Here is a 57,671-nt window from a genome sequence, read left to right as displayed (position 1 = left end):
AATTGTGGCATCTAATCGCTCTTGGTAATGTTGAATAAAGCAGCCAAACAGAGAAAGTACTCCGGATTTATTCGGTTTAATATGTAATTTTTCCAGTAAATTCAGCGCCAATTGACCAAAAGCATAACCTGTGGCAGGATCTTCCAAGAATCCACACAATACCATACCGTGAATACCATATCCGGTTGTGGATGCCGCAGTATTACCCGATTGTAGAGATAAACTTACCATCATCGAACTCAACCAGGGTAATAAACCGGGCATTCCTTGGATAATTGGTGAAAACAACATACCCAACAGTTCCATAGCCGCTTCTGTGGTGGGATCTGTCATTAAGGGGAGATTGATCAAGTCGGCAATTTCTCTGCCTGCTAATTGGGTGGTAAGCTGTTGTAGCATTGCGCCAATCAAGTCTGGATCGGGTTGTTGTGGTAGTTCCACCCCTAATTGTGCTAATGCTTTTCTACCAACCGCGATCGCTCCTAATACATTACTTTGTAAAACTTGCGCGGCAATTTGAATTTCATAAATTTTCACTCGATCTAAAATTGTTCGCGCCGATAGCAAGACTATGGTTGCTATCTGTTCCATACTTTCAAAGTCACTATTTAAATAACTCGCTTCAGCCGCCGCAATATGCAAATTTAAAGCCAATTCATACTGATGTATCCAGCAATTTTCTGGTAGAAGTTCCAGTCCGATTTGAAAATATGTTCTAGCTGCTGCATATGCTGTAGAATTTCTCGCCTTTGCTCCGGCTTTTAAGTTTAGTTGAGCTAATCTTTCTTGTTCACATGGTTCAACAATTAACTTAATACCTTTATTCAAATGCCCAACAATATCAAACAGTTTTTCTTCTTGTTGGATTGGCGAAAGATTTTGCTGGAGTAATTGTCCAATTTGCAGATGGGTGGCTTGTTTTCGCTCTTGGGGAATCAGGGAATAGGCGGCTTGCTGTACTCTATCATGTAAGAATTTATATTTTGCTAACTGTTTATTATGTCCTTCTTCCAGGGTAAATTGTTCTAAGCGATCGCTCTCATTTGCCTGATAAAATTTATAAACTTCACTAATTGGTAAAATCAATCCTTCTTGCAATGCTTTCCACAAATCAGCAGCAGTTTCCATTTCTGACTGTTGGGAAACAATTGCCAAAGTTGCTAAATCAAAAGAGTTACCAATACAAGCAGCCAATTGTAAAATATTTTGCGTTGATTGTGGCATTTTTTGTAATTGCCATGCCATAAAAGCCACAACATCATCTGTAAGCGCTAGCTGATTTACCTGGGTAATATCGCATTGCCAACAACCTAGTGCAAAATCAAATTGAATAAAATTTTCTTGATATAATGATTTGAGAAACTGTGTAGTAAAAAACGGATTACCCTGAGTTTTTTGATAAATTGAGACAGAAAGATTCCATGCTAAATTTTCTGAGCATTTCAGGGTATCAGCCACTAACTGATTTACTTCTACTTGATTCAGTGGCGTTAAGGTAATAGTATTAATTATTGATTGATTTTTCTGAATTTCCTGCAAAGTCAACATTAACGGATCTGCTGGTTTGACTTCGTTATCGCGGTATGCCCCAATTAAGAAAAGATAACTGGTATCAGACATTAAAAGCTGAATCAAATTTAATGATGCTGAATCTGCCCATTGCAAATCATCTAAAAATATCACTAATGGATGTTCAACACTGGTAAATACTTGCGTAAATTTTTTAAATAATAAATTAAATCTATTTTGTGCTGCTGTACCTGATAATTCTATCGCCGGAGGCTGTGCGCCAATAATTATTTCTAATTCGGGAATAACTTCAATAATTACCCCGCCATTTTCTCCCACAGCTTCTAAAATTTGATGTTTCCATTGTTGAATTTGTGTATCGCTTTCAGTTAAAATTTGACCAATAAAATCGCGAAATGCTTGCACAAACGCCGAAAAAGGAATATTCCGTTGAAATTGGTCGTATTTACCCTTGATAAAATAACCGCGTTGTCTGAGAATTGGTTTATGAACCTCATTGACAACTGCTGTTTTACCAATTCCAGATAACCCAGCCACCAGCATCATTTCTGTAGCACCAAGACTCACGCGCTCAAATGCTTGCAGTAGGGTAGATACTTCCGCTTCTCTCCCATAAAGTTGATCGGGGATAATAAAGCGATCGCTAATATCTCGTTCTCCAATGGCAAAGCTTTTGATATTACCAGTTTCTGCAAGTTGAGATAAACATTTTTCTAAATCATATTTTAATCCCAAAGCACTTTGATATCTATCTTCAGCATTTTTTGCCATCAATTTCATCACAATATCAGAAATCACCAAGGGAATTTCTGCTCTTTTACCTGCTAATAAAGGTGGTTTCTTCGCAATATGTGAATGTACTAATTCCATCACATCATTTGTGGGAAATGGTAATTCTCCTGTGAGTAATTCATAGAAAGTCACACCCAAAGAATAAAAATCAGTCCGGTAATCAATTGGGCGATTCATTCTCCCTGTCTGTTCGGGAGAAATATAAGCCAATGTTCCTTCCAACACATTAGGATTAACTATTGCTGGCGTTTCTCGCGGTAATAAAGAAGCAATACTAAAATCAATTAATTTAACTTGTTGAGTCTCCGGATTAATTAATATATTGCTAGGTTTAATATCTTTATGAATTATGCGCTCGTGGTATAATATATCTAAAGCTTTGCAAAGTGCGATCGCAATTTCTAAAAACTCTCCGAGAAAGCTTCCCCTACTATTAGCTTGCCATTCCAGCAGAGAAACTCCCCCAAAATCTTCCATAATCAGGGCGTAACCATTTTGGTATGGTTCGAGGCTATAGATTTGAATAATTAGAGGTGAGTTGAGATTTTTGGCAATGCTGTACTGATTGCAAAAAGATAAGAGTTCGCTAAAGCTAGGATAGGGATTTTTCAGCAGTTTAATCACAACAGGTAATGCGTCAGTCTCCCGAATAGCCCGATAAACCAATGTTCTTGAGCCATTGTAGATTTCTTTAGCAATCTTGTATCCGGGAATATTCAGCATAGCATCAACCTCAACTACCGGGCTTAGTATTCCCACATCGACAATTTATTTCACCAAAACAAGCAAAAATAGATAAGTAAGTAATGTTAACATGCTTGAAACCCTTACCAATAACCAAAATGTAACTGAAAAAACTCTGCGTACCTACCCTGCGGGAAGGCGAAGCGCCTATGCGTAAACCTTAGCGTACCTTTGCGTTAAAAAAAATATACTTTTATGCAACTTCATCCTAAATTCGTATAACCTCAACCTGCTAAAATATAAACATCATTATCATAGCTATTATTACCAACTTGAGTATCAATCCATAAACCACCATAAACAATCATTTGCTGCTTAAATTGAATTGTCGAATGACCAAATCGCGGCGGTGGAAATTTCCCTTCTACTTCAGGAATAATCCCCCTATAAGTTCCGCTATTACTATCGCCAATAGCAGGCAGATTTAATAATACCAAATCGCCAATAGTCACATGGCTCACGCCATTACCTGGAGCCATACCTGCAAATAAAACTAAATTATCGCCAAATTCTCCATAGCTGTGAACAGTACGATAGGGAATTCCACTATCATCATCAAACTCATCAGAGTATTCTTCCTCATCATCATCCGGCAGAATAATTTGATATGAATAATTCTCTATGCCGATAAATTCAGCTTTTTGCCATTGTAATTTAATTTGACTTTCCGAATCCAAATTACCCAATTCTAAAGTAAAAATATCTTCGCAGAATCCGCCGTAAGCCGCATCCCCCAGAAACTTAATTAATGTATTACCACGTACTTTCAATCCAGCTAAAGCAGCATCAGTACAGTTTTCAACTTGGATATCGATCCAGCACATTTGTGAGAGATCTAAGAGATGAATATCTTCATAGGCTGCGTAAATATCAAAAGAACCACCATCAATAAATAACTTATCTTGATATAAAGCTGCGCTATGATGAGAACGAGGTGCTGGTGGCGTACCATTAGGGATAACTTGCGACCATTCCCAGGTTTTAAGATTGAGGATATGCACAGCAACATCAGTAAAAGTATATCCGCCGTCTTTTGCTTCTTTATATCCTCCCCAAACCAGCATTTTATCTTGATATAAAACAGCAGTATGAAAGCCTCTACTATCAGGAATATTGCCAAAAATCTCAGGTTGCGTCCAAGTCCAAGTTTCTAAATCTAGCAAGTGAACATCGTTAAAGGTGTCGCCAGTCTCGTTACTTTCTCCAGCAAATACAATCATGGAATTTTCATACAAAATTGCAGAATGTCCATATCTAGGTGAGGGAGGTTGTCCCTGGATTTGGGGTTTTCGCCAAATGAAATGAGGGGTATGTAATGACATAGTTATTTTGATAAAAAAGGCTTAATTCATCAGATAAAAGCAGAGAATTTCTGTAATCTTGCCTTTTTCCAGGGTAAAATTTAAACCTGCGGGACTAGGAGTTTCAATCGAGTAACTTAAGCGAGTGAGATTACCTTCTTTATAAGCATCAGTGTTACCATAGGTTCTAGTAATTTTTGATGGACTGTCACCAACTTTGACACCATCTAGAGTTGCATATTTATTACTAGTTGCTTTTATTTGATAAACAGTGAATTTATTTTCCGGAAAATCTTCGGCTAAATCAATAGAAATACCCCGATATTTCAGCGTGCGCACTTTACCAATAGCAGGCATAAATTGATTTTCTACTTTTACAGGCTTACCTAAAATTTTTCTTACCTGTGCTTCCGACATATCAAGTTTTACACCACCAATTCCCAGGCGTTCGATAGTGATTCCTTTTACTTGATTAGAACTTTGGGCGATTTGATATTTAGCCGTAATATTAGCATTTACAGGACTTTGAATAAAGCTGGTTAAAGATATAGTCGCAGTTGCGATCGCTAAGGAAATTTCTCTTAACATAAATTTAAGTAATCAGTAATTATTAGATAAAAATTATACCAATTAAAAAAATAATTCGACAAATGGTAGGCGCATGGCATTGCCATTGGTGTCAACTTAAGCTAAAAATAGCCACTGTCTGAGCTTTTTCAGCCGATGCGATCGCAATCAAAGTCGTTTTGATTGTCGTCAAAGTCGATCTGATTGCAATCAAAGTCGATCTGATTGCAATCAAACTTGATCTGATTGTCATCAAAGTCGATCTGATCGCAATCAAACTTGATCTGATTGTCGTCAAACTTGATCTGATTGCAATCAAAGTTGATCTGATTGTCGTCAAAGTCGATCTGATTGCAATCTGAGTCGATGCGATCGCAATCAAACTTGATCTGATTGCTTTTACACCTTACAATGTCTCGCCCAGCACGTAATTTTCAACCAGGCTTTTGTTATCACACGCCCTGGTGGGGAAGTCAAAAGTCAAAAATCAAAAATAAGTATTTTCAGACTCTTATTGTATACTTGAGCTTTAGTATACTTAATTACAGCAGTTTTCACCTATTTGAACCACACCTGTCGTAGGGGCACGGCACTAGTAAAATTATTGTATGTACCAAAAGATTGTCGGTGCCGTGCCCCTACAGCGTGGTTTATTTACCTGAAAATAGCTGTAATACAGCAGATTGCCAGTTAGTGAGGTACAGATTATCGTTGATTGTAGGGGCACTGGCACTGCCATGCCCCGAAGCGCGTACTTCATTTACCTGCAATATGCTGTATGAGTAATTACATCCCAATTCCTGATAGAGCATTTGAATTTGCTGTTAGGATAACAAAGCTTTGTTCCTATCTAGATAAACAACCAGGCACATCCAGATGATTGGCTAATCAATTATTTAGAGCAGGAACTTCCATAGGTGCTAATCTCGAAGAATCTCGTTCCGCAGAGAGCGATAAAGATTTCATCAGTAAACAATCAATAGCTTTAAAAGAAGCAAAAGAAACAAGATATTGGTTGAGGCTGTTAATTAAATCAGAAATGATGACTGAGACACAAGTAAAAAACCTTTTAGATGAGTGTGAACAATTAATTAAAATTATTGCTAAATCAATCGTCACGACTAAAGGAAAGCTCGAAAAATAAACTTTTGACTTTTGACTTTTGACTTTTGACTTCCCCAAAGGGGTTGCCAGGTATCGGATTTATGAAATGCTGATGGTTACGTGGAAAATGAGGCGGAAACAAATATTCACAAACTTCTCAAAGCCTTAAATGTTAAACTTTACAAGTAGCAATGCGATAGAAGAGCATGGATTCCTGATTTGGTATCCAGCTTACGCGCGACGCATCGGTTTCCGATACAACAATGCTACGCGACACAATCCACGGTAGGCTTCCCCTACCATAATATGGGTCATTTTTTATACGCCTCAGATGTTCGTCGTAGCTCACCCAGTAGCCTCCTCTACTGCCCGTTTCTTCTTCCCTAGTTTTTTTATCAACATACCATCCAACTGCTTTGGAAATCCGAAAATAATTTTCTTCATCTTTCTTATTCCACTCTTGTGGTTTTATACCCAGCCTATTCCCAGTCTTAATCCATATTTCCTTTTGCACACTAAAACCAAAACGGTTCCCTGAATTAGTGATCCAAAGCTGGTCTATTTTTTTCAGATCTGGACAAGAAAAATTATTAATATCGTGAATATGTAAAGCGCTTTGTTCTTCTTTTTTAGCAATATTGAGCATTAGTAAGTATGTTTGATAATCAGCTGCGCCCCAATTTTGATTTGGAGGTTTCAAAAAATATTCAAGTTGCGCATATAAATGTTGGGTAAGAGATTTTTCTACTCGTTCTCTCAATTCTGATGCTGAAGTGTTGGTTGAGAGTAGTTTAAGTAAATTGCGATGAACAGCTGCAACATCTTCTGCTGCAAGCAATTGATTGTTTTTTGTAAATGGACTTATTCTTTCTGGGTAATTATTAATAATTTCAAATGCAGATTCATAAGATTCTATAGCTTGGTTTATTTCTTTTTTCTCTGCGAGTAAATTACCTTTAACTTTATTAGCCAAAACTTGAATTTGTAACCCTTCGCTAGAATTAATACTTTTATCTGCTTGTGCTAAAAAATTATTGCTTTCTTTAATTTCTTTTTCTGCTTCATCCCAATTTTTTAAATGCTGATATGCTTGTGAACTAGAAGCAAGTAGTAGAGCTTGCTTGAGTTTATAGTCTTTAACGTTGAATGATAAACCTGCTAATCTTAAGGCTTCATCTGATTCAGATGTAAGATTTGCATTGCGTAACTCTCCAGCTAATTCAGACAGTTTTTGCACATTTTCAACATCTTTCTTTGCTAAAGCCAGTTTAGCTTGTAAATTTTCTGCTTCTTTTTTGGCTACTTGCGCTTGTCGTTTAGCGTCATCAGCATTTTTTTGTGCTTCTTCAGCATTTTGTTGTTCAACTTTAGCTTGTTCTTTGGCTTTTGTAGCTTGTTGGTTAGCTTCAGCAGCATTTTTTTGTGCTTCTTCAGCATTTTGTTGTTCAACTTTAGCTTGTTTGTTAGCTTCATCAGCCTTTATTTGTGCATTTTTAGCTTCTTCTCTTGCTGCTGTCGCTTTTTGATTAGCATCGTCAGCTTTTTTTTGTTCTTCTTTAGCTTTTTCTGTCGCTTTTTGTGCTTCTTGTTTAGCAGCATCAGCAATTTTTTGCACTTGTTGAGCCTGCTGCTGTAAGGCTATAACTTTTTGTTCTGCTTCTTGAGTTTTTGTATTAGCTTGTTGAGCTTTTGTGTTAGCCTCTTCAAACCTTTTTTGTGCTTGTAATGCTTTATTTGCTTCTCTTGCTGCAAATACTCCTAAAATTACAGCAATAAATACAGCCACAAATAAAATAGCAGCCCCGTTACGAATTTGCTTTTGAGATTTCCTATTAGCTTCACTTAGTAGTTTATTTCTTGACTCGGCTGCTTCCTTATCTTTTCTTTCTCTCTCTAAAGCAGCTTCTTTTTCCTTAGCCGCAATTTCTTCCTGAATTTCTTGCTCTTTACTCGCTGCTAAAAACTGCCTATCTTGATAACTTAAACTCTTATCCCTCGCCCATACTTCCGCTTCTTCTAAAGCCTTTCCTCTCAATAATCGTGATGTATCCTTTCCCTCAGAAGCTACCCAAAAGCGAAAATTCTCGGAATATGGGCGCAGATTTTTTAATTGATTATCTATCCAATCTCGATTAAAAACTTCTTGGTATATGCGATTATAAACTCTTAAATTATTTTGCTGCCTAAAAACCAAACCAGAAAGCTGTAATTCACTTTGCTCTAAAGTATCATCGGCTTTAATCTCGGATTTTTCATCCCTCAATCTCATTTGCTGATACAGTTCTAATAAATATCCCGCCCGTTGTTCATCACGCAAAATCCTCGCTTGAATTGTGCGTAAATGCTCAGGCTCATCTTGCGATTCCCAATTTTCAATAATCCGCGATTTTACTACCTGCTCAACAGTTCGAGAATTATTTTGCAAAGATTCTTCCATCATCAATTGACACAATTTTTGCGTCAGAAATGGTTGTCCTCCTGTCCAATATAAAATTTCCTTCATGACTGCTTGAGGATGAGAAAATCTCCCTGACATCCCCTTAGCTAACGGCTCAACTTCATGCAATTGAAAACCAGTCAACGAGATAGCTTGACCAATATTAAACGGAGTCCGTTGTTTATCCTTAATCAAATTGCTAGGTGATGCGACTCCCAACAAACAAAAAGTCAGGCGATTATATTCAGGATTATCAACCCGCTTGTTATAACAGGCGCGAATCATTGCAAAAAAATCATCTGTAGGAAAGTTCAGGCTAAGTACGCTATCAATTTCATCAATAAAAATAACAATATTTTCTTTAACTTCAACCAGTAATATCTCTTCTAAAAACTTGCGAAATCTCGTTACCAGCGAATTTAATTGATTAGCTTCCCACCAATCACCAAAATCTACATCTAAATCAAAATTTTCAATTAAATTATCAATTAAATCCGCATACCATTGTTCCGGCGGTACATTTTGAACACCCCCAGCCGAAAGGTCAATTGCTGCACATTGTACACCTTCTTCTCTAAGTCTTTGCATGGTACGCACGCGCAAGCTAGACTTTCCGCTTTGTCGGGAGTTCAAAACATAACAAAACTTTCCCGCTTTTAATCCCGCATACAAATCACCGTCAGCTTGGCGTGTGACGTAGGTGCTAGAATTTTCCGGTAAACTTCCAGAGAATATATATTGGTCATTTGTCATTTGTCATTTGTCATTTGTCATTTGTCATTTGTCATTTGTCATTTGTCATTTGTCTTAGGGACATCCAATTTTTTAAATACCCAATCAATTTGTAGTGCGAGCATCTTGCTCGCGGTTGTTCAAAAGCGAGCAAGACTTCGGCGTGAGCGCTCAGTCGAACGCTGCTCGCACTACGGAATATGGGTAATTTATTTTTTGTAAGTCCCTTAGTAGGGTGCGTTATGGATTTTAGTCCTAAGACCAATTCAATCAGAAGATACATATAATTTAGCCTGCGCAGGCAGGCTTTGTTTGTTTAGCCCCAGGCTTCCAGCCTGAGGGCGTTAATGTGCAGCTTCACAGAAAATATTTATTACTATAACTCACCCTATTACCCCAAGCGCACTGAAAAATACTGACGATATAATTCACAACTGGGAACGCAATCATTACCTGAAAGTTTAACCAACCCTAAACTATGTAACTTGAATGCAACCTCAGTATCTAACCTTATAGGCGCATTCGCCATTACCACCTTTTTATACCCTACCTCAAGCAGAGAATTATGTTGTAAATGCCACAATTGCTGTCGCAAATGAGCGCTAAAAATTCCCTGTTCTGTTGGCGCAAGTTGCAAAAGTTCTTCCATACTAGCTTGGGGATTTTTCAGATAACTAACTGCTTGCTGAATTAAATCGGGATGTCCTCCTATTAACTCCATCAACTTACTCAAATCTTGTTGTCCCAATTTATCTGCTAATTCATACTGCTGGGTAAGAGATTCTACTTGTTGCAGGTTAAATTCCGGTAACTCAATGGCAATTCCTACATTAAATGGTGAATGATTAGTATCTAAAGTAGGATAAGATTCTGTGGAATGAACTACCACTAATCGCAACTTCTTCCAGAGATTACCAATTTTATCTCCTTGTTTCGCTGCTTCATACCATCCCCGCAATAATAAGCAGAATTGAGGAAAAATCTCTGGATATGCAAACAGTCGCTCAAAATTATCTATAGCTAAAACTAAAGGGCTATCATTAACCCCTAATAAATATTTTTGTAAATATCGAGTACAATTTTTATTTACCCCAAAAACATCTTGCCAGTATTTATCTAATTGTGGTTCTATATCTAGGCTATCGGAAACATTAACACATAACCATTGTAAAAATGTTTTGGTGTCAGCCAAAATATCACTATCAGCAAGTTTTAAATCTAATTTTGCTGTTTGATAACCCTGCTCTCTGGCAGAATTTAGCACTTTCTCCAACAGTAATGTTTTACCCATTCTCTGCGGCGACCTAATGCGAATTAGCGCCCCAGGTTGTAAAATTGCTGCATAAGATTTCGCCTCAATTGGCGGTCTTTCTACATATATTGTCGTCGCTTCTGCTGAAGAATTGGATAATAATATATCTGATTTCATAATTAATTGAGGCGTCAGATTTTCATCTATCCCAGCTACAAGCATCGAACTACAACCTAATTTATAAGCAAACTCATAATCTTTATCTGCACCAAGTGCATCATAAAAACCTACTGCAAATTCAATAGCTGCGCGATCGCCAATTGCTTGACTCATCCCTACAACATAATTAATATGTTTTGCTATTTCCTGAGCTTGGTATTTAGAGTAACAAGCATTGAGAACTACACATTCTACTTGATTAGCAAATAATTGAAATAGCCCAGCTAAAGCTTCCGCATCAACTAACTTAATTTGACCAGATTCATCTTCAAATACTAAGCCTTCTTCACCCACCCCATGTCCGGAAAAGTGAATGATTTGCGGTTCGTATTCCAAAATAGCTCTGTGTATATCCCTGTAGCGGACAGTTTCTACTGTATCAATAGAATATTGGTCACGATTTTTTGACCTTTTCAACCCCTCCTTAATTTCGCGCATCTCTTCACCCAAACGCAACGGACTGCTTCCTCTAGGATTTGCAGATAATAGTAAAATTTTCCGAATGTAATTTTGGTTACTCATTATGAAGTTTCAACCACAGTAGCCTAAAAGCAAGGCTAAAATGGCGGATGTTTGAATTTTAGCTAGATATACATCTTGAGTATGGGGTTTTTCAGAGTTTAGAGCAAGATTACAGCAATCATGCTTTGCGTTAATCTATATATTATGGGGTAAATATTTCTTCCTTTCCCTTTACCCTTCTTCATATAGTTATGCTCAATCGCTCTAGAGAACTGACCGATCGCATTAACTTAAAGGTGCTGGCTTCGATGTGCAAGCGCCACGCTAATTCTTCAAAATTGTACGGTAGACAATTTCATACTACAAATGTAATATGAAAATAAGTTATTCCTTCATTACAAATACTACAGAAATTCGATGATCCACAATTTTGCCTCAAATATAGATAGAGCAAGACATGACCGACCCCGCAAGGGTTTGGGCAAAAACAACGCCCTATTTGGTTTTGAGGGTACATATCAATGTTCCAGCAGTACATCTGCAATGGACGGGATTATTGAAGTGCTAGCCGCCTGGCTAAATCCAGACCGGCTGATAGATAGCGGGAGGTGCAAGTGCATTCTTGTACCGCAGATAAGGAAAAAAGTGTTAACTACTTAACCCCCGCTTCTGATGCAAAGAAACGGGGGTTATTTTTTTCGGAGTGAATTCACCTATGGAACCTCAACCACAGACTCAGAAAGCAAACGTATTACAAAACTCGGTAGTCGTGTTCTCTAAGAACTACCTACCATTGGCAAGGATTAATATCAAACGCGCTATTGTCTTGCTAGTTAGCGGACAGGCTGAATCCTTAGAGTTTGGTAGTTCAACGCTTTGGGAAGTGCGATCGCCTAGCATCGTACTACAAGTTCCCGAACACATTCGTTTGACAGTAGGTAACCCCGAACGTCATTGGAAAGTACCACCTGTCAATCGCCGTGAAGTCCTCAAGCGTGATAGCCATAGCTGTCAATATTGCGGTAGTACCAAGCGTCTCACCCTCGACCATGTAATACCTCGTTCCAAAGGTGGACAGCATACCTGGGACAACGTTGTTACAGCTTGTGAACGTTGTAACTCGACAAAAAGCGATCGCCTTCCCCATGAAGCAGGAATGGTACTCAAAACCAAACCTAAAGCGCCAATTCACCCAGCAGTTGCATTTGCCGAACAGTTCTGGAACGCACAACGCCTAACTGAGAATGAGTAATTCACTCCCTTAAACCCAGTCAGAGAGGGCAATACAGCCATTACATAACATCGCCCTCTCATTTCTCAAAAAAAATTTGTAGTATACCCTTGACAGTTTTGTAACATGTATGTAGTATATATGTAGTGAAGCAAAAGAGCCTCAGCAAAAGGCACAGCGCTCACACCTCTGAACCATGAAAACTAAATAATTGCCACCCAACGTGGGGGTGTAGCTTAGTCCGGTTTAAAGCAGTCGCCTGTCGAGCGAAAGACCGTGGGTTCAAATCCCATCATCCCCGCCTTGTAGCCTTGTGGACAAATAGAAAAGTCGCTCTGATTCTCAGTCAGAGAGAAGCGGGTGCAACTCCCGTCGAGGCTTCCAAAAATGTCCAGGTCGCCTAATGGTAGGGTATTGGTCTGCAAAACCGACGGTGCGAGTTCAATTCTCGCCCTGGACTCCAAACGTTGCAGTGTAACCTAACGGCAAGGTACTCGGCTCTAGCCCTTGGATATGCGAGTTCAACTCTCGCCACTGCGACCAATGCAGGGATGGTGTAACGGCAGCACCAGGGTCTCCAAAACCTTTAGTCTAGGTTCAAATCCTAGTCTCTGCGTTCTACTGCGTGCCCCAACATAAGAAGCTTACAAACTGGTTAATCGGTCTATAAAACCGAAGTAGGTTCGACTCCTACAGCCTCCGCCAAACCAAACTTGGAGGCTGTTAAAACAGCTTCTCAAACTTGCATGTTGTAGAAATTTCAATAATGGTGCCGTAGGCAAATTGGTAAAGCCACCTGTCTTACCCTTCGGGAAGGCTAACGCCTACAAGCAGGAAATTGCGGGTTCAATTCCCGTCGGCACTGCTGACTTGAGTTGGGATGGCAGAGAGCAGTCAAACTGGTCTCTCCATTCCTTTATTTCACCCAGAAATCTCAAGTAATTACTCAAACATATATGGGTCGGCTCGCCTATTGGTGTGGGCAACGGTCTGTAAAACCGCCGCGTTTGCGTTGCTGGTTCAATTCCAGCCCGACCCATCATGGAGAGATTGCTATCGGCAGGGCAAGCTGTTTGCTAAACAGTCGTGGATGTAAGTCCACTGTGGGTTCAACTCCCTCTCTCTCCGCCTTATGAGAACGTGGTGTAACTGGATTGCATCTCAGATTACGAACCTGAAGGTTGGGGGTTCAAGTCCCTCCGTTCTCGCCTTATCCCCTGGTAGCTCAGTTGGTAGTAGCGCCTGTTTGAAGAACAGGAGGTCATCCGTTCAATCCGGATCTGGGGGACTGGCACATTGCCCCATAGCTCAATGGCAGAGCAAGCGGCTGTTAACCGCGAGGTTGTAGGTTCAAGTCCTACTGGGGCAGCCATTCATTGCCGAGTGGACGATTTGGAAAGTCGCTGTGAATCTGAATCACAGAGATGTTGGTTCGACCCCAACCTCGGCAACCAATTATTGCCCTGTGGTGTAACTGGCAACATCCCTCGCTTTGAACGAGGAGATTCCAGGTTCAAACCCTGGTAGGGCAGCCAAATTATGCTCCTGTAGCCCAATTGGAAGAGGCGGCTGTCTCAAAAACAGTCTATTTTGTACGGGTTCGACTCCCGTCAGGAGTACCAACGGGATGTGGCGCAACTTGGTAGCGCGGCAGCTTTGGGAGCTGAAGGTTGCAGGTTCAAATCCTGCCATCCCGACCATTTGCCCCTGTGACGTAATTGGAAACCGTCGCTCGTTTAGACCGAGTGTTTTGCAGGTTCGACTCCTGTCAGGGGTACTGAATCTTTGTTTGTACTGCTTTCGCTTAGTGACAGACATTAGATTAAATTTTTTAGCGTGTATTATAAACTGGAGGAATGAAAAGAGATGACATTTTAAACAAAGAAGCCCAAATTAGGCAGTGGATTAGCGAACACCGTTCTAAGGCGTTTATTTGCAGCCAACTGCGTTGTAGACCTATAACCTTAGAGTCGTATCTCGCTCAAATGAATATTGTATACAAAGGTAATCAAGGTGGACGCGCACATAAAACTGGTCAAAAAAAGCCTGCAAGTGATTATCTTTACAAAGGGTCTTGTATTAATCCACATAACTTGAAGCTCAAGCTGATCAGAGATGGCATCAAACTTGCAGAATGTGAATCTTGTCATGCCACTAAATGGCTGAGTGGCTGCGTTCCTTTAGAACTTCATCATATCAATGGCGATCGCCATGATAATAGATTAGAAAATCTTCAGCTATTGTGTCCTAACTGTCACGCTTTGACAGATAACCATGCGGGAAAGGCTCACAAAATTTTGAAGCAAAAGTTGAAGTCGAAAGAGGAGATACCATCCCTTGATGAGAGCGAAGCTAACAATCGTTTCATCAGCGTCCTGGTATTTGATAGCGCAGAAAGTTGCGATCGCTGGCACAAAATACCACTTGCACTTAGGCATTTAGTAAACAATGGCGATGGCAGTTACAGTTGCCAATTTGGACACGGAACTTGCTCGTACTGTGGCAAATTGCTAGATTGTCCAGATTGCGATACTTACTGTTCTCGAAAATGCTACAGGTTAGCATCCCGGCGAGTAGTCAGACCCTCTAAAGAGGAACTCCAAGAATTGATTTGGATCAAACCAACTTCTCAAATAGCTAAAGAGTTCGGTGTCAGTGATAAAGCGATAGAAAAGTGGTGTAAAACTTACGGGATTGAAAAACCTTGTAGGGGTTACTGGGCTAAAAAACGTTCAATTCAAGCTCCCGTGGCGGAATAGGTAGACGCACTCAGTTGAGCGCTGAGTTTCTTGTTGCAGGTTCAAATCCTGTCGGGAGTACCAAATTGGGTCGTTGGCAGAGCGGATATGCAGCTACCTTTTAAGTAGACTTATCCAGGTTCAACCCCTGGGCGACCCACCAAATTATGCCCCTGTAACCCAATTGGAAGAGGTGCCAAACTTAAAATTTGGAAGTTGCTGGTTCAAATCCAGTCAGGGGTATGGCTGAGATAGAGTGGGTAGTCGCCCAAAAGAGCGACTACAATTTCTACTTTCAGATCCACAAATGCTGGTGTAGCTCAATGTGGCAGAGCAATCGCCTTGTAAGCGATGGGTTGCAGGTTCAACTCCTGTCACCAGCTCCAGAATGCGATCGCACTGTAAAGGCAGCATCAGAGTCTTCCAAACTCACGGTACGAGTTCGATTCTCGGCGATCGCTCCAATAACGCGGATGTGGTGTAAGGGCAACACCGAAGTATGCCAAGCTTCAGATACGAGTTCAAATCTCGTCGTCCGCTCTCGTAGTCCTGTAGCTCAGTGGGAGAGCGCCTCTTTTACAACGAGGAAGTCGCAGGTTCAAATCCTGTCAAGGCTACCAATTTATGGGAGTGTCGCCTAATGGATGGGCATCGATCTTCTAAATCGATTTGTAGGGGTTCGAGTCCCTTCACTCCTGCCTAATGGGGTCATAGCTCAACTGGCTAGAGCATCCGCCTTGCAAGCGGAAGGTTAGGGGTTCAAATCCCCTTGATTCCACTGATGGTGTCTGAAGTCAAAGTGGCCGAGACGCTAGCCTGTGAAGCTAGTAATTAGGGAGTTCAAGTCTCCTCAGACACCCCTAAATGGAAGATGCCGCTAAATGGTCGGCAACCGGTCTTGAAAACCGGGGTAGGGTAACACCTAGGGGTTCGATTCCTCCATCTTCCGCCTTCCACCAGAAGCCGAAAAGTGAGGCGCTGTGCTGATAACACAGATACAGAAGGGGCAGTACCTTCCTGGTGGATTATCATCAAATCCAACTCAGCAAAACCACAATCGCCTTCATCTTAATTGAGCGAAGGTATTACATTACAGTTAGATTGCAGCGTTTACTGCCTATTCAGCTAAAATCTATCAAGTGAACGCGCGAGGCCAACGAGATTGGACGACAATTATCAAACTTACCTAAATCGGGTAGCCAGAATGACGCTACCAGAAGCCTACAGATCCCAAGTTCAGCGTATCCAGGAATCTTCTAAATTCCAGCCAGATGCTACTGGATCGAGAAAAGCCGTACCATTTCCTGGCTACACACTAATTACCCCACCTGCAGTAGAAGCAACGGAAAACTCTGCTTTCTATGCCCAGTTGCAAAGTTATCAGCAACAATTATTACAATTGTCTGCTGACAGTAATTTGATTGTACCTGTACCTTCTACTAGCTTTCATTTGACTTTAGCAGACTTAATTTGGGATAGTGCCTACCGTCATGCTTTGGAGGAAAATCCACAATTTGAACAAGAATTAAGTTCTTGTATCGCTAATATATTTGAGGACTATAAAAAATCTCTTAGCGCCGATAGTCAACCAATATATTGGCAAGTACTAGGACTAATGGTCATGCCAAGAGCAATAGGCGTATGTCTAGTACCACAGGATGAAACTTGTTACGAACAGGTGATTAAATTTCGCCGCATGGTTTATCAAACTTCTCAGTTAATGGCTTTGGGCATTGAACAACATTATCACTTCACTGCCCATATTACATTAGGTTATTTTGGCGAAATTACACCTGAATTAGACCGTACAGATTTTAGTACAAAGCTATCTGAATTAAATCAACAATGGCCGTTAAATTCACCAGATTTTTTCATAGATCGTGTAGAATTGAGAAAATTTGACGATATGACAAGCTATAATCGTCAGCCAGATTGGCCGAGTTTAGTAATTAGTCAATAGTCATTAGTCAATGGTCAATAGTCATTAGTCATTAGTCATTACCTTCTGTACTTTTGACTATTGATTGGGCATAATTATCTACAAAATCTCTTGGCATTACTTATGCTTCTATATGATTGAGCATCAAACATTTTATTGAATCTAGGTTTTATATTTAATATTCTGTTTGTTTATAAGCTAAATAAATCGCTTCTAAAAATACATCAGGTGCGACACCTAAAGGTATTTGCTCTAAATTAATAATAGCTTGAACTTGTTGAGACAACTTCAAAGACAGAGAAGATTTGGCTCTAGCTGACATGCCATTACGTCTTTGTAAATATTCTCGAATTACCGCAAAATCATCTGGTAATAATGCTGAAAAATCAGCAATTTGTTTCAATTCTTCATGGACTAACTTTGCCTGCTCAGAAATAGTTAAAGTAGCTGCACCAGTGGGTATTTGGTCTTGAATGACAATTGTACCTGCTGCGAAATCTCCTAAACGCTTTTCATTCCTTCCCAACATAATTAAAAAAGCACCGATAAATAAAAATTCATCTAGGGGACGCAGTAAGCCTCGTAAAGCGGCTTGTGGTAATCCAATTGGTCTACCATCATCTCGGATTACACGAATTTTCGCCCAGCGTTTACCAAGGGTTTGTCCTTGCCATAAAGTTTCAAAAAATACGAAATAACCTGTATAAATAGCAAAAGTGGTGACGAAAAATATCGCTATCATCCACAAACCTAAATTAGAACCTAAAGCTGTGACCCAAAAATCTGATAATTGGACTAAAATTATCGCGAAAATTATGTATAACAGTAGTAAAATAAAAGCCAAAATATGATAGTCAATTATCAAAGCCCAAGCGCGATTACCAATTCCCGCCAGGGTAAATTCTAGTTCTACACTTTCGGGAGTGCGGAATTTAACACGATTAAAAAGGTGCATAAGCAAGTTAAAATTTGACGAAAAGGCAGATGCCAGAATAACAAATGACCAATGACTAATGATTAATATTTAAATATCGCGATCGCGTAACCTTAAGCCTAACCCTTCACGCCGACTCCGCAAGTCATAATAAATCACAGCTTTGATAGTTTGCCAAAATGGTACAACCACCGCCCCACCAGCAAAACTTAAAGCCACTATCAGTAATACCATTAGCAAAGCCGCCAAACTAGAACCCTGTTGCAGCAAAGGCATAAAGATTAACTGAATAATCGTAGTGAGGATTTGCACCAACACTTGAATAGGTATTGTAATCAAAAAAGCTACAAATCCAATCAGTAAAATCCGCCAAACATGACCTTGAGTTAATTCCCAACTCCGCCCAATCGTAGAAGTCGCATCAACGTTATCTTCAACAGCAAGGGGTACATCTACTAAATAAAAACGTGTCAACAGCCATAAAATTGCTACAAATGCTGCTAAACCTAAAACAAAAGCCATTAAAGCCACAAGTAAACCAGCAGCCGGACTAGTTTGTTGACCTATACCGCCCACTACTACAGCCGCTAAAGCACCAACTAACACAAATACAAATACAATCCCAAATACAACTCCCATCCCGACAATCGACATTAGCAGCATTGTCATTAAAAACTGCCATATTCGGGAATTGACAAAACGTTCCCCAGCGCTAATGCTTTCGGGTTGATCGACTAAATCCCCAAAAGCCAAGCGAGAAATCAGGGCTATCAAAGCATAAAACTTTGCCCAGCCATAAACTGGAACTAATATCCAAAGATAAGCCTTCAGGGCTAGTAAATAGTATTCCTTGAGGTGAGAACGATATAATCGTATTCCTGCACTCACGACATTTCCCACACTGAGGGGTTGCATAGGGCTGGGAGAACCAAAATCACCAGACATGATGTTAAATTATCCTTGCTAGTACGGAAATGAATTGACGCTATCTTAAAGTACAGGCAAGCGAATCCTTCTAAAATTTATGAATATTCAACGTTGGATTGCACGACGAGAAATAAATTGGCAGCGTTTGGACAAACTTTTACGGCAAATAGAAAAAAAAGGGCTAAAATCACTACAATCTGGTGAAATTCGCGAATTAGCAAGTTTATATCGGTCAGTAGCGGCAGATCTCGCCCGTGCCCGGACTCAGAAAGTCGGAAACACATTGATACATAGTTTACAATCTTTAACAACTCGCGCCTATACGCAGATTTATCAAGGTTCGCGCAGACAAGAATGGCAAGCTGTACTGGAATTCTACAAATGGGGATTACCAGCCGTAGTACAGCAAACATTTGCATACATAGCATTTGCTACATCCTTATTTTTGTTGGCGGCTTTAGTTGCTTGGTGGTACGCTTGGCAAGATCCCAGCTTTATGTCATTAATTGTACCTGAACATTTAATTTCTAAAGTGCGCGACGATCGCCAATTGTGGATGGGTTCGATTGTGGGTATTGAACCTTGGGCATCCAGCAGTATTATGGTGAATAATTTATCAGTTTCCTTCGGTGCTGTTGCTGGTGGAATGACAGCCGGAGCATATACAGCATATTTAATGTTATTTAATGGTTTATTAATTGGTGCTATTGGTACTTTAGTTGGGCAAAATCATCTCGCCTATCCCTTTTGGGCGTTTGTGTTTCCACATGGTTCTTTAGAATTACCGGCGATATTTTTTGCTGGCGCTGCTGGTTTTCTCTTAGCAAAAGCGATTTTATTTCCTGGTAAATATCGTCGTCGCGATGCAATCAAATTTTATGGTTACCAGGCGGTGCAGTTAGTATATGGAATTGTGCCGATGTTAGTTATTGCTGGCACAATCGAAGGTTTTTTATCTCCCAATCCCAGGGTACCAGATGCTTTTAAGTATCTGGTTGGCATGGGATTATTTGTGCTGTTAGTAAAGTATTGTGGGCGGAAAAAAACTAAAATTTAAAATAATTCGTAATTATTACAGCAGTTTTCACCTATTTGAACCACATCTATCGTAGGGGCACGGCATCATAAATTATTGTATGTACCAAAAGATTGTCGGTGCCGTGCCCCTACAGCGTGGTCTATTTACCTGAAAATAGCTGTAATTCTTAATTCGTAATTAAAAGAATTACCAAATAATTCATAAGGTGCGTTAGGTAAAACACCATAACGCACCTTATAAATTGCTAGCCCCTAGTTGCATTAGGTGTAGGTTGGGTTGAGGCTTTGCGTAGGCGCAGCCTTACCGCAGGGTAACCCAACACCCGGATAAATGTTGGGTTTCGTTCCTCAACCCAACCTACAATTTTTTTGCATCATTTTAGTCGTGTCAGTCCACTACAAATTGCTAGCCTCTAGTCCCTAATCTCTCTACTTCAGCTTTTCGTATGCAGCCAAAATAATTCTTTCGGTTTCCTCCCAACTAATACATTTATCGGTCACCGAAACGCCATATTTTAATTCTTCTTTTTTACAATTTACTGGTTGATTACCTTCATACAAGTTCGATTCCAGCATCATACCCACAATCGAAGTATTGCCATCAACTACTTGTTGAATGACGTTTTCTAACACCGCAGATTGCAATCGGTAATCCTTATTGGTATTACCATGACTACAGTCAATGACAATTCTGGGTGGTAATTTCGCCTCTTTCAATTTTTCTTCTACTATTTTGACACTATCTGCATCAAAGTTAGGTTGATAACCACCCCGTAAAATTACATGACCGTAGGGATTTCCTTTAGTTTGAAATACACTAACCTGTCCGTCTTGATTAATACCGAGAAAATTGTGGGGAGTTCTCGCAGATTGTAAGGCATTTAAGGCTACTTGAATATTACCATCTGTACCATTTTTAAAACCCACAGGCATGGAAAGTCCGCTTGCCATTTCTCGGTGGGTTTGTGATTCGGTTGTGCGTGCGCCAATTGCTGACCAAGCAACTAGTTCGCTAATATATTGAGGTACAATTGGGTCAAGTGCTTCTGTTGCGGTAGGTAATCCTAATTCGGCAATTTGTAAAAGTAATTCCCGCGCAATTAATAAACCATTTTCTACATGGAAGGAATCATCCATTTCCGGATCGTTGATTAATCCTTTCCAACCTACTGTAGTTCTCGGTTTTTCAAAATACACCCGCATCACTAACAATAATTTATCTTTAACTTGCTCTGCTAAAGCCTTGAGTTTATGTGAATATTCTAATGCGGCTTTTGGATCGTGGATTGAGCAAGGGCCGACAACGATAAATTTTCTTCTGTCTTGAAAATCAAGAATTTGTTCTAGTTCTTCCCTGTATTTTAGAACTGTATCTTCAGCTGATTTAGTTAAAGGTAATTTTGATTTTACTTCGTTCGGAGTTAATAAAACGCGAGAATTCTCAATGTTGGCATCAAACAATGTGTGGCGCATGGAGCAGATCATGTGATTTATGCTACTATACTGAGGCTTAAAAATTATACACAGTTTCTAGGCCCAAACGAACGCCAAATTTAAAGAAATCAGAGAATTGTGAGAAAACTAAATTTTATATATTTATATATAGTTTGTAACGTTCTACAGAAAGTTGTATTTTATTAGACCAAGAAAAGAGTTTTTATTACTTGCAAAATTCTTCTAAATTAAAAGGGGGCAATATTTCCCCCTTTTTTTACTGCCTAAACTATTCGTAAGTACAAGTGTAATTAATTACTGCAACACAAATACTTTAGCTTCATAAGGCCCGATATCAGTGATGATGCCATCATCCCCAGCTTCTACATCATAATCTGCTGTCCACTCGTGCCATGTACCACCACAAGGAAAGTTAGGTACATGATATCCAGCTAGGAAGTTTTCGGAAAAATTGGCTACTACGACAACGCGAGAACCTTCATCATTCCAACGGCTATAAGCAAGTACTTTTGCTTCGGCATTTTCATGAATAAAGTCTATATTCTCGGTGTAAAGTGCATGGCTATTTTTACGCAAGTGAATTAAGCCTTTATAGTATGCAAGTAAGCTAGAATTGAGGTCATTAGCTAGTATTGTCCAATCAATTTTCGCTGATTCTTGTTGTTTTGGTTTGTATTCACCAAATTCTTCAGCCATCCAAACCAAAGGTACACCAACTGCGGTAAAGAGAATTGCTGCTCCTAATTTAGCTCGTCTAAAAGCTTCTTCATCGAAAATTTCCCGCTTACCTAATTCTGCCATGAGGCGATCGTGGTCGTGGTTGGTGAGATAATTAACCACATTGGTAGCACCCATAAAGCCTTGACGTTTAGCATCAATTACGTCTTTAAGGCTTTCTAAATCAAAAGTGTCGCCACAAATATGTACTGTAACTGTATGACGGAAACTATCATGCCAGCAACCATCCATAGGGCCGTCTACATTGGTAATACTGGTAGTTTCGGGAATGTGTTCAGCAATATTATAAAAAGGTTTTGCACCAGCAGTGTTCTTTGCTTCTTGCACAATCCAGTGCATAAAATCATAGTTAGCAATTTGGCGTGCTGCATCATAACGAATACCATCTACATGATATTCTTCAATCCAAAAACGAATAGTATCGCCAATAAATTTTCTGGCGGGATAGGTTTCTAAATTTTCGTCATAATGTTCGTAGTTAAACTCAGGCCCCCAGCTATTATCAGGATCGCGAGGTGCATGGTGATACCAATAATCGTGATCGATTTGGGTTAAGGGTGCGCTAGCTTCTGAATGATTATAAATACCATCCATGATGATGCGAATGCCTCTAGCATGACATTCATCAATGAGATTTTTTAATTCTGCTGTAGAACCATAACTAGATTCTGTGGCAAAAAAGTGACGCGGATTGTATCCCCAGCTATAATCTCCTGGATATTCTTTAACTGGCATTAATTCGATGGCGTTAATTCCTAATTCACACAAATAATCTAATTTTTCAATAACATGTTTATACTTTCCGCGTGCATAAGGATCGTCTTCTCCACCAGAAAAATCTGCAACATGCAATTCATAAATTACTAATTCATGATCTGCAGGTAAATGTTTATCATCATGGTGCCAAACATAGGTATCAACTATTCTTTCCCCATCTTTGATGCGAACTACACCATTATCTTTACCGCTTAATTCATCAATGTCAGTTGCATAAGGATCTGTGACATCTACCCATTGTTCTGCCTCAAAAAACCATGAGTTTGTTTGGACGCGGAATTTATATTGATAAGCACCGTCTTCTAAATCTACGGTTGTGCGGAAATAACCATCATCTCCTTTTTGCATGGGTATTTCTTGCCAATCAGAAAAAGACCCAATTAATACTGCACCTTTGTTGTAGGGAGCAAATAAATTAAATTCAATTGGCTTCGACATATAATTATTTGGAGTAGCAAATCTTGTTAAGGTTATTCTCTTATTCACAGATGAAATTCGCCAATAGACCTGTGGAGATAATTAACTGATGAGTTCCTCTATCTAGGGGTATAAGTTTTAAATTTCTTATATATTATGTTTTAATTAACAGCAAATTATCAATTGGTGAGGTACAGATAATTATTTCGCTAAAATAATTTAGCCTTTCTATATGTGTACTTTGTGAATTAACAAAGTGTTGTGTGCTTGAGGAACGAAACCCAACAAGCCACCGGAAATGTTGGGTTTCACTTCGTTCAACTCAACCTACTAGTGTGACTTAATTGACGCTCCCCGCGTTCCGCTACGCTTCATACGGGGATTCTTGCTTCAGTGAGCAACCTTGCCTAGATTTGTTGCCAAGTCTGGGTAGAGGGTCATCTCTCCACAAGCGTTAAAAGTTTCGGTGCGCCCCACCGTACTTATGTCTAAGTTAGTTTGTTTCAGTGCCTTGTTCAAAATGTTAATGCTGGCATTCAAATCCCGGTCTAAAACACACCCACACTTACAGACATGAGTGCGAACAGATAGAGATTTCTTCACAGTTTCACCACATGATGAACAATTTTGGCTGGTAAATTTTGGGTCAACAGGTACAACAACTCGACCATATATTTTCCCAAAGTATTCTAGCCATTGGGTGAAAAGCGACCATGAAACATCACTAAAAGAAACGGTATCATATTGAGATTTTAGGGTGTGTAAGAGCGCACCCTAAATAATAGACTGGATTATTCTTAAACTGGTTCGAGGTTGCTGCTGGGTGGATTCATGTAACTATATAACCAATTGGCAGCAGTTGCTCTGCGAGTTTGTCTTGGGCCGAATTCACCAATTTTATACCCTTTGAAACCCAATTTTTCTTTGAGTATTTGTTTGTTTTCTTTGGGAATGGAACGAGTTAATTTGACTATTGCAGGACGACTATCAATAAAATCTGGTGGTTGTGGGTATTCGTCTCGCCATTCTGGTGCGACTTGGCTATTGTCCCATTCTTGTGTTGATGAGTTGTAGCGATAACCTAAGTGATACCATAACAATTGGTTGACTGTTGCATCATCAATGGTTTCGTTGAGAATTGCCCAAATAGTTTCTGTAGTGAGTGGTGGCAAATTAGACATAAGTACGTGAAAAGTTGAAATTGACAGGTTGGGTAATTGGTAATTGCAACTTTGGGATGTCTTTGCTGGTTGACAGTCTCCAGTCTCGATTGTGGACAAGCATCCTCAAGAGCGATCGCAATTTCAGTGACCAACAATTTATCACTATTACTCAACCAAATAGCTAAATCTAGGGATGATTTAATCCCTGTCGCAAAACCCGCTAAACTGGAAATCGTCAACCATATACCAGTCAATGCCGAATTCTACACCAATACCAAAGCTAATTCGCGCCCATGTTTGGATTTCTGGACGAGTCCAGGGGGTTGGTTATCGCTACGCTACAGTAGACACAGCTAGTCAGTTGGGATTAACTGGCTGGGTGCGCAACCTCCCTGATAATCGCGTGGAAGCAGTTTTTGAAGGTGCGCGTGAAGTAGTAGAAGATATGGTGCGCTGGTGTCATAACGGCCCGCCGGCGGCTGTGGTACAAAATGTAGTGGTGGAGTACGAAGAACCGGAGGGTTTGCGAGGTTTTGACGTTAGGCGTTGAGACGAAATTTTTAGATAAATTTGGTTTTCAGGATGAATATCAGCTTTTAAAGCATAAAATACAGGTTTAAGAATTTATTCACGAATAAACTGAGATTTTTTATATAGCAAAATTATCTACTTTATTAACTAAGTAAAGTTTAGTTGAGACTCTGCGATCGCATCGGCATGGATAAAAATTGTAGCTATATTTGTAATATACCTATCTGCTAATTAAGTTGAGTAGCATAAAGGATAAATACTCATGATTCATTTGCGGATAATTTTTATAGCTAAGTTTTAGATTCAGTTATGTTAATGCACTCCAAGGATAACAATCACAGAATTTGGAGTTTGACTAGACTGGCAATATTAGGATTAGGTCTAGTATCTCTGAATTTAGCGACAATAGGCATTATTCATTCCCAACCAGTGATTGCACAGTCAAGGGATAGATTAGCTAAAACATCTGGAGAAATACCAGTAGTTAAATCAGCAGCTTTGGGTGCAAATATGGATGTACCTTGGTCAAAGCTGGTGAAAATTGAAGACCCTTTTGAAGGTAATTATTTGGGTATTTTTGACCGCAATTATTTCTGGAGTAATTTTGTTAATAATAATGCCAGAGTAGAAGTAATTAGCCTGTGGAGTCGCAATTCTATTCGCGTGCTTTTAGCTTATAGCTCTCGCAATTGTGCTTATCGTTCATACTATCATACTTTGCTAGCTGCACCTGAATGTTTAATTTCTCATAACACCCTCAAGATTGATAACCTGTATATCAAAATTGGTGAACAGGTTTTTCGATTAGCAGGAAACAACGGGACATTTAAAGTTAGTGATGAGTTAGCAAATGCTTTGAAAAATTCACCAGCGAAAAATGTCACTATTAGACTTTTATCAGAAAGTGGGGAAGCTGTTGATAGCCAAATCGGTAAACGAACTGTAGAAGGTTGGAAATCAGTTTACTAACAGGAATGACGCGGTAATTATTAAAAACTTTAATTGATTGAACCGCCTTCTCTGCGAGAGGCTTCCGCCAACGCGAAGCGTCTCGCAGAGAAGGACGCCAAGAATTTGTAGAGTGTGCGTATGTCTTAACTAAAAGTAGATAATTTCTCAAGAGAAAGTTACACTGAGATGTGTGAACCGACAAAATAATACCCACAAAATTCAGCGTTTTTCAACATAACTTTAGGGTAAAATGTTATAGATCGTACTCCGATTTATTATTGACCTTAGCGCATTTAAGATACTGTCCATGCAGCTACTTCAAACAACCGACAAAGATTTTTCTACCCAATTCAAAGCACTTGTAAACGATCGCCGGGAAGCAACTGTTGATGTTAGCGGGACAGTAAGAGAGATTCTGGCTGATGTCAAAGCTCGTGGTGATGCGGCAGTTGGTGATTATACCAGCCGCTTTGACAATTATAATGCTCAGTCTTTGCGTTTAAGCGATCGCTTTATTGCCGATCTAGCTGCCCAATGTCCGGCGGATGTGACAGCAGCTTTAGAACTAGCCGCCCAAAGAATCGCGGCGTTTCATGAAAAACAACTACCCCAAGATATCGGCTATACCGATACAGTCGGCGTGAAATTGGGCTTAAATTGGGTAGCGCTGTCGAAAGTGGGGATTTATGTACCGGGGGGACGCGCTAGTTATCCGAGTTCGGTATTAATGAACGCCTTACCAGCCAAAATAGCTGGCGTTGAACGAATTGTGATGACAGTACCCATGCCTCGCGGTGAGATTAATCCCGCAGTGTTGGCAGCTGCTAAAATTGCTGGTGTCACAGAAATATATGGTATTGGTGGCGCACAAGCGATCGCAGCTTTAGCTTATGGTACAGAAACTATAGCTCCCGTGGATAAAATAGTCGGCCCTGGTAACGCCTATGTTGCCGAAGCTAAACGCCAAGTATTTGGTACGGTAGGAATTGATAGTATAGCCGGGCCATCAGAAATTCTCGTAGTTGCCGATCATCAAAATAATCCCGAATGGATTGCTTGGGATTTGCTATCACAAGCCGAACACGATCCCAGCGCCCAATCTATTTTAATTACTGACTCAGCCGAATTTGCCGAAAAAGCGATCGCATCTGTTGAGCAAGTTTTAAATAACCTAGCAACCAAAGCAGTAGCTAGCGCCAGTTGGGAAAAGCATGGGGCGGTAATAATTGTCAACGATTTAGCCGAAAGTATTCCCCTCATCAACCAGCTAGCACCAGAACACATAGAATTGTGTATTGATAACCCCCAATTACTCGCCAACCAAATTAAATGCGCTGGTAGCCTATTTTTAGGACGCTACACACCAGAAGCCATTGGCGATTATTTAGGCGGGCCAAATCACGTATTACCTACCTCTCGTTCCGCGCGTTTTGCTTCTGGCTTAAGCGTCTACGACTTTTTAAAGCGCATCACCTATCTAGAATGCAACCAACAAGCATTACAAAAAATCGGTCAAGCAGCAGTCACCCTAGCCACAGCCGAAGGACTACCCGCACACGGCGGTAGCGTAGCCATACGATTAGCAGCAGAATAGAGAAGGGAAGGGAGACAAAAGGCAGAGGAGAGGAAGCAGAGGAAGCAGAGGAAGCAAGGGTGCGGAGGAGGAAAAGTATAGAAATACTCTCCCTGTGCCCAATGCCCAATGCCCAATGCCCAATAACAAAAAACCAGGTAACTCAACCGCTACCTGGTTTTTTAAAATCACAATTTCCAGACTGATTGGAGCAAGCACTGCTATGCTCCTCAGGGACTTACAAAAAATAAATTACCCATATTCCGTAGTGCGAGCAGCGTTCGACTGAGCGCTCACGCCGAAGTCTTGCTCGCTGTTGTTCTAAAGCGAGCGAGACGCTCGCACTACAAATTGATTAGGTATTTAAAAAATTGGATGTCCCTAATTATTGTCTAACCAAATTAAACTGCAGCAGCAGACTTGGTAACAACTTTGAGTTCGCCTTTAGCGTACTTAGCAGCAAAATCTTCCAAAGAAACTTGCTTAATCTTGCTAGCGTTACCAGCAGTACCAAATTGTACATAGCGTTCTGCACAAACCTTCTGCATGTAAGTGATAGAAGGCTTGAGGAAGTGACGGGGGTCAAATTCCTTAGGATTCTTGGTTAAAGCTTCACGTACCGCAGCAGTAATAGCCAAACGGTTGTCGGTGTCAATATTTACCTTACGTACACCGCTCTTGATACCTTTTTGAATTTCTTCTACAGGTACGCCGTAGGTTTCAGGAATTGCACCGCCGTACTCGTTAATTAAAGCAATCAAATCTTCAGGTACAGAAGAAGAACCGTGCATTACCAAGTGGGTGTTGGGTAAGCGGCGGTGAATTTCTTCAATGCGGCTGATTGCCAAAATTTCGCCAGTAGGCTTACGGGTAAACTTATAAGCACCGTGGCTGGTACCGATAGCAACAGCCAAAGCATCTACTTGGGTTTGTTCTACAAAGCTAACAGCTTCGTCGGGGTCGGTCAGCAATTGAGAGTGGTCGAGAGTACCTTCAAAACCATGACCATCTTCAGCTTCACCCGCACCAGTTTCTAGAGAACCTAAGCAACCGAGTTCGCCTTCAACGCTGACGCCCAAAGAATGAGCTACATTCACAACTTCGCTGGTAACACGAACGTTGTACTCGAAGCTTGCTGGAGTCTTAGCATCAGCTTCCAAGGAACCGTCCATCATGACGCTGGTGAAGTTGTTCTTAATTGCTGAGTAGCAGGTAGAAGGAGCATTACCGTGATCTTGGTGCATCACGATGGGAATATGAGGATAGGTTTCTACCGCCGCTAAAATCAAGTGACGGAGGAAGTTTTCCCCTGCATAGTTACGAGCGCCACGAGAAGCTTGTAAAATTACGGGGCTATCTGTCTCAGCAGCAGCCTTCAGGATTGCCTGAATTTGTTCCAAGTTGTTAACGTTGAAAGCTGGGATGCCGTAACCGTTTTCAGCCGCGTGATCCAACAACAGCCGTAAGGGTACAAGCGCCATAGATAGTCCTCCTAATGTGGTTGTCAGCTAGTCGGTGTGAGAGAAGCGTAATTATTTACCATTAATGTAATTGTTACGCTAATCTTAAGAGTTTTTTCAACATATAGGAAATTATAACTAGTGAATGGTGTTTATGTTGAAAAAGTTTACGCTACAACTCATAAATGTGCCTTAAATTCACAATAACGTACTGTACAGTCTGCTACGCCACAGCTTAGGGCTTTGGTAGTCCTGTATCCTAGATGGTTGACTTCAACAATGTCATCAAGTCCTGAAAATCAATCAAGCCGATAATTGCTTGACAAATGCTGCATATTCAGCAGATTGCAAACCTACTTGTAAAGTCGTCAACACAGCCTGCATATTCCCGGCTAAAAGTTCTGATGCAGCTAGCCACAAACCAGGAAAAACGCGACTGCGCATAACTCCAGCATCATCAGCTAGTAATTCCAAGTATTCACCTTGTTCTAAATAGAACCAACTTAATTTTTTTTCTAAAACTTGCCAAACAATATATTCTTTGACACCATTGCGGCGATAAGCTTGTTTTTTACCATGAAGGTAAATAGACCACACTGTAGGGGCACGGCATCGACAATCTTTTGGTTCATACAATAATTTTACTGGTGCCGTGCCCCTACGACAGATGTGGTTCAAATAGGTGAAAATTGCTGTATACACCAGTTAGGCAAACTCACGTTAAATAAAGCTTTAAGAGAAATTATTGCTGCCGATACGGGCATATTACCCCAGGCTATTACAGCGATATTTAAAGTAATTGCGCGATCGCTTTCTAGCACTTTGATTAAAATACCCATAGTGTGGGCACTGCCCACGCCCTAGCCGATGCTAAAAATATTACCTTTACAACCCACTCAAAATAATTCCATCCTTAGCCCGCATATAAAGCACTGGTGTTGCAAAATCAGGTTTATTTAAGCCGACTATCGCGTTGCGGGTGGTTTGCTTGGTGGGATGTAAGATAGTTAACAAATTTAATTAATCAGATAGCAAAGATTACAAACCAAATAGACTGGCAATCATCGGTATCAGTGTTTTACTTGTTTCAGCTAGAGTGGCTATAGCAGGTAAGTTAGAAAATACACCTTTTAAAGCCATGATTGCTGTTTTTGCAGCCTTTTTGATTGTTCCTTCTTGAGGATTTTGACCTGCTTGTGCTAAAGCTTCTACCTGTTCTAATGCAGTAGCTTTATCATCATCACTTAACTCAGGTTCAGACTCAATTGCTGTTTTGAGTTGCTCTAATAGTTCTTTTATTCCCGGTTTATCAGGTTCAGGAGAAGCTGGTAACTGGTTGATAGTATTGGCAACTGTACCACTGATATCCCCTAAGTTAAATGCACCAGCACCACTAGCGTTTACAGTTCCGCCTGTGATTTCAATCTTGCGACTTTGGTCAGTCATGGTTTTACTCTCCAATGTTGATGTTGCTTGATTATTAAAAGTTAAATTTAATGATACTAAATTTAATGATTCCTTTCTCTTTGCATCCAGTTCACTTTGCAATTGTGTAGTTTGGGGGTTGAGTTTCCGATTTGCTTCCTGAGATGGCAAATAAACATCGTCAATCAGCCTGCGAACATCGACCATTTGACGACTTTTCCTACATTGAATCTGGTAATCACAAGCTTCTAAGAACTCACGTAGTTCTTTCAAAGGATAACTATAGGGAGTTTGGTTTCCCTCACATTTTTTGCAATTGCAGGGAACAAGGGTGTCATACTGCAAAGGATCAAAAGATTGATGGATTTTATCTAGTTCGTGGGTAACAACAGCTAGCAATTCTTTCTTACGGTTTCCTGTGACACGAACTTTAATTTCCCGTTGATTATAGTTTTCAATAACTTCTGCACGAGTTTGGTCTTTGTTGAGAACAACGCCGCTTCTCCAAACGAGTTTTTGTTGTTCAATCCAAGGGTGTGTTTCAACAATGAAGCGAGTGATAATACCCTTGGGCATGAACGTGTATTCGTAGCGTAAAATTAGGTTATTAGTTTCGTCCCAACTATATGCAGGTTGCTCAATATCGAGTAATTGCGGTGCAATATAGTTGTTGGAACTATTAGGAATTCGGTAGCAAAGTTTGAACCGTATCATCAGTTGCAGCAGTTCATCTCGCATCTGGGCATATTGCCCATCATTCCAGATATCTTTGAGATTATCCTGGGTGAAACGTCCTAAATTTTGCTTGACGCTTTTATTGTCTAACACTTTGTAGACAGCAGTAGTTCCCCATTCTGGTTTGAGGATGACCCAGTATTTAAGTGTAGAATCGTCCTGAAAGTGGAGGCAAACGCCGAGGTCGTGCAGATAGCGACTCAGCCGCAGCATATCTTGACGGTCACTTAAATTATTAACTCGGCAAAGGTTTTCGTATTCGTAATAGCTAATGTAGTTACGGGAGTAATTTTCTAAAGCAGAACGAACTCTCACCCAGAGTTTTGGCAGAGGTGTACCAACGTGAGGAAGTCTACTAATGTAGGCTTGAATAGCTTGTTTAATCTCTGGTAAACCACGATTAGTAGCTAGGTTAGTTGCTAGAGCTTCTTTTAAATTGGTGAATTCTCCCCGCAACTGAGAGTAATTAACTTCACATTGACGGTCTTGTTTTTCGTTTTTAATAATCAGAACTGGGCTATTCTTACTTAATAGTTCAACAACTTTAAGCCACCAGTAAAAGTCAGTGTTTTCTTTGCGAGTATCAGCAACTAAGGCATAAAGAGAACGTTCAGTGAGAAAAAACTGATGGGTTTGGTGGTAGATTTCTTGACCGCCAAAGTCCCAGATGTTAACGCGAAAATCTTTACCATTTGCTTGGGGGAAGTCCCAACGAATCACCTCAATACCTTCGGTTGATTCTTCATCCGGCTCAAGTTCGTAAGTTTCATTTTGAATTTTATTAGCTAAAGAAGTTTTACCTGCTCCTCCTTCGCCAACAATTAAGAATTTTGCTTCGTAAAGGGGTTCAGTTTCCTTGGGATCTTGCACTCGAAAATAGAAATCGAGGATTTCATTCACATCACCTAGTTCTTGCCAAGACTCCTTCGACTCTAAAATTTCAGGTGGAATGGGCAGTGGATTTCTACGAAGATCCAGATTGTTCAGATTTGATAATTGCCTAATTTTCGCTGGCAGACTGCTGAGTTGATTACTGTTGAGGTAGAGCGATTGCAAGTTGACCAGTTGTCCTATTTCCTCTGACAGACTGTTGAGTTGATTTCTGTCCAGATCGAGTGTTTGCAAGTTGATTAGTTGTCCTATTTCCACTGGCAGACTGCTGAGTTGATTACTGTCCAGATCGAGCGTTTGCAAGTTGATTAGTTGTCCTATTTCCACTGGCAGACTGCTGAGTTGATTACTGTCCAGATCGAGCGATTGCAAGTTTACCAGTTGTCCTATTTCCACTGGCAGACTGTTGAGTTGATTACTGTCCAGATCGAGCGATTGCAAGTTGATTAGTTGTCCTATTTCCGCTGGCAGACTGCTGAGTTGATTTTTGTCTAGGTAGAGCGATTGCAAGTTGACCAGTTGTCCTATTTCCGCTGGCAGACTGCTGAGTTGATTACTGTTGAGGTAGAGCGATTGCAAGTTGACTAGTTGTCCTATTTCCGTTGGCAGACTGTTGAGTTGATTGCTTCTGAGGTCGAGCGTTTGCAAGTTTACTAGTTGGACAATTTCTGCTGGCAGACTGCTGAGTTGATTACTCTCCAGGTCGAGCGTTTGCAAGTTTACTAGTTGGACAATTTCTGCTGGCAGGCTGCTGAGTTGATTGCTTCTGAGGTCGAGCGTTTGCAAGTTTACTAGTTGTCCTATTTCCGCTGGCAGACTGCTGAGTTGATTTTTGTCTAGGTAGAGCAATTGCAAGTTTACTAGTTGGACAATTTCTGCTGGCAGACTGCTGAGTTGATTACTGCCCAGGTCGAGCGATTGCAAGTTTACCAGTTGGACAATTTCCGGTGGCAGACTGCTGAGTTGATTTCTGTCCAGGTCGAGCAATTGCAAGTTTACTAGTTGGACAATTTCCGGTGGCAGACTGCTGAGGTGATTTCTGTAGAGGTTGAGCGTTTGCAAGTTGATCAGTTGTCCTATTTCCTCTGGCAGACTGATTAAGCGATTAATGTTGAGGTTGAGCGATTGCAAGTTAACCAGTTGTCCTATTTCCGCTGGCAGACTGCTGAGTTGATTACTGTAGAGGTTGAGCGATCGCAAATTGACCAGTTGTCCAATTTTTGCTGGCAGACTGGTTAAGCGATTACCCAAAATCTGAAGTTCTTCTAATTGATTGAGCAATCCAATTTCTACAGGTAAAGCGCCAAGGTTGTTCCCGATAATATCGGCGATATCACCATCTTCGTCATATAAGTATTTGCCGAGAATTAGCTTTTTTAGTTGAGTCAGCTTGCCAATCTCAGGTGGTAAAGCCGTCAACTCGTTTCCAGAGAGGTCAAGTTCTGTTACACCCTCTATTGCTGCTTGTTCAATTACTTGTAGCAGTTCTTTCTCGGTCATGAGCAAAATTGCTGAACTATTAGCCAAATACTAGCAAAATATTCTAAATTACAGCAATTTATCTGTAAATAATGGCACAGGCTTGTTATTCAGTATAAGCTGAAACGAGAAATCCCTTCAGTGTTGCCTCTCAAAACGACTTTGATGACGATCAAAACGACTTTGACGACGATCAAAACGACTTTGATAACGATCAAAACGACTTTGACGACGATCAAAACGACTTTGATAACGATCAAAACGACTTTGATAACGATCAAAACGACTTTGATAACGATCAAAACGACTTTGACGACGATCAAAACGACTTTGATGACGATCAAAACGACTTTGACGACGCTCAAAACGACTTTGACGACGATTTTTTCAAAAATTTCCGTATAAACCAGGAAAAATAATCAGATTAATGCTAATTTGCGGTTAATTTTTCCGAATTATTTCTCATAGAGATTCATTGTTGCCTTGGCTAGAGTATACGCAGTCATCCTCTGATTTACTCCAGGAGCGCATCTTATGGCAAGACCAAAACGCAATTCACCTACTTTGGAAAAAGCTTTACGGCGAGTAGCCGGAATGCGATGGATTAGCCCGACACTAGACTTTGGCAAGGGTTTGAATGTGACAGAATACGACAACCTGATCCAAACTTTGCAAAACGAGCTATCCAGCTACAATACTTTAATCTCTACCCTAGATGAAAAGGCAGATCGCATCTCTGAAATTGAAGAAGAATTAAACCGCTTTTCAGAAAAGATGTTAATGAGTGTAGCCACCAATTATGGCAAAGATAGTTTGCAATATGCCCAGGCGGGAGGTAAACAGCGCAAGAGTTCATCACGCCGTTCTCAGAACTCTCAACCTGCACCAGAGACTACAGTTACAGCGTTGAATGGTGCAAACAAAAACGGTAAAAAAAGCTCTGTTGTTTTACCTTAACCTGTTAACGGTCTAATTCTTGCGATCGCTCTTTTCTTTCGTGCAAATAGAGCGATCGCGCAAAGTTAGGATAGTTATAAACAATAAAACTCGCTTCTACTTTGATTTCTCAAGCTTCAGCGAGCATTGTTTCCTTTAAAATGGGTCGCCCGGGATTCGAACCCGGAACTAATCGGTTAAAAGCCGAGTACTCTACCGTTGAGTTAGCGACCCGTTCCGTTGTTTTCGCAACTTGCTGATTATAGCACAGACATCTGTAGTTTTGTAAAGAGGTTTTTTAGAAGAAATTACCTGTTAACTTTACAGATGCTTGGTAACTAGTACCTGGCTCCAGAACAGTCAGATGTTCGCCACTGTTGAGTGAGTTGCGGGGCGCACTCCAAGGCTCTAGACAATAGAATTCTTTACCCTTAACTGTCCAAAAGACTAATATAGGATATTCTTTGCCGTAATCTAGTGTCAACCTTAACTTTCTGCTGTTATCTACCACAGAAGCAGATTGACTACTTAGCTGCTTAAACGCAACGTCGATTTCATCCAGACTAAAATCAAATTTACCATCAAAGGGATGAATTTGTTTAGTTTTTTGGTCTTGAAATTCTTTAGAAGGGATGGAAACCTCTAGTTGATCTTTATCAGCAGTCACAAAGTAGGGATGGAAGCCCATCGAAAAAGGCAATGGCACTGAAGACAAATTTTGATACTGCTGGTGAATTGCTAGGGTATTACCTTGGAGTTCGTAGGTAAAAGCCAGTTGAAACTCAAACGGATAAACAGCGCGGGTTTGTTCGTTGCTGTTGAGGACTAAAGTTAGACTAGCGCGATCGCTTGTTACTTGGTCAACAACTTGCCAAGGTAAGTCACGGGCAAAACCATGCTGTTTCAAGCTATAGGTTTGACCGTTGTAGGTGTAAGTATTATCCGGCAAATTCCCGCAAATCGGAAATAAAATTGGAATTCCGCCCCTAACACTCAAATCAGGATGAGTAAAGCGTTCTGCATCCAAATAGAGAATTTCTTGCCCTTGGACGCGCCAACGGGTGATAATACCCCCCCGTTCTGGCACAACTTCTATCTGAGAACCAGCAGTTTCATCAGAAAGAATATAGGTTTTGTATTGCTGCTGTTGAGTTGCTATAGAAAACACAAATTTCTCCTTAATGGGCATGGGGCATGGGGCATTGGGTATTGGGCATTGGGTATTGGGCATTGGGCATTGGGCATTGGGCAAAGACGCGATGAATCGCGTCTCTACAATTGTCCTTCTTCCCTAGCCCCTAGCCCCTAGCCCCTAACCCCTATTTACTCGTCTTCTGCGAACACAAAGCGATATAACTCGCTTGGATCTGGTTCAGGGCTACTTTCAGCGAATTTCACCGCGTCTTCAATGAGTGCCTGAATTTTGCGATCGATATCTTTGAGTTCTTCTTGAGTTGATAAATTGTGTTCAACTAAATAAGCTGCCAACTTTTTAATTGGGTCACGGGCAAACCAGAATTCTTTCTCAGCTTTGCTGCGCAGTTCGTCTGGGTCTGCTAGGGAGTGACCGCGAAAACGGTAAGTTAACGCTTCAATTAAGGTGGGCCCTTCACCTGCACGGGCGCGGGCGACGGCTTCTTGGGCGACGGCACGTACAGCCAAAACATCCATCCCGTCTACTTCCACACCTGCCATGTTAAATGCGCTGGCTTTTTTGTAGATTTCTGGGTCAGAAGTGGCGCGATCGTGAGCCATGCCAATTGCCCACTTATTATTTTCTACCACAAAAAGAATTGGCAGTTTCCATAAAGCTGCCATATTTAAGGTTTCAAAAAACTGACCGTTGTTAGCTGCACCATCGCCAAAAAAGCAAGCTGTTACTTGGTCAGCATTTTTGTCTCCCAATACTTCGCGGCGGTATTTACTTTGAAAAGCTGCGCCAGCCGCTACAGGAATACCTTCAGCCACAAAAGCATAGCCACCTAATAAGCGATGTTCGGCAGAAAACATGTGCATGGAACCACCACGGCCTTTGCTACAACCTGTGGCTTTACCAAATAACTCCGCCATTACCTCTCTGGCTGGAACTCCCGCACTTAGGGCGTGAACGTGGTCGCGGTAGGTACTGGATACATAATCTTCTCCTGGTCGCATCGCGCCCTGAATTATGCCAGTAGAAACGGCTTCTTGACCGTTGTATAAATGGACAAAACCAAACATTTTGCCCCGATAGTACATTTCGGCGCATTTGTCTTCAAAAGATCTGCCGAGAACCATGTCCTCGTACAACCGCAAGCCTTCTTCTTTGGTAATCTGAACTTTAGCGGCATTAAAAGTAGGTAATGTGCGTTCTTGAACCATTATTTGTTTAGTATCCCTGTCGCATCAAACTGAAATTTACCGCACTTTATGTGTCAGTTGTTTTATCTCACAAAGCTAAAACAGTCTATATGATGGGGTGAACCGCTTAAATAAACACCTGTTCGTTTAATTTAGGAGACTAACCCAGCATAAATAACTGGCTCGACTTTGCGCTTTGTTAATTGTCAGGTGTTTTTGGAAGGAGTTCAATGCCCCATCCTATCGAACATCCCTCAATGAACATGAGGGAATGGGTGAATGTTTCGGTTTAATTTTTAATTATCAATTTTTTCGCCCAGCTTTTGTGAGGATAGTAGCCTCAAGTCCCAAACCACCCTGTAAAGTTATCTCACCATCCCTTTATAAGCTACCAATCAGGATAGCTTGCTGTCTGCATAGCCATGAACAATTTGGCAAAAATCAGGGTAAAACTACCTCATCTGCATAAATACTCGGTTAGATAATTGTATTTTAAATCTAGGAATGATATGATTTTTCTCTCTAGCTATCATCAGGAAATCTACCGAGCAGTAATTATCCTCCGGGATGTAAAGGTATTCATTTAGAAATTCTTAAAAAAATCAATCATTAAACCTCCGAGACATGAAATAAGATGTTTCTCACCAGCGAGGAAGCGATCGCTATACAGTAGCTCTGTTTTAGTGGTAGTCTTTCATCTGCTAAAATCAACACTTGCTTGTTGATTGATTTAGATTTAGTAACTATTGTGAACTGGTTAAGGATGGCTACAGTACAAAATGTAGCCCTCAAGCCAAAATAGCAATACTCACCCTATTGAAGATAAATCAAAAACATAATACCTTAGTCAAGTTCGTCTCTCTGGTGTCAACCAGAAAGATTTAGACTAGTCACCATAGGTTTCATTACTTAGGGGCTAGGGACTAGGGACTAGGGGATAAGGGCTAAGGCGGAAGGAGTTTCATTTCCTTGTTGTGCGATCGCATAACCGTCTAGCTTGATGCTAGCCAACAAGCTTTACCAGATAGGGTATACACCTAGATCTGAGTAAAGTATAAAAGGCTAACTTACCTTACTTAGGATAATAATATCTCCTTTATGGGAGAGTGAGAATATTGCTCAATACACAAGTCCGAGACTGAGATCGCTGAGAAAACCAAAATTTTTTATGGTATACAAAGCTGAGATCGGGTATCAAAAATCAAAATACTAAGAATTAAAACAAAAAGCTGAAGCTTTATAGGCGAAGGCAAAATATAGGTACTAGAATATGACTCAAATTTCGGGAAAACACAAAACAGGTTGTTGCAATATACACTTGTGGTGTAAAGTCAACACGGTATTATTATGGCACGGTTTTACATGCCTGGAATGCTCTAGATGAATTATTTATGTTGATCGCGGTGCAGGGGAAGTAGGCTGTGCGAATTCCGCTAGATTACTACCGAATTTTAGGACTACCGTTAGCGGCAAGCCAGGAACAATTGCGGCAGGCATACAGCGATCGCATTGTACAATTGCCGCGACGTGAGTATTCTCAAGCAGCAATTTCTTCGCGCAAACAACTTATAGAAGAAGCTTACGTGGTTTTATCAGATCCAAAAGAACGTAGCAGTTACGATCAGCTGTATCTTGCCCATGCCTATGACCCTGATGGTACTGCCTCTGCGACCGTAGCAGTTGAACATCCACCAGGAAATAATCATGGTGGGAATGACTCACACAATCTCAGTATTGAAATTTCTCAAGACGAATTAGTTGGTGCTCTACTAATTTTGCAAGACTTAGGGGAGTACGAAATTGTCCTCAAACTAGGTCGTCCTTACTTAGTTCATAAAAACAGTGCAGCAAATGCATCACGTAACAATCTCGCCAGCGAAACATCCCCAGAAGATAGGCCTGACATTGTTTTGACCATTGCTTTAGCTTGTCTAGAACTCGGTCGGGAACAATGGCAACAAGGTCATTATGAAAATGCTGCCAATTCCTTAGAAACTGGTTTAGAAGTCCTATCTCGCGAAGGCTTATTTACCAGCGTCCAGGCAGAAATTCAGGCGGATCTTTATAAATTGCGACCTTATCGGATTCTGGAATTACTAGCTTTACCAGACACTAATACAGCCGAACGCGCCCAAGGCTTGGAATTATTGCAGAACATCTTAGACGATCGCGGCGGCATCGATGGCAATGGCAACGATGAATCCGGTTTGAACATAGATGACTTCCTGCGATTTATCCAGCAATTGCGCTATCACTTAACAGTCGCGGAACAGCACAAGTTATTTGAAGCCGAAAGTAAACGTCCTTCTGCTGTTGCTACTTATTTGGCTGTTTATGCCTTGATAGCACGGGGCTTTGTCCAACGTCAACCGGCTTTGATCCGCCAAGCCAAGCAAATGCTGATGCGTTTAGGTAAGCGCCAAGATGTACATTTAGAACAATCGCTCTGTGCGCTTTTATTAGGGCAAACTGAAGAGGCTACCCGTGTTTTAGAACTGAGCCAAGAATACGAAGCTTTAGCTTTTATCCGCGAAAAATCTCAAGAATCCCCAGATTTGCTACCTGGATTGTGTCTATATGGCGAACAGTGGCTACAACATGAAGTTTTTCCCCACTTTCGCGATTTGACAAAACAGCCAGCTTCTCTCAAAAGCTACTTTGCTGAACCACAGGTACAAACTTATTTGGAAGCCTTACCCACGGATGCAGAACCAACGAGTGAATGGTCTGTCATTAACCGTCAGCCTTTATCGCCTCCGCAAACCAATAGTAGCCACAAATCCCATAATTCCACGGGATTTTCCCGACAATTTCATCACAATCGCCCAACTGACCCAGATTTACCAACAACTCACTCCAGGGAAAGACTAGAACCTCCCAATTTCTCGCCATCAAGATGGAATAGGTCGCCTGCTTCCACACCCAGTAGAAGTAAAACGCCAGAAACGCCAATATCACAGTTTACATCAGCAGAACCCATAGCCAGAGAACCGCATCAGAGTATGAATGGTTCATCTAGGGCGGCTACACCTGGACAAACACAACCGCGCAAAAAACGCAAGCCTAGTCAAACTGTCAACCGAGAACGTCGTCATCCCCCAAGAAGAAGTAATTTTCCTAGTTTTTTAGCAGGAAAAATGCGTCTATTTTGGACTGTGTTAATTTCTTTAGTCGTCATAGTCGTTTTTTGGTTCATCGTCTCCACCACCTTTGCATTTGTCAGAGATATCTTATACCCAGTACCACCGCTACCAGAAAATCCATTATCTATAGCAATTAATAACCCACCCATAGAGATTCCTGATAAAGACAGCAAACCGGAAACACCAGAGGGATCTTTAACCACCGCTACTGCAGAAGAAGTAATTCGGAATTGGCTATCCACAAAAGCGGCTGCTTTAGGGCCAAATCATCAGGTTGATAGTTTGCAGCAGATTTTAACTGGTGCATCTTTAGATTTATGGCGGTCAATTGCTCAAGGAGATAAGGCAGCGAACCGCTATCGGCAATATGAGCATAGCCTGAAGGTAGAATCTGTAGAAAAAACTGATGCAGAATCGAATCGCGCCAGCGTCGAAGCTACAGTTAAGGAAGTGACTCAGTTCTATCAAAACGGTCAACTCAAAAGGTCTTCTGATGAGACTTTGCGAGTTAAGTATAATTTGGTTCGCCAAGACAATGTTTGGCGGATTCAGAGTATGTCGATTGTCAATAAAATCAGCATGATCTTTTAGTGGCTATTCATTCCTCGGAAAGTTTTCTGCTAGCTACTAAGGTGAATAATACAGAGTTTGACAATTCAAAAATAAATGTGGAAATGGGTGGTACCGCGAAGGTATCACCTATAAATTTTATAAATTAGTTTAGAAATATCTATTAGTTCAAATAATCAAAAACTTATGGCTCTTCCCTTCTGCCCTCTGCCTTTGTACTTCTGCCTTCTTAAGCTGTTTTTCCAGTGAAACTACTGTTTGAGAATGTTCCATCCTTTGCTGTGACTGCTGCCGAATAATTTGTCAGGGACTCTTGATATTTGGCTCCCGTTGCCGCTAGTGAAGAGTAATTATGTCATGAGTTCATAACAATACGATCCCCAGAGGGCTGATAGATTCGTGAAAGTGCTGGAAAAGTGTCTTGCTACCCCTTGATACATAGACAAAGTTGTTGCTTAATATTTATTAAAGAACACCTCCCGACGATCCCAAAGAAATGCTGATTTTGGCATAGCGAGGAATTGAACAGGAGTATTTAATACATGTTTAAAAAACTACAACACTGGGCAAAACCAGGAGCCAGGAATAAGAAATTCATCTGGAGTAAATGAGATGTTAAATAACATTCTGTAACCAGAGGAAATAAATTACCTTTCAAACTACTGGAGGCCAAATTAATGGCAAAAGAACGCCCGCCGCTAGAGGAGATGACACTGCGGCAGTTACGCAAAGTAGCAAGTGAATATGGAATTTCGCGCTACAGCCGGATGCGTAAATCCCAACTATTAGCATCAATTCAAGAAGTTCAGCGCAACAAGTTTTCGCTTAATTCATCTCATTCACTGGAGGCACAGGAAACCGTGGAAGCAGCAAAATTCGAGTTAGGCCAAGAAGATCGTAATGGCGGTTCTCTCGCTGATGTTGATGAAGGACTAGCAGATTTACCTGCTGGTTACGGTGACAGCCGGATTGTACTTTTACCCCGCGATCCCCAATGGGCTTACACCTACTGGGATGTTCCCAACGAACACAAAGAAGAATTGCGTCGTCAAGGTGGACAACAGCTAGCACTGCGGATTTATGATGTAACCGACATCGATCTTGATTACCAAAGCCCTCACAGCTTGCAAGAATATCCTGCTGATGAGTTGGCGAGAGAATGGTATTTACCGATTCCTGTGAGCGATCGCGATTATGTGATCGATATCGGTTATCGTGCTTTTGATGGCCGTTGGTTAGTTCTAGCTCGTTCTGCACGAGTCCACATTCCTCCTGTATATCCTTCTGACTGGATCGAAGATGTTTTCGTAACAGTCAACTTTGAAGAAGATTTGCGCGGTAAGACTGTTTACGAATTGGTTCCCCCAGCCAAGAAGGTGGCTGCAACAGCTTACGCTAACGGTGGTAACCCCATTTACGACCAAATCTTTGGTTTGGCGGAATCTGCGGAAGCACAACGGGTTGCAGGTTCTCTGTTCGGTTCTATGCAGCACGTAGCTGGCTCTGTACCTCCAGAACAAGCTATCAGCTCCTACATTTTCCCATCTGGCGTAGGTATGTGGGCAGTTCCCACCACCTCTGGTTTAAATATGTCTGGTGTAGGTATGTCTGGCGTTGGCTTCTCTGCCTCTGCTGTACCTGTACGTCCCCGCAAGTTCTGGTTAATTGCGGATGCTGAATTGATTGTTTACGGTGCAACTGAACCAGATGCTACCGTAACCATTGGCGGTCGTCCAATCAAGCTGAATCCCGATGGTACATTCCGCTTCCAGATGTCCTTCCAAGATGGTCTAATCGACTATCCTATCTTGGCTGTTGCGGCTGATGGCGAGCAAACCCGCTCAATTCACATGAAGTTTGAACGCGAAACCCCATCTCGCAATACCAACACCAAAGACGAAGCTGTTCTAGAATGGCTGTCTTAATGAGAGTTTGTTAATCACACAGAGTGCTAACCTCATCATAAATTTACTCTAGACTAAATTTTTTACTCGCTATAGTAATTCTGTAGCGAGTTTTTTATATCTAGGTCGGTGCAATGGAAAATTGGCGGGGGTTGTCATTAGTCATTTGTCATTGGTAATACCAATTGGAAAAAAGAATGCGACAGATTGTAGGGGCACTGGCACTGCCATGCCCTCTAGAATATTTTGATGTGTCGCAAAGATTATTTGAATTGGTATATTTTTAGTAAGATAGTTAAGTTTATTTGCATTGACTTACTTATGTAAAGTTATTGGATTTATATCAATATGTCGAGATTATTCTTAATATCTATTTTTGTAGTTTTGCTGAATTTATTATCAGGCTGTAAGAGTCTGGAATCTAATGCAGCGCAAGAGCCTGGGAAATCTACTGCTTGTATTGGCAAGAATGCTAATTTTAGTATTGATTTTTTCAAAACCAATAACCAGGGCAAAAAATTTGCTAAAGGTATTAATCATGTAATTATTTTTAACCCCAAATCGGCACAATTGGATTTTAAAGTAAATGTGGGTTTAGCTCATAAACTTTATGCTAAAGATAATCGCGGAAATTTGCGTAAGGAATATATACCAAAGCAATTTCGCGAAATTATTACTGATGAAAATTCGCGATTAAACGGACAAAAACCTATAGCGGCAATTAATGCTGATTATATAGATACAGATAATAAACCCCAAGGATTAAATATTTCTCGCGGGGTTGAGTATTCTGGAGCTTTTAAAACTAAACGTTCTTCTTTTGGGATTTCTGGAGGTAAACCTCAAGAGAGAAAAGCTACTATTCAGGCGGGAAGAAGAAGTAATGAAATTTTGAATTACAACTTAGTAGGAGGTAATGGCAGGTTTTACCGGAATGGTAATTTTAAAGATATTTGTGCAGATTTGGGGGAATTTGCTTGTAAGCAAGCTACTAATCGCTCTTTAGCGGCTATCACAGACAAGGGTTATGTGATTTTATTAGTGAATGATGCTAAGGCTAATTCCAATATAGAATTTTCTGCGATTAATCAAGAACTATTCCCCGATAAATTTGATGATGTTCTAGAAGGTATTGCACGGAATAATTGTTTGGGCAATATTCAAGAAGGAATTTTGTTTGATGGGGGAATGTCGCCAGGATTATATTACAACAATCAAATTTATGTAGAAAATCCTGGGCCGATTGGTTCGGTTTTTTTGGTATATAAAAGATAATGGGCATTGGGCATTGGGCATTGGGCATTGGGTAAACAGTTTTTACTTATTTACCGAGATTGCGTTTACGTTGCCAATAGCGTTTTTGTTTTTGTGTTTCGATGTATTCTCGCTTGAGTTGCTGGATGTCGGTACCTTCAGCAAATAAACTATCTAAACCGATGACTTCTTCTTGAGGTAAAACGCGCAAGGATTTAAAAACTTGAAATCGAGAACGAGAGGTACTAGAGGTAAGATACATAAAATAGCTGATGCCAATCCAGGCGATCGCACTAAATATTACTGTGAACTCACTAACTAGCAAAATCCCTACAAGTTGCGCAAACAAAAGGTTTGTTCCCCCACCAAAAAATAACCCGCCTTTTAATGAGCTTTCTTGAGTGAAAAAGTCTTTAGCCCAGGCATAAGTGCTAGGATCTTGGCTAAATAAGCCTACTGCTAATGTTCCCCAAATTCCACATACAAGATGAACTGGAATCGCACCTACGGGATCGTCAATTTCGCACTTGTCTAAAATTACAGCAGCATAGACAACCAGCGCGCCACCCAGAAAGCCGATAAAGGCTGCACTGGGAATATTCACAAAAGCACAAGCAGCAGTAATACTCACACAACCAGCTAAGATACCGTTAATCATAAATGAGAGACTAGGTTTCTCATAAAATTGCCATGACCAAAAAGTAGCGCCAATTGCGCCCATTGCACCAGCTATGAGTGTGGTGACAATAATATGAGCGATCGCCTCAGGATGAGCTGTGAGTGTTGAGCCGGCGTTAAAACCATACCAACCCAGCCAAAGAATAAAACAACCAAGAGTAGCCGCGCTGAGGTTATGTCCTGGAACAGCAACGATTTTTTTGCCATAAAAACTGGTTCGCCGCCAAGAACGTTTATCATCTGGGTTAAATTTTCTATATTTTCCTAACCTTGGTCTTAACAATACAGTGCCCATTAAAGCCGCCCAACCGCCAACTGAGTGAACTACAGTTGAACCCGCGAAATCTCTAAAACCTAATGTGTAGAGAAAACCACCTCCCCAGATCCAGTGACCGGTAATAGAATAGCTCAACACTAGGAAAAAACTGAAAATCATAAATGCAGCGAATTTAATTCTTTCTGCAACCGCACCGGAAACAATAGTTGCAGCTGTACCAGCAAAGGTTAATTGAAAGAAAAATTTCGCACTCAGAGGAATTGCCGCCCAGCTTAATGAATCAAAGACTCCTTGGTAATCATTAGCGATCGCTGGGCTATTGTCATAACCTTGTAACAAAAAACCGTTTGTGCCAATAAATTCATTTCCATCACCAAACATCAAGCCGAAGCCTAAAAGCCAGAAGGCTAAAGTAGCAATAGCAAACACAATCAGGTTTTTGGCTAAAACAGTTATGGCATTGGCGCTACGACAAAAGCCAGACTCTACCATCGCGAAGCCGGAGTTCATAAAAAACACTAAACATCCTGTCAACATTACCCACTGAGTGTTATCAGCTACTTTATAACTCGCTGCCGGAGCGGTTTGGGCATTAGTGGCATGAGATATACACAGCAGGATGATGAAAGTTAATACAGGTAACAGAGCATACTTGAAAAGCCGACTTTTTTTTTGTTTCGCTTTCTGGCTTTTTGGCTTCAGCATAGATAAACAGACTATTGTGATGGGAATACTGGATGGATGTATTTATAACTTATTTATACTTGTATCAGAGATATTTTCAAAGTAAAACTTTTAACAAGCTTGCACCGGATTCAAGTGCTGACCAAGCGATCGTAATATAATCAAAAATACATATTAGTAAGTATTAGGATGTGCTAAGAAATTTAGTAAAGTATTTTATACTACGTTAAATTTCGGACTCTTAAGGTAATAATAAAACTTCACAAACTAACTAATAATTTCCAGGAAACGTGTGAAAATATCACAATTAAGTCAATATCTTGAGCTTGCTCTATCTTTTTTAACCCGGATAATTTTTCATTTTTAGATAAATATTGGCTGTTAGGGGAGAGCAAAAATTATCCCATATTGTTGACATATTTAGGCGCAAAAATATTTTATTTGCCCTAAATAGAAAGAAAAATCTATCTACCTTTTTTCATCGTCTTTAATCCCCCAATAAATCTAAAATAATGGCAATTTTTGACTCATTCAAATCATCTAATTCACCAGGAAGTATTTGCTTATGTATTAATTTAACCTGCCTACATAAGCCCAAAAATTTTAATGAGCTTTATTGTCAAGATTGTGGTGCTGATTTGCTATTAAATGGCCGTTATCGGGTGATTGGCTTATTAAATCAAAGGCAAATTAAAGAGTCTATGGTTTATGATGCCATTGATATGCTCGATGGGGGAAAGCCTAAAGTTATCAAAGCGTTGTATACAGATAACGAAGAAGCAATTTCCCGGTTTAATCGAGGAGCCTATGTATTAGCAAAACACTGGTTTCCCGGACTACCTCAGTTAGATCCGGGGGGATACTTTCCGATGAATTTTCCGAATCAAATGATCGCTTATTGTTTAGCTATGGAGAAAATTGCTGGATTAGATTTACAAGAATTAATCGAAAGTGACAATTATCTCGCGCTGACAGAACAGCAAGTAATTAATTGGTTAGAACAACTGACTGTCATTGTAGGTAATCTTCATCAAAAAAATTTCTTTCACCGTGATATCAAACCTGCAAATATCATGGTCAGAATCCAGAATGAAGAGTTGGTGTTAATTGGTATTGATGCTATTCGCTCTATTACCGAAGCTGTTTTAAGGGGAAAAAATCTGAGCAGAATTGGTACAAAGGGTTACGTTGCACCAGAGCAAGAAAAAGGTAAGCCTGTACCTCAATCTGATTTTTATGCTATGGGGCGTACTTTTGTGCATTTGTTAACAGGTAAAGCTCCAAATGATTTAGCCGAAGGAGCAGATAGAAAACTGCTGTGGCGTCACAGCGTACCCAAATTATCAAATGATTTAGCTACTTTGATTGATAGTTTGATGGCTTATTCTCCAGAAGATAGACCGAGAAATACAGAGGAAATTTTACAGCGTTTAGCAGAAATTAAACAGAACTTACAAAACGAAAATCAAAGTAAAAAACGGCTAAGTTTTAAAAAGATTGTCGGGTTGATAGTGTTTTTATTAGTTGGGGTTTTGGGCTACATCGGGATTCAATCACCAAAAACTGACAATATTAGCCCCCAAAATGCGACTTTATCCCATCCAAAATGTCAAATACGTCAGGGAAAAACTGTACCAGAGGAAAACGCTTTGGCTAAGGATGTATATCAGATGTTGCTAGAGCAAAAACTTAGGGGAAAAGATCCAGAAATTCGCCAAATTGAACTGCTGAATGTGATGCAATCTAATTGTGACTTAAATATATATGTCAGTTTAGTGGAAAATAATCTCCTCAGTTCTAGCCTAGAAAATAAAATTACCGATTTAATCAGAAGTCGTTTTGATTATGCTGGTAAAATTCAAGTGAATAAATATTAAGAGATATTAAAAAAAGAAATATTAAAAAAAGTTGGGCATCGGTATTGTTGACGGTTGACACTTCGGCAAGCTCAGTGCGGCGCGGTTGACGGTTGAGTGATGCGATCGCCTCAAGGTAGAGCAGTTGCGATCCCCGAAAGCTGTACTCTAGAGGTGATGGCTTAAAAAAACCTATGACACCTGAAGAAATTGCGGGGACGCTAACAAAATTGTTCGGTACAGCAGCTGTCGCAGCGATCGCGCCTGGATCGTGGCAAGTAGAGACGGCTAATTTTCGGCTGTTGGTATTGCTGGCTGAGGATCGCGCTTGGTTGCGAGTGTTAATCCCGATTGTGCCCATAGAAGCAGCTCAACCATTCTTAGAACAGTTCCTCGAAGCAAACTTTGATGAGACGCAGGAAGTACGCTACGCCTTATATCAAGGTGCAATGTGGGGAGTATTTCAGCACAACAACGCCACTTTAGCTAGTGAGGATTTGTCAAGAGCGATCGCTCACTTGATAGCTTTACATGAAGCTGGTTTAAATGATGTCTTTAATCGCTTGATTGAAAATCGCATCAGACAAATTGTCCAAGCAGCCAAAAAACAAGGACAATCTCTCCAATTCACAATGCAAAATCTAGAACGTTTTTATACAGAGGGATTACTGGGAGAAATTGAGCAAACCCAAGAAGCACGAGACCAAGTGCTATCTATATGGCGGTATCAACTAGAACGCCTATGGGATGAAATCTCAGCGTAAAATATTTAAACACCGTAATTGTGCGATCGCAAATATTTCTAGTGGTATGGGTGCTATGGATATAATTCAAATTCTCAAAGAAGACTATCAAAGATTTCCTGTAAATCAAACTTATAGTATTTATGCAGCAGATGTTTATTTTCAAGATGCTGTATTTAAATTTCGTGGTGTAACTCTGTACAAGCTGATGATTAATTTCATCAAGACTTTTTTTCTCAATCCCCAGATGGATTTACATGACATTCAATTATTGGGAGACATGATTAAAACCGAGTGGACGCTCAGTTGGAATAGCCCCCTACCTTGGAAACCGAGAATTTCTATTGCTGGCTGGAGTGAATTACGTCTCAATGCTGAAGGTTTAATTAGTTCTCACATTGATTATTGGCACTGTTCGCAACTAGATGTGATCAAACAACATGGTTTTTCGGGAAAAAATCGTTCAGATACTTCCAAATAATCAACGAGCCAATTTCAGTATAAAGGCGGAAATAGGTAATATTTTCTATTTCCCCCTTACTCCCTGCTCTGCTTCCCCCTGCCTCTGACATGCACTGCCCTAGCATTTATGATCTTGAAACATCGATAATAGAGATAGCGTAAATAAATGTAAACAATTCTCAGGCAGGGTAAAATCATTCATGCGGGTAATTTTGATGACAGGCAAGGGCGGCGTGGGAAAAACTTCTGTAGCCGCTGCTACTGGACTCCGTTGTGCAGAGTTAGGTTATCGCACATTGGTGTTAAGTACAGATCCCGCCCATTCCTTAGCCGATAGTTTTGATTTGGAATTAGGACACGCACCAAAACAAATTCGCCCTAATTTATGGGGTGCGGAACTAGATGCACTCCAAGAACTAGAAGGAAACTGGGGTTCTGTGAAGCGTTACATTACCCAAGTTCTTCAAGCTAGAGGTTTAGAAGGAGTACAGGCGGAAGAATTAGCTATTCTACCAGGCATGGATGAAATTTTCGGTTTGGTGAGAATGAAACGCCATTATGATGAAGGCGAGTATGATGTCTTGATTATTGATTCAGCACCTACTGGTACTGCTTTGCGATTGCTGAGTTTACCGGAAGTTGGCGGTTGGTACATGCGCCGTTTCTATAAACCATTTCAGAATATTTCGGTAGCGCTGCGTCCTTTGGTAGAACCGCTATTTCGCCCAATTGCTGGTTTTTCCCTCCCAGATAAAGAAGTGATGGATGCGCCTTATGAGTTCTATGAACAAATAGAAGCTTTGGAAAAAGTACTGACTGATAATACCCAAACTTCAGTTCGCCTAGTCGCCAATCCAGAAAAGATGGTGATTAAAGAATCTCTACGCGCTCATGCTTACTTGAGTTTATATAATGTTGCCACAGATTTAGTGATCGCTAATCGCATTATCCCAGAGGAAGTCAAAGATCCATTTTTCCAACGCTGGAAGGAAAATCAGCAACAGTATCGTCAGGAAATTCATGATGATTTTCATCCGCTCCCGGTGAAGGAAGTTCCTCTATTTTCGGAGGAAATGTGTGGTTTAGCCGCCTTAGAACGACTGAAAGAGACACTTTACAAAGACGAAGATCCCACGCAAGTTTATTACAAAGAAACAACTATTAGAGTTGTTCAAGAGAATAACCAATACAGTTTAGAACTGTATTTACCGGGGATTCCCAAAAGTCAAGTCAATTTGAGTAAAATAGGAGATGAATTAAACATTACTATTGGCAATCATCGGCGTAATTTAGTATTACCACAAGCTCTAGCGGCGCTCCAACCTGCTGGTGCAAAAATGGATGAAGACTATCTAAAAATTCGGTTTGCTTAAAATGTAAGAGTTTAATTCTACTTTCAAGAGCATCAGAATTAAACTTTGTTTTTTGTCCAGACGCGATCGCGATCGCGTCTGTTTTTGTCAGTAATAAATTTGTATATAATTACACTTGTGCAATAGTCATTTTCTGTTGTTTATCAAGGCTCAAGGGGCTTTAGTAGTAGCAGTTATTAATTGACATTAATTAATCAAAGCTAGTTAAAGCGAGTATTAGCAAACTATATATAGATTTTCCATCCGGACGATTTAGACACATTTATTTAATGCAATCATAACAGCGATTAATTGTTGCATCCTGTTGCTGAAAATAAATTTTTTATATTATCAATGATGATTTTTTAGGGGTGATTTACCTAATGTCTATAGGTGCGTATACCGTAGTTTTACTGAAGACAGGTATAGGAAATAATTTAATAATATTTTTAGATATAATCTTTTATTTTTTCTGATTAAAAAATAACTTATATAATTTACGAGCAATGACCCCGATCGCCAAACTAGACTTGCAGTTAAACCTGGAGCAAGAAGGACTATTACGACGCATTACAAATAGTATCCGGGAAACGTTGGATTTAGAAGAAATTCTGACAACAACGACAAAGGAAGTGCGATCGCTCCTCAAAACTGATCGGGTGATGATTTATAAATTTCATACTGATGGTAGCGGTCAGGTCATTGCTGAATCAATTTATAACGATAGATTACCATCGCTGTTAGGGCTAAATTTTCCGGCTGATGACATTCCACCTCATGCGCGAGAACTATTCAAGAATTCACAGGTACGTTCTCTAGTTGATGTGGAAAAACAGCAGATTGGCTACAGTCATCTGCATCACTCACAAACCGCAGAACAGCTAGCAGATGATATTCATTATCGCCCGGTCGATGCCTGCCACGTGCAATACCTAACGGCTATGGGAGTGAAGTCTTCTTTAGTAGCGCCTATTATTTGTCACGCAGAACTCTGGGGGCTTTTGGTATCCCATCATGCAGACAGCCATGAGATTTCCGCAGATGAAATTGACATAGTACAGATGGTAGTAGAGCAATTATCAGTAGCGATCGCTCAAAGTCACCTGCTGATTCAAGCCCAGAAAAAAGCCGAACGGGAAGCTAATATTAGCCGGATTGCAGCTTTATTACATTCATTGCCAACAATTGTACTACAACCTGCCTTAGAAGCCACCGTAGCCGCTTTGGGTGGTTCTGGTGGTAGGCTTTGTATGAGAAATAATGCTTTTAACTTCCAAAATAGTACATTTAAACCCTTCACAGAATGTTTAATTCCGGGAAGTGATTGTATTCGGCTCTTCATTTGTGGAGAACAACCAAAAATCACAGAACCAACCATTTATCCCCTGATTGAGCAGTTTAATATCTGGCAAGAACATTATCAATCTGCTGAATATGATGTCTGGGCAATTTCCGATATTTACCAAGCACCAAAGATGCGAACTCTGCAAGTTGCTTGTGACGGCACTAAGATTCGCAGCATATTAATAATTCCCTTAAATTATCGCCAAGAATTAGTCGGCTATTTAAGTGTTTTTCGCAATGAAATCGATACAGAAACTTTGTGGGCAGGTCGATTTGATACCGATAGCAGACAACTATATCCGCGTCAATCCTTTGAATTATGGCGCGAAACTAAAACAGCACAAATTCAAAAATGGACAGATGAAGAAATAGAAATGTCCAGAGAAATTGGTAAACATTTTGCTTCAGCAATTCAGCAATATGAACTTTACCAACAAGTACAAGTATTTAACAGCAATTTAGAAAAACAAGTTAGAAAACGCACCATTGAAGTTCAAAAAACAGCCGAACAACAACAGGCTGTGTTTGGAGTCATTGCCAAAATTCGCGAATCCCTAGATATTAAAAATATTTTTCAAATAACTACTAAAGAAGTTTGTCAGTTAATTAAAGCCGATCGCGTTTGTATTTATCGCTTTGATGGTGATTGGGGCGGGGAATTTGTCGGTGATTTTGAAGTAGCTAGTCCTCATTGGTCAAATGAGTCAAAATTGAAAGTGAATACAGTTTGGAATGACACTTATTTACAAGATACTCAGGGAGGACGTTACCGCTACAACGAAACATTTGCAGTCAATGATATTTACCACATGGGCTTTACTCAGTGTCATCTTGAGAATTTAGAAGAGTACCAAATTTACGCTTTTGTTTTAGCGCCCATCTTTGTAGGACAACAATTATGGGGTTTGCTGTGTAGTTATCAACATTCTGGCCCCCGTCAATGGCAAGATACAGAAGTTAACTTTCTCAGTCAAATTGCGGCTCAACTTGGGGTAGCACTCCAGCAAGCAGAATTACTCAGGCGTACCCAGGAGCAAGCTTTAGATTTAAAACAGGCAGCAAAGCAACAACGAGTATTATTTGAAGTTGTGGCAAAAATTCGCGAATCTTTAGACTTAGAGGCAATTTTTCAGACTACAACCCAAGAAATATGTAAAGCCCTCCAAGCAGATAGGGTAGCTGTGTATCAATTTCATGCAGATTGGAGTGGTGAGTTTATTGCTGAGTTTGTTGGTGAGGGTTGGATAAAGTTAGTCAGCCCAGAAAGTAAGACAATTTGGCAGGATAGTTATTTACAAGAAACCCAAGGTGGACGCTATCGTCAAAATGAAACCTTTGCAGTCCATGATATCTATCGCGCTGGTCATTCTCATTGTCATATTGAGTTATTAGAGCAATTTCAAATTAAAGCATACGCGATCGCGCCAATTTTTATCGGTCAAAAACTCTGGGGTTTGCTAGCAGCTTATCAAAACTCCGCACCGCGCCACTGGGAAACCTCAGAAATTCAGTTTCTCGCCCAGATTGCTAATCAGTTAGGGGTAGCACTCCAGCAAGTTAACTTATTTTTGCAAACTCAGCAGCAAACACAACAGCTAACTCAAGCTTTATACGATTTGCAAGCAACCCAAACCCAACTCATTCAAACCGAGAAAATGTCCTCATTAGGACAACTAGTGGCAGGTATTGCCCATGAAATTAATAACCCTGTAAACTTTATTTACGGCAATTTAGTTCATGTCAGCGAATATGCTGATGATTTACTGAAGATGCTAGATTTATATGAGCAAGAATTACCTCATCCCAGTCAGAAAATTTGGCAACTAAGAGAAGAAATTGATTTAGAATTTATCAACGAAGATTTACCCAAAACTCTCACTTCTATGAAAGTGGGAATCGACCGCATTCGTCAAATTGTCTTAGGTTTAAGAAATTTCTCCCGTCTAGATGAAGCAGAAATGAAAGCGGTAAATATTCACGAAGGTATTGATAATACACTGTTGATTTTGCAACACCGCCTCAAAGCCAAGCCAGAAAGCCCAGCGATTAATATAGTTAAGAATTACGATGAACTTCCCTTAGTAGAATGCTACGCTGGACAGTTAAATCAAGTATTTATGAATGTCTTGAGTAATGCGATTGATGCATTAGAAGAATATCGAGAATCTCATCCAGAAAATCATCAAAGTCAAATTACAATTTACACTTCTATTGGCAAAATGAAGGGTAATATGAAGAGTGTAGTAATTCGCATTGCTGATAACGGGGCTGGTATTCCTGAAGCTTTAAAAACCAGAATTTGTGACCCATTTTTTACCACTAAGCCAGTAGGTAAAGGTACTGGCTTAGGGTTATCAATTAGTTACAAAATTGTTGTCGAAAAACATGGCGGTATTTTTAAAGCTGATTCTGAACCAGGTTTAGGCACAGAATTCTGGATTGAAATTCCTATTCAACAAAATAGTCGTTAGTCAGAGACGCGATTCATCGCGTCTGTACAATTGTCATTTGTCATTGGATTTCAATCCAAAATCCAAAATCCAAAATCTAAAATTCTTTCAATGCCCCATGCCCCATGCCCTATATTTAACTTCTCAGTTGTACTGGCATAGCTAAATAAGTCATTTTTAAAGCGCCTAAAGGTGTAAAAATCACTGGAGTTAGGCTTTGATTAAGATGCATTTGAATTTCTGAAGATGGTAATTCTTTTAAGCCTTCCATGAGATATTTGATATTAAAAGCAATATCTATATCTTCCCCAGAAATTTGGGCTGGCATTGATTCTCTACCGCTACCTATATCTTGAGATTCACAAGATAATGTAATCTCTTGGTTAGCACCATTGATGCTGATTTTGACAATATTATTTTTCTGATCTGCTAGAACTGCAATTCGTTCTAAAGTGCTGACAAATTGTTTTCTATCAATAGTAACTTGACGCTCAAATTGACGGGGTATTAATTGACGATAGGCGGGATATTGACCTTCTAAAGTGCGGCTAGTTAAGCGTTGATTTTTCCAAGCAAATACTACTTGACCTTGATCTAAATATAAAGCTACAGGTTCATCATCAGCAGAACTATGAGCTAACATTCTTTGGAGTTCTCGTAGCGCTCTGGCTGGTACTGTTACTTCTAGTTGGTTACTATTTTCCATTGGACGCTCGTTTGTAGTTTCTACTACTGCTAAACGATGCCCATCGGTAGCGGCAAATTCGAGGGTATCTTGTTTAACTGTTAAATGTACGCCTGTGAGTACCTGCTTAGTTTCATCGCCACTGGTAGCAAATAAGGAACCGCGTAAGCCTTCAATTAAAGCTGCGGCTGTTATGTGAATGACTTCGGAATTTTCAATGACAGGTAATTCAGGAAACTCTTCTGCACCCATTGCCCGGACTTGATAATGTCCGCTTTTTGGTGTGAGAGTAACGATTAAACCCTCGCCTGTGTTGGTTTCGGTTGCTGATTCATCATCGAGGGTGATTTCGCCTTCTGGGAGACGAGAGGTAATATCTACGAGTAATTTAGCAGGAAGAGCGATCGCACCTCCTTGCCACACCTCAGCGTTAAAGCTGGTACGGATACCCAAGCTGAGATCGAAGGCGGTAAGACTTACTTGGTTAGTTTGTGCATCTGCTTGTAGCAGCACATTAGCAAGTACTGGATGTGTCGGTCGTGAAGGGACAGCACGGCTAACAAGGGAAAGGTTTGTACTGAGGTCACTTTGGGCGCAAACTAATTTCATGGTCAAGTTCAGCTTGTGAATGTCTATACTACCACTGTAGAAAGATTTTTCAGTCATTGTTCGCTAGCAGCTTTGATTACCAAGCTGAACATTTCTGACCATTGAGCGGGAATTACGGGGCATCCAATTTTTTAAATACCCAATCAATTTGTAGTGCGAGCGAGACGCTCGCTGGTTTTCACTCATCGTGCAAGACTTCGGCGTGAGCGCTCAGTCGAACTCTGCTCGCACTACGGAATTTGGGTAATTTATTTTTTGTAAGTACCTACATATTCTTAACTAGGGTTCGTTCCACCTGAGGTAGTACAGAAACTTCTAATGGGTCATAGCCTAGCTGTTGCGTAATGCGTTCCCTGGCTAAAACTCGATATTCCCAAAAATGCTCGCCCGCAGCGCATAGCGCCAAATACATATTCAGAACTTGGGGTTTTGTCCACAGCAGTGTCCATAGTTGTCCCCAAAATTGCCCTCTAATTTCTGGTCGTCGTAAGCCTTGATGCCAGATTAACTGGGCAAAAAGCCGCAACTTTCTACCTACAGGAATCTGCATTGTTTGTGTTCCCCTTCTAGAGGGCACAATATTAAGGCACTGTTGAAAAGCTCTGCGCAGATAGTTTACAGGTTCGTATAACGTCCAGAAGCCTTCTACATACTCTCTAGCAATTTCGGCAATGGGGCGGGTGGGAATAAAATTCATCAGGGTATTCTGATCACCCGTCGGATGAATGCTATCACTCTCAATTAAACGCTGTTCCTGTTGGAGGCGATTCCACAGGGCTGTGTTGGGCGGAGCTTGGAGGATTCCCAACATAGGTTGAGGAATATTGGTTTCTTCCACAAAGGCTTGTATTCTTTCTCCTGCACCAGTGCGTTCTCCGTCAAACCCCAGAATAAACCCAGCATAGATCAGCAAACCTGCTTCATTGATTTTGTGACAGGCTTCTACTAAGGGGTTGCGTGTATTTTGCACTTTGCGCGTCACGACGAGGCTATCTTGATCGGGAGTTTCAATACCGAGAAAGACAGCATAGAATCCTGCTTCTACCATCAGTTCTAGCAGTTCATCATCTTCTGCTAAGTTCACAGATGCTTCAGTCATGAAGGTGAAGGGATAGTTGTGCTGTTGCATCCAAGGAATTAATTCTCTTAAGAAGCGTTTAACATTACGCTGATTGCCAATAAAGTTGTCATCGACAATAAATAGCGATCCTCGCCAACCTAAATCATAGAGATATTGCAACTCTGCTAAACTTTGAGAAGGTTCTTTAGTCCGCGATTTGCGACCGTAGAGAGAGATAATGTCACAAAATTCGCAATTGAAGGGACAACCGCGAGAAAACTGAATTGCCATCATGAAGTAGGCATCAAGTTCCAGCAAATCAAAGCGAGGCATAGGGCTTTGAGTCACATCCGGCTTTTCTGGGGAGCGGAAGATTCCCTGAGTTTGGCCTTGCGCGATCGCTTCTAAGAATAGCGGAACTGTCATCTCTCCTTCATCTAGGATCAGATAATCTGCTCCAGAAGCTTGGGCTTCCTGTGGGACTGATGTGGGATAAGGCCCGCCTACTGCTACTTTTTTACCTAACCTGACGGCTTTTTTAATCAGGGCGTGGAAATCTGGTCTTTGCACCAGCATGGCAGAGATAATCACTAGGTCACACCACTCCCAATCTGCCTCTGTCTCTAGACGGACATTGCGGTCATAAAATCTCACTTGCCAATCTTCGGGTAATAATGCTGCAACAGTAATGATTCCCAGGGGTGGAATGACGGCTTTGAGTCCGGCGATTTCCATAGCGCGATCGTAAGACCAAAAAGACTGAGGAAACTGGGGGTAGAGTAACAGTGTTTTCATAGTCTCTTTTTAAGATCCTTAGTGCATGGTTGCTTATTTTTGCACAAGCGCATAGAGAAAGAGTCTAGCAAAAGTTAGATTTATGGAAGAACAAATCAGAATTTACTTTTTCTGGAATCGGATGGTAGCACTGAAGGGTGGGTTTAAGGAAATTTTTGTGATTGATTTATCTTAATTCGATGTCTTGTTCAAAAACTAATATCAAATCATTTATAGTTTTTTTGTATTGAAACCCATAGTCTAACAAAGCTTGCTTTAAAATTTCTCCTTCAGATGCTTCGAGTTTATGTTTGGGGCTAATCTCAATAGTTGCCTCATTTACTGTAAAATCGAAATAGTCTTTAAATTGACTATAATCCCAGTTTAGTTTTCTCGCTGCATTTAACTCAATGGCAGCTAATGTATCATCAAATTTGCTGTTAACCATGAGTTTGTCTCTCCCAGGAGCTTAAAAATATATCTTAACAAAAATTAGAACGAAAAAACTCAATATCAACCTTAATGAAGAGTGAAGAATAACTGCTATAGGAATCCGCTTTGATTCCTGAAATTATTTGCGTAGGGAGGGAACAGGGAAGGGGGAACGGGGAACAGGGAAGAAGAAATAAAAGTGTACTTACTTTTTTTCAAAAATCAAATATGAGTCCTATAAGTAGAGCGGCGTTAACAATTATAGTTATTGAAAGGCAGATGATACAAATAAATATTGTTTAAGTGCAATTTAAATTTGTAAATGTAATTATGTTTATTGACAATGTTATATTGAGAAATTTTCAAATTATCAAAAATCATTTTTTTGCTCAATATAAAAAATCAAATTATGGAGTAATAACTTAAGTTTATTTTATAGACAATCAAGATTGACAAGACTATTAGTAGTCATGTTATACCAATTAAATATGAAGCTGCATATAATGAGGAGAGTGCAAACCCAATAATTTTAGATGCCCATGAGCCGTCCGTTCAAGATTGAAATCGCAGAAAGCG

42 protein-coding genes, 27 tRNA genes and 1 pseudogene (1 of these 70 running past the window's edge) are annotated in these 57,671 nt (G+C 40.5%); 46 read left to right on the top strand and 24 right to left on the bottom strand.

The window, feature by feature from the left end; translation table 11 throughout:
* The 3 genes from AACW45_RS20270 to AACW45_RS20260 all read right to left on the bottom strand — a co-directional run.
* Positions 1–3,045: the 5' portion of a trifunctional serine/threonine-protein kinase/ATP-binding protein/sensor histidine kinase gene (locus AACW45_RS20270; protein WP_190634206.1), read on the bottom strand. Its footprint begins 2,763 nt before the window's first position; only the first 3,045 of its 5,808 coding nucleotides appear in the window; its start codon is at positions 3,043–3,045; its stop codon lies beyond the left edge, outside the window.
* A 245-nt stretch (positions 3,046–3,290) separates the two neighbouring features.
* Positions 3,291–4,388, bottom strand: a complete 1,098-nt coding sequence (locus tag AACW45_RS20265) for a Kelch repeat-containing protein (protein WP_190634204.1) — start codon at positions 4,386–4,388, stop codon at positions 3,291–3,293.
* Positions 4,389–4,409: 21 nt separating this feature from the next.
* Positions 4,410–4,955, bottom strand: coding sequence for a hypothetical protein (locus AACW45_RS20260; RefSeq protein ID WP_190634202.1), 546 nt, complete (start codon positions 4,953–4,955; stop codon positions 4,410–4,412).
* Positions 4,956–5,113: 158 nt separating this feature from the next.
* On the opposite strand from AACW45_RS20260, the gene AACW45_RS20255 reads away from it, so the two are divergent.
* A complete protein-coding gene (locus AACW45_RS20255; RefSeq protein ID WP_190634201.1) occupies positions 5,114–5,296 on the top strand; it encodes a hypothetical protein in 183 nt (60 codons plus the stop codon).
* A 288-nt stretch (positions 5,297–5,584) separates the two neighbouring features.
* Here AACW45_RS20255 and AACW45_RS20250 read toward each other — a convergent pair whose 3' ends face one another.
* A complete protein-coding gene (locus AACW45_RS20250; RefSeq protein ID WP_190634277.1) occupies positions 5,585–5,746 on the bottom strand; it encodes a hypothetical protein in 162 nt (53 codons plus the stop codon).
* 68 nt (positions 5,747–5,814) lie between these two features.
* Here AACW45_RS20250 and AACW45_RS20245 point away from each other — a divergent pair, with 68 nt between their 5' ends.
* Positions 5,815–6,078, top strand: coding sequence for a four helix bundle protein (locus AACW45_RS20245; RefSeq protein ID WP_242045721.1), 264 nt, complete (start codon positions 5,815–5,817; stop codon positions 6,076–6,078).
* A gap of 132 nt (positions 6,079–6,210) precedes the next feature.
* Here AACW45_RS20245 and AACW45_RS20240 read toward each other — a convergent pair whose 3' ends face one another.
* Entirely contained in the window at positions 6,211–9,228 is a 3,018-nt protein-coding gene (locus AACW45_RS20240) for an AAA-like domain-containing protein (RefSeq protein WP_190634199.1), read from the bottom strand.
* A gap of 370 nt (positions 9,229–9,598) precedes the next feature.
* Complete coding sequence (locus AACW45_RS20235) at positions 9,599–11,200, bottom strand: AAA-like domain-containing protein (RefSeq protein WP_190634197.1); 1,602 nt, start codon at positions 11,198–11,200, stop codon at positions 9,599–9,601.
* Positions 11,201–11,855: 655 nt separating this feature from the next.
* Here AACW45_RS20235 and AACW45_RS20230 point away from each other — a divergent pair.
* The 29 genes from AACW45_RS20230 (at position 11,856) to AACW45_RS20090 (ending at position 17,069) form a co-directional block, all read left to right on the top strand.
* Positions 11,856–12,392, top strand: coding sequence for an HNH endonuclease (locus AACW45_RS20230; RefSeq protein ID WP_096647294.1), 537 nt, complete (start codon positions 11,856–11,858; stop codon positions 12,390–12,392).
* A 204-nt stretch (positions 12,393–12,596) separates the two neighbouring features.
* Positions 12,597–12,672 (top strand) — tRNA-Asp (locus tag AACW45_RS20225).
* Between the two features lie 6 nt (positions 12,673–12,678).
* A tRNA-Glu gene (locus AACW45_RS20220) sits at positions 12,679–12,755 on the top strand.
* Positions 12,756–12,760: 5 nt separating this feature from the next.
* Positions 12,761–12,834: transfer RNA gene (locus tag AACW45_RS20215), tRNA-Cys, on the top strand.
* An 82-nt stretch (positions 12,835–12,916) separates the two neighbouring features.
* Positions 12,917–12,987, top strand: a tRNA-Trp gene (locus AACW45_RS20210).
* A gap of 152 nt (positions 12,988–13,139) precedes the next feature.
* A tRNA-OTHER gene (locus tag AACW45_RS20205) sits at positions 13,140–13,236 on the top strand.
* Between the two features lie 93 nt (positions 13,237–13,329).
* Positions 13,330–13,410 (top strand) — tRNA-Tyr (locus AACW45_RS20200).
* A gap of 4 nt (positions 13,411–13,414) precedes the next feature.
* Positions 13,415–13,499, top strand: a tRNA-Ser gene (locus tag AACW45_RS20195).
* A 6-nt stretch (positions 13,500–13,505) separates the two neighbouring features.
* A tRNA-Arg gene (locus tag AACW45_RS20190) sits at positions 13,506–13,579 on the top strand.
* A 6-nt stretch (positions 13,580–13,585) separates the two neighbouring features.
* A tRNA-Phe gene (locus tag AACW45_RS20185) sits at positions 13,586–13,659 on the top strand.
* 9 nt (positions 13,660–13,668) lie between these two features.
* A tRNA-Asn gene (locus AACW45_RS20180) sits at positions 13,669–13,743 on the top strand.
* 5 nt (positions 13,744–13,748) lie between these two features.
* Positions 13,749–13,825 (top strand) — tRNA-Gln (locus AACW45_RS20175).
* Positions 13,826–13,830: 5 nt separating this feature from the next.
* Positions 13,831–13,906: transfer RNA gene (locus tag AACW45_RS20170), tRNA-Gln, on the top strand.
* A 6-nt stretch (positions 13,907–13,912) separates the two neighbouring features.
* A tRNA-Leu gene (locus tag AACW45_RS20165) sits at positions 13,913–13,993 on the top strand.
* 1 nt (position 13,994) lies between these two features.
* Positions 13,995–14,071, top strand: a tRNA-Pro gene (locus AACW45_RS20160).
* Between the two features lie 3 nt (positions 14,072–14,074).
* Positions 14,075–14,148: transfer RNA gene (locus AACW45_RS20155), tRNA-Leu, on the top strand.
* Positions 14,149–14,227: 79 nt separating this feature from the next.
* Positions 14,228–15,130, top strand: a complete 903-nt coding sequence (locus tag AACW45_RS20150; RefSeq protein ID WP_199331183.1) for an HNH endonuclease — start codon at positions 14,228–14,230, stop codon at positions 15,128–15,130.
* Positions 15,113–15,193: transfer RNA gene (locus AACW45_RS20145), tRNA-Leu, on the top strand. Before AACW45_RS20150 ends, AACW45_RS20145 begins: the two co-directional genes overlap by 18 nt.
* 4 nt (positions 15,194–15,197) lie before the next feature.
* Positions 15,198–15,272 (top strand) — tRNA-Lys (locus AACW45_RS20140).
* Positions 15,273–15,278: 6 nt separating this feature from the next.
* Positions 15,279–15,352, top strand: a tRNA-Leu gene (locus AACW45_RS20135).
* Between the two features lie 66 nt (positions 15,353–15,418).
* Positions 15,419–15,495: transfer RNA gene (locus tag AACW45_RS20130), tRNA-Thr, on the top strand.
* A 4-nt stretch (positions 15,496–15,499) separates the two neighbouring features.
* Positions 15,500–15,573: transfer RNA gene (locus AACW45_RS20125), tRNA-Gly, on the top strand.
* Between the two features lie 5 nt (positions 15,574–15,578).
* Positions 15,579–15,649 (top strand) — tRNA-Gly (locus AACW45_RS20120).
* A 5-nt stretch (positions 15,650–15,654) separates the two neighbouring features.
* A tRNA-Val gene (locus AACW45_RS20115) sits at positions 15,655–15,729 on the top strand.
* A 6-nt stretch (positions 15,730–15,735) separates the two neighbouring features.
* Positions 15,736–15,807: transfer RNA gene (locus AACW45_RS20110), tRNA-Arg, on the top strand.
* Between the two features lie 6 nt (positions 15,808–15,813).
* A tRNA-Ala gene (locus AACW45_RS20105) sits at positions 15,814–15,887 on the top strand.
* A gap of 6 nt (positions 15,888–15,893) precedes the next feature.
* A tRNA-His gene (locus AACW45_RS20100) sits at positions 15,894–15,968 on the top strand.
* A gap of 7 nt (positions 15,969–15,975) precedes the next feature.
* Positions 15,976–16,058, top strand: a tRNA-Ser gene (locus AACW45_RS20095).
* 213 nt (positions 16,059–16,271) lie between these two features.
* Positions 16,272–17,069 carry a DUF1868 domain-containing protein gene (locus AACW45_RS20090; protein ID WP_190634195.1) on the top strand — a complete coding sequence of 266 codons (798 nt, stop codon included), beginning with the start codon at positions 16,272–16,274 and terminating at the stop codon, positions 17,067–17,069.
* Between the two features lie 154 nt (positions 17,070–17,223).
* Here AACW45_RS20090 and AACW45_RS20085 read toward each other — a convergent pair whose 3' ends face one another.
* Positions 17,224–18,003, bottom strand: a complete 780-nt coding sequence (locus tag AACW45_RS20085; RefSeq protein WP_190634193.1) for an RDD family protein — start codon at positions 18,001–18,003, stop codon at positions 17,224–17,226.
* A 69-nt stretch (positions 18,004–18,072) separates the two neighbouring features.
* Positions 18,073–18,927, bottom strand: a complete 855-nt coding sequence (locus AACW45_RS20080; protein WP_190634191.1) for a DUF975 domain-containing protein — start codon at positions 18,925–18,927, stop codon at positions 18,073–18,075.
* Between the two features lie 79 nt (positions 18,928–19,006).
* Between AACW45_RS20080 and AACW45_RS20075 the strand changes: the two genes are divergently transcribed.
* Positions 19,007–19,966: a stage II sporulation protein M gene (locus tag AACW45_RS20075; protein ID WP_190634189.1), complete on the top strand. Its 960-nt coding sequence runs from the start codon at positions 19,007–19,009 to the stop codon at positions 19,964–19,966.
* 410 nt (positions 19,967–20,376) lie between these two features.
* Here AACW45_RS20075 and AACW45_RS20070 read toward each other — a convergent pair whose 3' ends face one another.
* The 4 genes and pseudogenes from AACW45_RS20070 to AACW45_RS20055 form a co-directional block, all read right to left on the bottom strand.
* Positions 20,377–21,420 carry a 3-deoxy-7-phosphoheptulonate synthase gene (locus AACW45_RS20070; RefSeq protein ID WP_190634187.1) on the bottom strand — a complete coding sequence of 348 codons (1,044 nt, stop codon included), beginning with the start codon at positions 21,418–21,420 and terminating at the stop codon, positions 20,377–20,379.
* A 276-nt stretch (positions 21,421–21,696) separates the two neighbouring features.
* Positions 21,697–23,355, bottom strand: a complete 1,659-nt coding sequence (locus AACW45_RS20065; RefSeq protein WP_190634185.1) for an alpha-amylase family glycosyl hydrolase — start codon at positions 23,353–23,355, stop codon at positions 21,697–21,699.
* Positions 23,356–23,724: 369 nt separating this feature from the next.
* A pseudogene (locus AACW45_RS38440) lies at positions 23,725–24,036 on the bottom strand (zinc ribbon domain-containing protein); the annotation flags it as partial.
* A gap of 95 nt (positions 24,037–24,131) precedes the next feature.
* The gene (locus tag AACW45_RS20055; protein WP_190634183.1) at positions 24,132–24,515 is read right to left on the bottom strand and encodes a DUF1823 family protein; all 384 of its coding nucleotides are present in this window, start codon (positions 24,513–24,515) and stop codon (positions 24,132–24,134) included.
* A 14-nt stretch (positions 24,516–24,529) separates the two neighbouring features.
* On the opposite strand from AACW45_RS20055, the gene AACW45_RS20050 reads away from it, so the two are divergent.
* The 5 genes from AACW45_RS20050 (at position 24,530) to AACW45_RS20030 (ending at position 27,841) form a co-directional block, all read left to right on the top strand.
* Complete coding sequence (locus AACW45_RS20050) at positions 24,530–24,682, top strand: hypothetical protein (protein ID WP_206758482.1); 153 nt, start codon at positions 24,530–24,532, stop codon at positions 24,680–24,682.
* A gap of 68 nt (positions 24,683–24,750) precedes the next feature.
* Complete coding sequence (locus AACW45_RS20045; protein WP_190634178.1) at positions 24,751–25,047, top strand: acylphosphatase; 297 nt, start codon at positions 24,751–24,753, stop codon at positions 25,045–25,047.
* A 332-nt stretch (positions 25,048–25,379) separates the two neighbouring features.
* A complete protein-coding gene (locus AACW45_RS20040) occupies positions 25,380–25,997 on the top strand; it encodes a hypothetical protein (protein WP_242045722.1) in 618 nt (205 codons plus the stop codon).
* 289 nt (positions 25,998–26,286) lie between these two features.
* Entirely contained in the window at positions 26,287–27,573 is a 1,287-nt protein-coding gene (gene hisD, locus AACW45_RS20035) for a histidinol dehydrogenase (RefSeq protein ID WP_190634177.1), read from the top strand.
* 115 nt (positions 27,574–27,688) lie between these two features.
* Positions 27,689–27,841, top strand: a complete 153-nt coding sequence (locus AACW45_RS20030) for a hypothetical protein (protein ID WP_190634175.1) — start codon at positions 27,689–27,691, stop codon at positions 27,839–27,841.
* Positions 27,842–27,953: 112 nt separating this feature from the next.
* Here the strand turns inward: AACW45_RS20030 and fba are convergent, their stop codons facing one another.
* The 5 genes from fba to AACW45_RS20005 all read right to left on the bottom strand — a co-directional run bounded on the left by fba (position 27,954) and on the right by AACW45_RS20005 (position 33,563).
* On the bottom strand, positions 27,954–29,033 hold the full coding sequence (gene fba / locus AACW45_RS20025; protein WP_190634173.1) for a class II fructose-bisphosphate aldolase: 1,080 nt from the start codon (positions 29,031–29,033) through the stop codon (positions 27,954–27,956).
* A 282-nt stretch (positions 29,034–29,315) separates the two neighbouring features.
* Complete coding sequence (locus AACW45_RS20020; RefSeq protein WP_313933791.1) at positions 29,316–29,609, bottom strand: Uma2 family endonuclease; 294 nt, start codon at positions 29,607–29,609, stop codon at positions 29,316–29,318.
* Positions 29,610–29,686: 77 nt separating this feature from the next.
* On the bottom strand, positions 29,687–29,851 hold the full coding sequence (locus tag AACW45_RS20015) for a hypothetical protein (protein WP_190634170.1): 165 nt from the start codon (positions 29,849–29,851) through the stop codon (positions 29,687–29,689).
* Between the two features lie 46 nt (positions 29,852–29,897).
* Entirely contained in the window at positions 29,898–30,026 is a 129-nt protein-coding gene (locus AACW45_RS20010; RefSeq protein WP_277880416.1) for a hypothetical protein, read from the bottom strand.
* A gap of 24 nt (positions 30,027–30,050) precedes the next feature.
* A complete protein-coding gene (locus tag AACW45_RS20005) occupies positions 30,051–33,563 on the bottom strand; it encodes a leucine-rich repeat domain-containing protein (RefSeq protein WP_190634169.1) in 3,513 nt (1,170 codons plus the stop codon).
* 513 nt (positions 33,564–34,076) lie between these two features.
* On the opposite strand from AACW45_RS20005, the gene AACW45_RS20000 reads away from it, so the two are divergent.
* Positions 34,077–34,499 carry a hypothetical protein gene (locus AACW45_RS20000; protein WP_190634166.1) on the top strand — a complete coding sequence of 141 codons (423 nt, stop codon included), beginning with the start codon at positions 34,077–34,079 and terminating at the stop codon, positions 34,497–34,499.
* 141 nt (positions 34,500–34,640) lie between these two features.
* Here AACW45_RS20000 and AACW45_RS19995 read toward each other — a convergent pair.
* From AACW45_RS19995 to pdhA, 3 genes are all read right to left on the bottom strand, one after another.
* Positions 34,641–34,712: transfer RNA gene (locus AACW45_RS19995), tRNA-Lys, on the bottom strand.
* Positions 34,713–34,776: 64 nt separating this feature from the next.
* On the bottom strand, positions 34,777–35,646 hold the full coding sequence (locus tag AACW45_RS19990; protein ID WP_190634265.1) for an aldose epimerase family protein: 870 nt from the start codon (positions 35,644–35,646) through the stop codon (positions 34,777–34,779).
* A gap of 155 nt (positions 35,647–35,801) precedes the next feature.
* Positions 35,802–36,839, bottom strand: a complete 1,038-nt coding sequence (gene pdhA / locus AACW45_RS19985; protein ID WP_190634164.1) for a pyruvate dehydrogenase (acetyl-transferring) E1 component subunit alpha — start codon at positions 36,837–36,839, stop codon at positions 35,802–35,804.
* Between the two features lie 1,400 nt (positions 36,840–38,239).
* Here pdhA and AACW45_RS19980 point away from each other — a divergent pair.
* From AACW45_RS19980 to AACW45_RS19970, 3 genes are all read left to right on the top strand, one after another.
* Positions 38,240–40,552, top strand: a complete 2,313-nt coding sequence (locus tag AACW45_RS19980) for an IMS domain-containing protein (protein WP_190634162.1) — start codon at positions 38,240–38,242, stop codon at positions 40,550–40,552.
* 656 nt (positions 40,553–41,208) lie between these two features.
* A complete protein-coding gene (locus tag AACW45_RS19975; protein WP_096647270.1) occupies positions 41,209–42,456 on the top strand; it encodes a DUF4912 domain-containing protein in 1,248 nt (415 codons plus the stop codon).
* A gap of 327 nt (positions 42,457–42,783) precedes the next feature.
* The gene (locus tag AACW45_RS19970) at positions 42,784–43,710 is read left to right on the top strand and encodes a phosphodiester glycosidase family protein (RefSeq protein ID WP_190634159.1); all 927 of its coding nucleotides are present in this window, start codon (positions 42,784–42,786) and stop codon (positions 43,708–43,710) included.
* A gap of 46 nt (positions 43,711–43,756) precedes the next feature.
* Here AACW45_RS19970 and AACW45_RS19965 read toward each other — a convergent pair whose 3' ends face one another.
* Positions 43,757–45,349, bottom strand: a complete 1,593-nt coding sequence (locus tag AACW45_RS19965) for an ammonium transporter (RefSeq protein WP_190634158.1) — start codon at positions 45,347–45,349, stop codon at positions 43,757–43,759.
* 491 nt (positions 45,350–45,840) lie between these two features.
* Here AACW45_RS19965 and AACW45_RS19960 point away from each other — a divergent pair, with 491 nt between their 5' ends.
* The 5 genes from AACW45_RS19960 to AACW45_RS19940 all read left to right on the top strand — a co-directional run bounded on the left by AACW45_RS19960 (position 45,841) and on the right by AACW45_RS19940 (position 53,556).
* A complete protein-coding gene (locus AACW45_RS19960) occupies positions 45,841–47,205 on the top strand; it encodes a serine/threonine-protein kinase (protein WP_190634156.1) in 1,365 nt (454 codons plus the stop codon).
* A 173-nt stretch (positions 47,206–47,378) separates the two neighbouring features.
* A complete protein-coding gene (locus tag AACW45_RS19955; protein WP_190634154.1) occupies positions 47,379–47,948 on the top strand; it encodes a hypothetical protein in 570 nt (189 codons plus the stop codon).
* 55 nt (positions 47,949–48,003) lie between these two features.
* Entirely contained in the window at positions 48,004–48,408 is a 405-nt protein-coding gene (locus AACW45_RS19950) for a DUF2358 domain-containing protein (protein ID WP_190634262.1), read from the top strand.
* A gap of 181 nt (positions 48,409–48,589) precedes the next feature.
* Positions 48,590–49,762, top strand: coding sequence for a TRC40/GET3/ArsA family transport-energizing ATPase (locus tag AACW45_RS19945; RefSeq protein WP_096647274.1), 1,173 nt, complete (start codon positions 48,590–48,592; stop codon positions 49,760–49,762).
* A gap of 485 nt (positions 49,763–50,247) precedes the next feature.
* Positions 50,248–53,556 (top strand): GAF domain-containing protein, encoded by a 3,309-nt coding sequence (locus AACW45_RS19940; protein ID WP_190634152.1) that lies wholly within the window; start codon positions 50,248–50,250, stop codon positions 53,554–53,556.
* 115 nt (positions 53,557–53,671) lie between these two features.
* Here AACW45_RS19940 and dnaN read toward each other — a convergent pair whose 3' ends face one another.
* The 3 genes from dnaN to AACW45_RS19925 form a co-directional block, all read right to left on the bottom strand.
* Complete coding sequence (gene dnaN, locus AACW45_RS19935; RefSeq protein WP_190634261.1) at positions 53,672–54,829, bottom strand: DNA polymerase III subunit beta; 1,158 nt, start codon at positions 54,827–54,829, stop codon at positions 53,672–53,674.
* A gap of 265 nt (positions 54,830–55,094) precedes the next feature.
* Positions 55,095–56,684, bottom strand: coding sequence for a B12-binding domain-containing radical SAM protein (locus AACW45_RS19930; RefSeq protein WP_190634150.1), 1,590 nt, complete (start codon positions 56,682–56,684; stop codon positions 55,095–55,097).
* A 166-nt stretch (positions 56,685–56,850) separates the two neighbouring features.
* Complete coding sequence (locus tag AACW45_RS19925) at positions 56,851–57,111, bottom strand: hypothetical protein (protein WP_190634148.1); 261 nt, start codon at positions 57,109–57,111, stop codon at positions 56,851–56,853.
* Positions 57,112–57,671: the final 560 nt, after the last annotated feature.

Origin of the sequence: Calothrix sp. FACHB-168 (assembly GCF_963889195.1) — a bacterium.
GTDB lineage: Bacteria > Cyanobacteriota > Cyanobacteriia > Cyanobacteriales > Nostocaceae > Aulosira > Aulosira anomala_A.
The sequence above is the reverse complement of the archived record's forward strand: the minus strand, read 5'-3'. Positions and strand labels throughout refer to the sequence as shown.

What these genes read in the sequence shown, in the direction of transcription:
- AACW45_RS20265 (WP_190634204.1), bottom strand. Translation starts at nt 4,388, where the DNA reads ATGTCATTACATACCCCTCATTTCATTTGGCGAAAACCCCAAATCCAG.
- AACW45_RS20260 (WP_190634202.1), bottom strand. Translation starts at nt 4,955, where the DNA reads ATGTTAAGAGAAATTTCCTTAGCGATCGCAACTGCGACTATATCTTTA.
- AACW45_RS20250 (WP_190634277.1), bottom strand. Translation starts at nt 5,746, where the DNA reads ATGCTCTATCAGGAATTGGGATGTAATTACTCATACAGCATATTGCAG.
- AACW45_RS20240 (WP_190634199.1), bottom strand. Translation starts at nt 9,228, where the DNA reads ATGACAAATGACCAATATATATTCTCTGGAAGTTTACCGGAAAATTCT.
- AACW45_RS20235 (WP_190634197.1), bottom strand. Translation starts at nt 11,200, where the DNA reads ATGAGTAACCAAAATTACATTCGGAAAATTTTACTATTATCTGCAAAT.
- AACW45_RS20230 (WP_096647294.1), top strand. Translation starts at nt 11,856, where the DNA reads ATGGAACCTCAACCACAGACTCAGAAAGCAAACGTATTACAAAACTCG.
- AACW45_RS20150 (WP_199331183.1), top strand. Translation starts at nt 14,228, where the DNA reads ATGAAAAGAGATGACATTTTAAACAAAGAAGCCCAAATTAGGCAGTGG.
- AACW45_RS20085 (WP_190634193.1), bottom strand. Translation starts at nt 18,003, where the DNA reads ATGCACCTTTTTAATCGTGTTAAATTCCGCACTCCCGAAAGTGTAGAA.
- AACW45_RS20080 (WP_190634191.1), bottom strand. Translation starts at nt 18,927, where the DNA reads ATGTCTGGTGATTTTGGTTCTCCCAGCCCTATGCAACCCCTCAGTGTG.
- AACW45_RS20075 (WP_190634189.1), top strand. Translation starts at nt 19,007, where the DNA reads ATGAATATTCAACGTTGGATTGCACGACGAGAAATAAATTGGCAGCGT.
- AACW45_RS20070 (WP_190634187.1), bottom strand. Translation starts at nt 21,420, where the DNA reads ATGCGCCACACATTGTTTGATGCCAACATTGAGAATTCTCGCGTTTTA.
- AACW45_RS20065 (WP_190634185.1), bottom strand. Translation starts at nt 23,355, where the DNA reads ATGTCGAAGCCAATTGAATTTAATTTATTTGCTCCCTACAACAAAGGT.
- AACW45_RS20055 (WP_190634183.1), bottom strand. Translation starts at nt 24,515, where the DNA reads ATGTCTAATTTGCCACCACTCACTACAGAAACTATTTGGGCAATTCTC.
- AACW45_RS20045 (WP_190634178.1), top strand. Translation starts at nt 24,751, where the DNA reads ATGCCGAATTCTACACCAATACCAAAGCTAATTCGCGCCCATGTTTGG.
- hisD (WP_190634177.1), top strand. Translation starts at nt 26,287, where the DNA reads ATGCAGCTACTTCAAACAACCGACAAAGATTTTTCTACCCAATTCAAA.
- AACW45_RS20030 (WP_190634175.1), top strand. Translation starts at nt 27,689, where the DNA reads ATGCCCAATAACAAAAAACCAGGTAACTCAACCGCTACCTGGTTTTTT.
- fba (WP_190634173.1), bottom strand. Translation starts at nt 29,033, where the DNA reads ATGGCGCTTGTACCCTTACGGCTGTTGTTGGATCACGCGGCTGAAAAC.
- AACW45_RS20015 (WP_190634170.1), bottom strand. Translation starts at nt 29,851, where the DNA reads ATGGGTATTTTAATCAAAGTGCTAGAAAGCGATCGCGCAATTACTTTA.
- AACW45_RS20005 (WP_190634169.1), bottom strand. Translation starts at nt 33,563, where the DNA reads ATGACCGAGAAAGAACTGCTACAAGTAATTGAACAAGCAGCAATAGAG.
- AACW45_RS20000 (WP_190634166.1), top strand. Translation starts at nt 34,077, where the DNA reads ATGGCAAGACCAAAACGCAATTCACCTACTTTGGAAAAAGCTTTACGG.
- pdhA (WP_190634164.1), bottom strand. Translation starts at nt 36,839, where the DNA reads ATGGTTCAAGAACGCACATTACCTACTTTTAATGCCGCTAAAGTTCAG.
- AACW45_RS19975 (WP_096647270.1), top strand. Translation starts at nt 41,209, where the DNA reads ATGGCAAAAGAACGCCCGCCGCTAGAGGAGATGACACTGCGGCAGTTA.
- AACW45_RS19970 (WP_190634159.1), top strand. Translation starts at nt 42,784, where the DNA reads ATGTCGAGATTATTCTTAATATCTATTTTTGTAGTTTTGCTGAATTTA.
- AACW45_RS19965 (WP_190634158.1), bottom strand. Translation starts at nt 45,349, where the DNA reads ATGCTGAAGCCAAAAAGCCAGAAAGCGAAACAAAAAAAAAGTCGGCTT.
- AACW45_RS19960 (WP_190634156.1), top strand. Translation starts at nt 45,841, where the DNA reads ATGGCAATTTTTGACTCATTCAAATCATCTAATTCACCAGGAAGTATT.
- AACW45_RS19955 (WP_190634154.1), top strand. Translation starts at nt 47,379, where the DNA reads ATGACACCTGAAGAAATTGCGGGGACGCTAACAAAATTGTTCGGTACA.
- AACW45_RS19950 (WP_190634262.1), top strand. Translation starts at nt 48,004, where the DNA reads ATGGATATAATTCAAATTCTCAAAGAAGACTATCAAAGATTTCCTGTA.
- AACW45_RS19945 (WP_096647274.1), top strand. Translation starts at nt 48,590, where the DNA reads ATGCGGGTAATTTTGATGACAGGCAAGGGCGGCGTGGGAAAAACTTCT.
- AACW45_RS19940 (WP_190634152.1), top strand. Translation starts at nt 50,248, where the DNA reads ATGACCCCGATCGCCAAACTAGACTTGCAGTTAAACCTGGAGCAAGAA.
- dnaN (WP_190634261.1), bottom strand. Translation starts at nt 54,829, where the DNA reads ATGAAATTAGTTTGCGCCCAAAGTGACCTCAGTACAAACCTTTCCCTT.
- AACW45_RS19930 (WP_190634150.1), bottom strand. Translation starts at nt 56,684, where the DNA reads ATGAAAACACTGTTACTCTACCCCCAGTTTCCTCAGTCTTTTTGGTCT.
- AACW45_RS19925 (WP_190634148.1), bottom strand. Translation starts at nt 57,111, where the DNA reads ATGGTTAACAGCAAATTTGATGATACATTAGCTGCCATTGAGTTAAAT.